This is a genomic window from Blautia hominis, assembly GCA_002270465.1.
GTDB classification, from domain to species: Bacteria; Bacillota; Clostridia; order Lachnospirales; family Lachnospiraceae; genus Blautia; species Blautia hominis.
Window position 1 is genome coordinate 1 of the sequence record NQOF01000012.1, and the last position, 43,187, is coordinate 43,187.

At 45.3% G+C, this 43,187-nt stretch carries 39 protein-coding genes, 2 tRNA genes, 1 other RNA gene and 1 pseudogene; 7 read left to right on the forward strand and 36 right to left on the reverse strand.

From position 1 onward, the window contains the following. Positions 1-760 precede the first annotated feature (760 nt). From CI595_RS24710 to CI595_RS24745, 8 genes are all read right to left on the reverse strand, one after another. The gene (locus tag CI595_RS24710; protein WP_095176270.1) at positions 761-2,428 is read right to left on the reverse strand and encodes a glycoside hydrolase family 13 protein; all 1,668 of its coding nucleotides are present in this window, start codon (positions 2,426-2,428) and stop codon (positions 761-763) included. A 15-nt stretch (positions 2,429-2,443) separates the two neighbouring features. Further along, on the reverse strand, positions 2,444-3,274 hold the full coding sequence (locus CI595_RS24715; protein ID WP_171286951.1) for a carbohydrate ABC transporter permease: 831 nt from the start codon (positions 3,272-3,274) through the stop codon (positions 2,444-2,446). 3 nt (positions 3,275-3,277) lie between these two features. Next, positions 3,278-4,132, reverse strand: a complete 855-nt coding sequence (locus CI595_RS24720) for a carbohydrate ABC transporter permease (protein WP_095176271.1) — start codon at positions 4,130-4,132, stop codon at positions 3,278-3,280. A gap of 11 nt (positions 4,133-4,143) precedes the next feature. Beyond that, positions 4,144-5,364: an ABC transporter substrate-binding protein gene (locus CI595_RS24725; RefSeq protein WP_095176272.1), complete on the reverse strand. Its 1,221-nt coding sequence runs from the start codon at positions 5,362-5,364 to the stop codon at positions 4,144-4,146. A gap of 155 nt (positions 5,365-5,519) precedes the next feature. After that, on the reverse strand, positions 5,520-6,530 hold the full coding sequence (locus tag CI595_RS24730) for a LacI family DNA-binding transcriptional regulator (RefSeq protein ID WP_095176273.1): 1,011 nt from the start codon (positions 6,528-6,530) through the stop codon (positions 5,520-5,522). A gap of 31 nt (positions 6,531-6,561) precedes the next feature. After that, positions 6,562-7,248, reverse strand: a complete 687-nt coding sequence (locus tag CI595_RS24735; protein WP_162291971.1) for a CvpA family protein — start codon at positions 7,246-7,248, stop codon at positions 6,562-6,564. Positions 7,249-7,358: 110 nt separating this feature from the next. Then, the gene (locus CI595_RS24740) at positions 7,359-8,567 is read right to left on the reverse strand and encodes a DUF5711 family protein (RefSeq protein WP_243135250.1); all 1,209 of its coding nucleotides are present in this window, start codon (positions 8,565-8,567) and stop codon (positions 7,359-7,361) included. Between the two features lie 53 nt (positions 8,568-8,620). Beyond that, complete coding sequence (locus tag CI595_RS24745; protein WP_095176275.1) at positions 8,621-9,976, reverse strand: LysM peptidoglycan-binding domain-containing protein; 1,356 nt, start codon at positions 9,974-9,976, stop codon at positions 8,621-8,623. A 164-nt stretch (positions 9,977-10,140) separates the two neighbouring features. On the opposite strand from CI595_RS24745, the pseudogene yyaC reads away from it, so the two are divergent. Further along, positions 10,141-10,662: pseudogene (gene yyaC / locus CI595_RS24750) on the forward strand (spore protease YyaC); the annotation flags it as partial. 26 nt (positions 10,663-10,688) lie between these two features. On the opposite strand, the gene CI595_RS27230 reads toward yyaC, so the two are convergent. From CI595_RS27230 to CI595_RS24800, 10 genes are all read right to left on the reverse strand, one after another. Further along, complete coding sequence (locus CI595_RS27230) at positions 10,689-11,402, reverse strand: HD domain-containing protein (RefSeq protein ID WP_242987029.1); 714 nt, start codon at positions 11,400-11,402, stop codon at positions 10,689-10,691. A 339-nt stretch (positions 11,403-11,741) separates the two neighbouring features. Continuing rightward, on the reverse strand, positions 11,742-12,680 hold the full coding sequence (locus CI595_RS24760; protein WP_095176276.1) for a transketolase family protein: 939 nt from the start codon (positions 12,678-12,680) through the stop codon (positions 11,742-11,744). Continuing rightward, the gene (locus tag CI595_RS24765; RefSeq protein WP_095176277.1) at positions 12,668-13,507 is read right to left on the reverse strand and encodes a transketolase; all 840 of its coding nucleotides are present in this window, start codon (positions 13,505-13,507) and stop codon (positions 12,668-12,670) included. Before CI595_RS24765 ends, CI595_RS24760 begins: the two co-directional genes overlap by 13 nt. A 72-nt stretch (positions 13,508-13,579) precedes the next feature. Continuing rightward, positions 13,580-14,233: a fructose-6-phosphate aldolase gene (gene fsa / locus CI595_RS24770; protein ID WP_095176278.1), complete on the reverse strand. Its 654-nt coding sequence runs from the start codon at positions 14,231-14,233 to the stop codon at positions 13,580-13,582. A 231-nt stretch (positions 14,234-14,464) separates the two neighbouring features. Next, a complete protein-coding gene (locus CI595_RS24775) occupies positions 14,465-15,571 on the reverse strand; it encodes a LacI family DNA-binding transcriptional regulator (protein WP_065543401.1) in 1,107 nt (368 codons plus the stop codon). Positions 15,572-15,581: 10 nt separating this feature from the next. Then, positions 15,582-16,181 (reverse strand): recombination mediator RecR, encoded by a 600-nt coding sequence (gene recR / locus CI595_RS24780; protein ID WP_095176279.1) that lies wholly within the window; start codon positions 16,179-16,181, stop codon positions 15,582-15,584. A 30-nt stretch (positions 16,182-16,211) separates the two neighbouring features. After that, the gene (locus CI595_RS24785) at positions 16,212-16,568 is read right to left on the reverse strand and encodes a YbaB/EbfC family nucleoid-associated protein (RefSeq protein ID WP_095176280.1); all 357 of its coding nucleotides are present in this window, start codon (positions 16,566-16,568) and stop codon (positions 16,212-16,214) included. Between the two features lie 12 nt (positions 16,569-16,580). Continuing rightward, entirely contained in the window at positions 16,581-18,215 is a 1,635-nt protein-coding gene (dnaX, locus tag CI595_RS24790; protein ID WP_095176281.1) for a DNA polymerase III subunit gamma/tau, read from the reverse strand. 19 nt (positions 18,216-18,234) lie between these two features. After that, on the reverse strand, positions 18,235-19,314 hold the full coding sequence (locus tag CI595_RS24795; RefSeq protein WP_095176282.1) for a 6-phosphofructokinase: 1,080 nt from the start codon (positions 19,312-19,314) through the stop codon (positions 18,235-18,237). A 216-nt stretch (positions 19,315-19,530) separates the two neighbouring features. Beyond that, on the reverse strand, positions 19,531-20,007 hold the full coding sequence (locus CI595_RS24800) for a hypothetical protein (RefSeq protein WP_095176283.1): 477 nt from the start codon (positions 20,005-20,007) through the stop codon (positions 19,531-19,533). A 235-nt stretch (positions 20,008-20,242) separates the two neighbouring features. Between CI595_RS24800 and ffs the strand changes: the two genes are divergently transcribed. Together ffs and CI595_RS24810 are read left to right on the forward strand one after the other, a co-directional pair. Then, positions 20,243-20,505, forward strand: an RNA gene (ffs, locus tag CI595_RS24805) — signal recognition particle sRNA large type. 72 nt (positions 20,506-20,577) lie between these two features. Continuing rightward, positions 20,578-21,192, forward strand: a complete 615-nt coding sequence (locus CI595_RS24810) for a DedA family protein (RefSeq protein WP_095176284.1) — start codon at positions 20,578-20,580, stop codon at positions 21,190-21,192. A 33-nt stretch (positions 21,193-21,225) separates the two neighbouring features. On the opposite strand, the gene CI595_RS24815 is transcribed toward CI595_RS24810, so the two are convergent. The 3 genes from CI595_RS24815 to CI595_RS24830 form a co-directional block, all read right to left on the reverse strand. Next, positions 21,226-22,083, reverse strand: a complete 858-nt coding sequence (locus CI595_RS24815) for a homocysteine S-methyltransferase family protein (protein ID WP_095176285.1) — start codon at positions 22,081-22,083, stop codon at positions 21,226-21,228. Next, complete coding sequence (gene tadA, locus CI595_RS24820) at positions 22,064-22,561, reverse strand: tRNA adenosine(34) deaminase TadA (protein ID WP_095176286.1); 498 nt, start codon at positions 22,559-22,561, stop codon at positions 22,064-22,066. Before tadA ends, CI595_RS24815 begins: the two co-directional genes overlap by 20 nt. Before the next feature lie 837 nt (positions 22,562-23,398). Further along, positions 23,399-23,486 (reverse strand) — tRNA-Ser (locus CI595_RS24830). A 147-nt stretch (positions 23,487-23,633) separates the two neighbouring features. Between CI595_RS24830 and CI595_RS24835 the strand changes: the two genes are divergently transcribed. Continuing rightward, positions 23,634-24,329: an anaerobic ribonucleoside-triphosphate reductase activating protein gene (locus CI595_RS24835; protein WP_095176288.1), complete on the forward strand. Its 696-nt coding sequence runs from the start codon at positions 23,634-23,636 to the stop codon at positions 24,327-24,329. Here the strand turns inward: CI595_RS24835 and CI595_RS24840 are convergent. Beyond that, positions 24,288-26,807 (reverse strand): DUF6128 domain-containing protein, encoded by a 2,520-nt coding sequence (locus CI595_RS24840; protein ID WP_095176289.1) that lies wholly within the window; start codon positions 26,805-26,807, stop codon positions 24,288-24,290. The two genes, CI595_RS24835 and CI595_RS24840, sit on opposite strands and share 42 nt — an antisense overlap. A 175-nt stretch (positions 26,808-26,982) precedes the next feature. On the opposite strand from CI595_RS24840, the gene CI595_RS24845 reads away from it, so the two are divergent. Then, a tRNA-Pro gene (locus tag CI595_RS24845) sits at positions 26,983-27,056 on the forward strand. Positions 27,057-27,150: 94 nt separating this feature from the next. Here CI595_RS24845 and CI595_RS24850 read toward each other — a convergent pair. The 5 genes from CI595_RS24850 to CI595_RS24870 form a co-directional block, all read right to left on the reverse strand. Then, positions 27,151-28,329, reverse strand: a complete 1,179-nt coding sequence (locus CI595_RS24850) for a tyrosine-type recombinase/integrase (RefSeq protein WP_095176290.1) — start codon at positions 28,327-28,329, stop codon at positions 27,151-27,153. Between the two features lie 3 nt (positions 28,330-28,332). After that, entirely contained in the window at positions 28,333-28,563 is a 231-nt protein-coding gene (locus CI595_RS24855; protein ID WP_095176291.1) for a helix-turn-helix domain-containing protein, read from the reverse strand. Between the two features lie 89 nt (positions 28,564-28,652). Then, on the reverse strand, positions 28,653-29,726 hold the full coding sequence (locus tag CI595_RS24860) for a hypothetical protein (RefSeq protein ID WP_147737766.1): 1,074 nt from the start codon (positions 29,724-29,726) through the stop codon (positions 28,653-28,655). A 528-nt stretch (positions 29,727-30,254) separates the two neighbouring features. Beyond that, positions 30,255-30,818 (reverse strand): recombinase family protein, encoded by a 564-nt coding sequence (locus CI595_RS24865; RefSeq protein WP_095176293.1) that lies wholly within the window; start codon positions 30,816-30,818, stop codon positions 30,255-30,257. Positions 30,819-31,011: 193 nt separating this feature from the next. After that, the gene (locus CI595_RS24870; RefSeq protein ID WP_095176294.1) at positions 31,012-31,359 is read right to left on the reverse strand and encodes a helix-turn-helix domain-containing protein; all 348 of its coding nucleotides are present in this window, start codon (positions 31,357-31,359) and stop codon (positions 31,012-31,014) included. A gap of 468 nt (positions 31,360-31,827) precedes the next feature. Between CI595_RS24870 and CI595_RS27235 the strand changes: the two genes are divergently transcribed. Beyond that, a complete protein-coding gene (locus tag CI595_RS27235; protein ID WP_095176296.1) occupies positions 31,828-32,046 on the forward strand; it encodes a helix-turn-helix domain-containing protein in 219 nt (72 codons plus the stop codon). 604 nt (positions 32,047-32,650) lie between these two features. On the opposite strand, the gene CI595_RS24885 is transcribed toward CI595_RS27235, so the two are convergent. The 3 genes from CI595_RS24885 to CI595_RS24895 form a co-directional block, all read right to left on the reverse strand. Continuing rightward, positions 32,651-33,472, reverse strand: a complete 822-nt coding sequence (locus tag CI595_RS24885; RefSeq protein WP_095176297.1) for a DUF5131 family protein — start codon at positions 33,470-33,472, stop codon at positions 32,651-32,653. 37 nt (positions 33,473-33,509) lie between these two features. Then, positions 33,510-34,457 (reverse strand): AEC family transporter, encoded by a 948-nt coding sequence (locus tag CI595_RS24890; protein ID WP_095176298.1) that lies wholly within the window; start codon positions 34,455-34,457, stop codon positions 33,510-33,512. 182 nt (positions 34,458-34,639) lie between these two features. Further along, positions 34,640-35,662 carry a LacI family DNA-binding transcriptional regulator gene (locus tag CI595_RS24895; protein WP_095176299.1) on the reverse strand — a complete coding sequence of 341 codons (1,023 nt, stop codon included), beginning with the start codon at positions 35,660-35,662 and terminating at the stop codon, positions 34,640-34,642. Positions 35,663-36,153: 491 nt separating this feature from the next. Between CI595_RS24895 and CI595_RS24900 the strand changes: the two genes are divergently transcribed. Beyond that, the gene (locus CI595_RS24900) at positions 36,154-37,533 is read left to right on the forward strand and encodes an RsmF rRNA methyltransferase first C-terminal domain-containing protein (RefSeq protein WP_187144061.1); all 1,380 of its coding nucleotides are present in this window, start codon (positions 36,154-36,156) and stop codon (positions 37,531-37,533) included. Here CI595_RS24900 and CI595_RS24905 read toward each other — a convergent pair. The 6 genes from CI595_RS24905 to CI595_RS24930 form a co-directional block, all read right to left on the reverse strand. Continuing rightward, positions 37,530-38,144: a hypothetical protein gene (locus CI595_RS24905; RefSeq protein WP_095176300.1), complete on the reverse strand. Its 615-nt coding sequence runs from the start codon at positions 38,142-38,144 to the stop codon at positions 37,530-37,532. The genes CI595_RS24900 and CI595_RS24905 overlap by 4 nt on opposite strands. Further along, the gene (locus tag CI595_RS24910) at positions 38,137-38,748 is read right to left on the reverse strand and encodes a GTP-binding protein (RefSeq protein WP_095176308.1); all 612 of its coding nucleotides are present in this window, start codon (positions 38,746-38,748) and stop codon (positions 38,137-38,139) included. The genes CI595_RS24905 and CI595_RS24910 overlap by 8 nt, the downstream gene beginning before the upstream one ends. Before the next feature lie 22 nt (positions 38,749-38,770). Then, positions 38,771-39,805, reverse strand: coding sequence for a uroporphyrinogen decarboxylase family protein (locus CI595_RS24915; protein ID WP_095176301.1), 1,035 nt, complete (start codon positions 39,803-39,805; stop codon positions 38,771-38,773). Positions 39,806-40,108: 303 nt separating this feature from the next. Next, a complete protein-coding gene (gene spoVG / locus CI595_RS24920) occupies positions 40,109-40,396 on the reverse strand; it encodes a septation regulator SpoVG (RefSeq protein ID WP_095176302.1) in 288 nt (95 codons plus the stop codon). A gap of 85 nt (positions 40,397-40,481) precedes the next feature. Then, positions 40,482-41,597, reverse strand: coding sequence for a glucose-1-phosphate adenylyltransferase subunit GlgD (gene glgD / locus CI595_RS24925; protein WP_095176303.1), 1,116 nt, complete (start codon positions 41,595-41,597; stop codon positions 40,482-40,484). Continuing rightward, the gene (locus CI595_RS24930) at positions 41,594-42,868 is read right to left on the reverse strand and encodes a glucose-1-phosphate adenylyltransferase (RefSeq protein ID WP_095176304.1); all 1,275 of its coding nucleotides are present in this window, start codon (positions 42,866-42,868) and stop codon (positions 41,594-41,596) included. The genes glgD and CI595_RS24930 overlap by 4 nt, the downstream gene beginning before the upstream one ends. Between the last annotated feature and the right edge of the window lie 319 nt (positions 42,869-43,187).

Genomic DNA, 43,187 nt, shown 5'->3' on the forward strand with positions numbered 1-43,187 from the left:
GTTCGTTTAGAACCGTTCGTTTGTTACTAATGAATGTAAAAGAATTTTCGATTCATGTGTTTCACTGTTCAGTTATCAAGGTTCCTGTCAGTTTTTGACAGCTTTGATATTTTATCATATCTCTTTTCGCTTGTCAAGAACTTTTTTGATTTTTCTCAACTTTTTTTCAAATAATCGTTTCAAAAAATCTTTTTTCTGAAAACTAACGTTTTCAGCGTTTGTTGTCGTTTTTCTTTTGCGACAGCTATAATAGATTATCACATCTTTCACTGTCTGTCAACAACTTTTTTAATTTTTCTCAAAGTCATTCACTTTCTGTCTCAACGGCAACTTTGATAGAATATCATAACCTCCATCAATTGTCAACACTTTTTTACTTTTACTTCTAAAACCAGTAAAAAATAGCTACCAGAACTCGCCGGTAGGCTTTTATAATAGCATTCTCTGCCAAATATGTCAATAACTAAACAGCAATTTTTTCAGGTATTTACCATCTTTTTCCACACCCGCTTACAATACACCTTATTTCGTCAAAAAGAGACTCAATTATCCTGTTATCACCTGCCTGTCAACGTGTATTTGGAAACTCATTCCACAATCTGAACACTATATTTTCATCCGAATTGACTCCCGCGGCAGCTGCCAAGTCAAAGCAAGCTTTGCTCTGGCTCGTCGCCCGCGGAAACAAACGGGGATTTTGGCTGCATCTGCACACCAAAATCCCCGTCTCCCGGTCTGTAACAATGCTGGACCGTTACCTTTATTTTTCAATCACTAATGCTTCATACGGCCTCAGCCTGATACTGGGCGCAGCTTCCTGCTCCTTATAGTTACCTACAAGCACCTTTTTACCTGTGAATTCATCCGGCATACTGAAGACAGTCTCTTCCTCTGTAAAATTGCAGATAACCAGAAGTTTCTCGTTGTCCAGACTGCGTGTATACACAAAAAGATTTTCATCTTCCGGCATAAGAAGTTCATAATGTCCATAAACGATAATTTCTTTTTCTTTCCTAAGGCGAATCAGTTCCTTATAATAGGAGAATACAGAATCCTCACGTTTTATCTGCTCCTCTGCATTAATGTCCTCATAATTAGGATTCACCCTCATCCAAGGAGTTCCTGTAGAGAAACCGGCATTTTTGCCCGCATTCCACTGCATAGGTGTTCTGGAGTTATCCCTGCTCTTATAGCGCAGATAGCGCATCATGGTTTCCCCGTCTATTTTTCCGCTGTCCACATATTCATGATATGCGTTAATACTCTCGATATCGCAGAAATCCTCTACAGTATTAAATTCCATGTTTGTCATACCCAGTTCCTCGCCCTGGTACACATATGGGGTTCCCTGCATCATATGCAGACAAGTAGCCAGCATTTTTGCTGAAACCTCCCGGTATCTCACGCTGTCATTTCCAAATCTGGAAACGACTCTGGGCTGGTCATGGTTTGTCCAGTAAAGGCTGTTCCAGGCTGTTCCTTCCAGCTCATTCTGCCATTTTGAGAGATTTGCCTTCAAGTCTGTGAGCTTAACCTTTCTGTCACTCCATTTTGAAAATTCACCGCCGTCCAGTCCCATATGTTCAAACTGGAATACCATATTCAACTCTGTCCCCTTCTCAGAGGCATACCTCTTGGCTTCCCCGATGGTAACGCCGGCACATTCACCGACAGTGAGCAGGTCGTATTTTGACAACACTCTCTGATTCATTTCCTGGAGATATTCATGGACATGAGGCCCGTTCTGCACATACGGAGACGCATCTCCATGAAGTCCGTCACGCACTTCACCGTCGGGAAGTCCCTCCGCCTTGGAAATCATACTGATCACGTCCATGCGGAAACCGTCAATCCCCTTCTCACACCACCAGTTCATCATGGAAAATACTTCATCCCGTACTTTAGGATTCTCCCAGTTCAGATCGGGCTGTTTTTTGGAGAACATATGTAAATAGTACATATCTGTATTTCCGTCGTACTCCCAAGCGGGACCATTGAAAACAGAACCCCAGTTATTCGGCTCTTTGCCGTCTTTTCCCTCACGCCAGATATAATAATCACGATACGGGTTATCTTTGGATTTTTTACTCTCCATGAACCATGCGTGTTCATCGGAAGTATGATTCACCACCAGGTCCATGACAATTTTGATCCCCCTGGTGTGAGCCTCCTCCAGCATTCTGTCAAAGTCCTCCATAGTACCGAACTCTTTCATGATCGCCTGATAATCGCTGATATCATAGCCATTGTCATCGTTGGGTGACTGGTAGACCGGGGAGAGCCAGATCACATTGATCCCCAGTTCCTGTAAATAATCCAGTTTGCTTGTGATACCGTTAATATCCCCCATTCCGTCCCCGTTGCTGTCACAGAAACTTCTAGGATATACCTGATAAACTACACTCTCTTTCCACCATGCTTTTCTCATAATCATTCTCCTTTTTTATGCTTTCACCGCACCGTTGGTAACACCGCTGATAACCTGTTTCTGCGCAAACAGATAGAATATCACAATAGGCAGAAGGGCCAGCAGGTATGACGCAAAGGCTAGGCTGTAATCAGTTGCAAACTCCCCTTTGAACACATACTGCGCAAGCTGCAGGGTCTGGTTCTTCTGGTCACTGATGATGACCAGGGGCATAGTAAAGTCATTCCAACACCATAAGAAAGTCAGAATAGCCACTGTGGCATTCATGGGCTTCAAGGTTGGGAATATGACTTTATAAAACATCTGGAAGGTATTGGCTCCGTCAATGGTTGCCGCTTCATCAAGTGCTGTAGGAATGGACTTAACATAGCCGGAATACAAAAATATATTCATAGGAAGTCCCATGACAATATAAAGTATGATCAGTCCCGGTACATTATCCATGTGGAAAAAGCTCACCTGTTTAACCAGTGGCAGCATGATAATGTTAAATGGGATAAACATAGCGCTGATCAAAAAATAGTAGATAAAATCATACAGCTTCTTTCCTCTGTTTCTTGTAATGGCAAATGCCATAAAGGAGTTGGTCACAATGGTTCCCGCAACAGATACCACAGTAATGATCAGCGTATTTCTGAATGTAACGAAAAAGTTTGTCTTCTCAATAGCAGTCAAAAAGTTCTCAAAATGCAGTTTGTTGGGAAATGCCAGAACGGACTGCGCGATCTGCTCCGGTGTCTTTAGGGCGATCACCACGGTGATGTATAGCGGGAATAAAATAGTAACCGCTGCAAGCGCAAACAGAACCACTGTAAGTACGGTATTGTTTTTCTTGTTCTTCAACATATCCTACGCCTCCCTTTTCTCTAAAACTCTTGTCTGGAACAGTGAAATAACAGCTATGACAATGAAGAAGATCACCGCATTGGCTGACTGGTATGCATACTGGGCACCGGAAAATCCCTGCTTGTAAATGAGTACGGATATGGATTGTGTGGAAGTGCCCGGACCGCCGTTTGTCATGGCTATGATCTGGTCAAATACCATGAGGAAGTTCTTCACACAGAGCACCATATTGATGGTAAAAAACGGTGCGATCAGCGGGAAGGTCATCTTCCAGAAAGTCGTCCATTTACCGGCTCCGTCGATGCTGCTGGCCTCATAGATATCCGTATCCACAGTCTGCAGGCCTGACATATAAATAATAGTGTTAAAGGCTACTGCCTGCCATACTCCCACTACCAGAATACCAATCCAGGCCAAATTCTCCTGCCCCAAAATATTCGTGCTTAAAAAACCAATTCCCATCTTCTGTCCCAGGTCGGGCAGTACATTGGAAAAAATGAAGTTGAACACAAAGCTGACGATCAATGCACTCAGCATATAAGGCAGGAAATAGACAGCCTTCAGTGCATTTTTGCATTTGATCTTTGCGTTGAGCGCAAGTGCCAGCAAAAGGCTTATGACATTGACCAGTATAGTGGCACAGATTGCATATTTGAATGTGAACTTGTAGGCATCGCCGATGGCCTCATCGCCCCACAGTTTCAGATAGTTGGTAAGACCCACAAAATCCCAGGTTCCGTATCCCTTCCAGTCTGTAAAGCTGTAGAAGATCCCCTTTAAAAAGGAAAATGTGTGAAAGGTGAAAAACAGTACCAGCATTGGTATGATGATCACCATATAAGCTCTGTTCTTTTTCATGATTCATCCCCCTAAAAACTGTTGTATTTGTCGTATTCTTTATCCAGTTTCTTTAAAAACTCTTCCACATCACCCTGCTTGCTCACAAAGGTCTGCAGGGTCACTGTGAAATCAAAGCCTGTGGGATAATAATGATCTGCAAAGTCCCCGATATTTCCCTGGGCAAACTTATCTGCAACACCTGCCACGCTGGCATTATCCTGCACCACAGTATCCACAGACGGGAACGCAAACTGGTCTTCTATATATGCCTTTACCTTTTCATCCCGGAAGATAAAGCTTATAAAATCCTTTGCCAGTTCCTCCTCTTTGGTGTCTTTATATATGGTGGGCATCACATCAATACCGGAGATGATGGCATTTTTGTTTTCATCGTTTGTGACCGGCAGGGCAAACATATCAAGATTCACATCAGGATTTGCTTTCTGGATATTGGGTATCGCCCAGTTTCCCTGGAACATCATGGCTGCCTTGCCGTTGGCAAAGTCAATATTTCCGTCATCATATCCCTTTCCAAGAAGGTCCTTCTGGCCATACTGGGTGAGCGTAAGAATCTTTTCGGCTGCCTCCTCATGGGTACCCAGGAAAGTGGTCTTCCCCTCTCTTCTGTCAAGGAAAAAGTCCATTCCAGCCAGGTCATATGTCATCGGGATCCAAAGCGGCCCGCCTGTCCAGGAATCCTTCAAGGTGAAATAAAAGGGCTGTATACCGGCGCTTTCCAGTTTCTCACACACATCCATCAATTCATCCCAAGTCCCGGGGATCTCAAGTCCCTGTTCCTTAAAGATATCCACATTGTAGATGATACCTTCTGCATTTGTAGCGTAAGGCAGGCCGTAGAGTTTCTCCTCCTGATCAGGATTCAGGTTGTAAACCTGCTCTTTGTAGGCTTCCTTAATCCTGTCAGCCTCCTCCATATCACTTAAATCCATAAGGATTTCCGCCTCGGACATATCCCGGAAGGTCATATCCCCTCCCATGAAAATAATATCCGGCACACGGTTCTTGGTCAGTTTCGTCCTAAGCACTGTGGAGGCATCCGGCGGAGAGTTAAATTCAATGGTCACTTCCGGATGCGCCTGTGTGTATTCATCAATAAAAGACTGTAGGATTGCCTGGTTCTCCATCTTTGTCGAAAAAATCTCCAGGTGGTTTTCTTCCTTTTTCCCGCAGCCTGTCATCAGCAGTGCACAGCCCGCAAGAGCTGCAGCGGCTAACAATCTGTTTTTCATATGTTTCTCCTTTCACTCAGCAAAAACAAAAGACGTTTTGCGCAAAACCTTTTCTATCTGTCACAAATTATAGCAACAAGATAGAATCTGCACAATAGGTTTTGCGCAAAACGTCTTTTTATACAACAAGCACTTGTCTTTTTTGTAGAAATTTACTACAATCTTTTTCGTTTGACCGAATCCCGAATCACCACTTCTACGGGAAGTCTCTCTTGTCCTTTGAATTCCTCCCCCTGAATGAGGCTTGTCAGTCTTTTCACAGCCTCCTGCCCTTTCTTCATGATATTCTGGCGGACTGTGGTGATCTCCGGTCTGCAGATCTCCGCATAGGGACTGTCATCAAACCCCGCCACAGATACATCCCACGGAATCTCGATCCCCTTATCCTGCAGAAAATGAATAGCCTCCAGAGCGTAAAAGTCTGAAGCAAAAAAGAGCACGTCACGGCTCTTAAGCTCCTCCAGATTATCCTCCAACCATGCCTTCCGCAGTTCCCTGTTCTCCGGCATGATCTTTCGCCCAGCCACCGCACCTTTCGCTCCGTATTCCCCTACAGCCTTCTGTACACCCAGCCACCGCTCATGGTCCACGCCCACGTCATTGTCCGCAAGGAAGAGGATGTCTTTATGCCCCTCCTCTGCCAGGAATCTTCCCATTGCATAACCGCCCTCAAAATCCTGCAGACCGATATTGGCTACCTTTTCTTCTCCATAATAATTGTCAATACTCACAAGGGGGATCTGACATTTCTCACTCAGTTCCAGGTTTTCCTCTGAGGACAGCCCAAGGGTGATTAGCCCTTCCACTTTCCAGGTAGTAGCCAGTTTCCAGCTCTCCTCCTGGGAATTTGCCAGGTGAAAAAGCATATAATAATTTTGTCTGTAAATCTCCAGTTCCAGAGAGTTGAGTATAACACTGGTGAACGGGTCTGAGGCAATACTCCTGCGCTTCCCCTCTCTCTCTCCGATCAGCACACCGATCAGCCTGGATCGGTTTTCTGCCAGCATCAGAGCACTCATACTTGGAATGTATTGGTTCTTTTCCAGAATCCTTTGGATCTTGTCAATATTGGCCTTGGAGACCTTCTTCGTATTTCCATGAATAACATTGGAGACCGTGGTTGGACTTACCCCGGCCTCTTTTGCGATATCTTTTATCCTAACCATATGTAAAACTCCTTATACCCTTCCAGTAATTCTATATTTTCAAAAATCCTGACACGAATTTGAGAAGCAAGTTGGAATCATAGAGCCATTTTGTAATGTGATTCTCCTTTGCCATCTCCACAGCCGTTCTTCCCCAGTCTGTACTCCAGAACAGAGTAATGACAAGAAAAAACACCCAGACAATGAGCAGTCCCTGAATGCATCCTGCGGCAGCTCCCGCGGTCCGGTTCAGCAGACTCAGCACCGGCAGGCTGAAGATACTGTCAAGGGCTGCCACCGCAAACCGCAGAATCAGGGAAACCACAAAAAATGTCACCAAAAACGATAGACTGTTGACGATCATATGGGCTATGGAGGAGGACAGATATCCGGCAAAAACATCCGCCAGAGAACTCCCGTAGAACTCTCCGCTCTCCTTCAAAATACTTTTCATGCTCTCCGGAAGCGGCAGCTCTTCAATGAACGCTGTCTGATCCTGCTCCCCCAGTTCTCCCTCCAGCCCGGCGGCTATGGATTCACTGCATTTTTCCTCGATCGTATCATAGATCGGTGTTTTCTCCTCCACAAAATCAACTACATAGGGGTTCAAAAAATAGACCAGCACCATGCTCACAAGAATCGAGAACATAGCCGCAACAGTCCGGATAAACCCCCTGCGTATACCATTCATAATACATAACACAAATACGGCAAGTACAATAATATTAAGCCAATTCATAATTTTCTCCTGTGTTGAAACCATGTAACCGTGAAGGTACTGAACAGTTACAAATCCATCAGATAAACGAAGCTGCCGCATATACGCCGGCAGCTCCCAGATCACTTTATCTATTTTAATTTAATTGTCTTGATACCATTCTCAGACACGAGAATATACCGATTGGAGCCCATTTTAAAAATATCTTTGATAACACCTTCGTCCATATTTCCGTTGAACTTCTCAATTCCACTCATGGAGTACATGGACACTTGGCTGTCATTGTTCATAATGATCATATCATCACTGATACGGATATTTTTATATTCCATATTAAAACTGCGGCTGAATTTTTCTTTTCCGGAAAGGTCATAAACAGTCATTGTGTACTTCTCTTCCTTTCCGCCGCTTTTAAAGACAAGTCCCACATATTTTTCATTGTAAAATGTGCTGACTATGTCTGTCTTTATTTCTTTTTTGGTCTTCTCCTTTGGCACACTGCTTCCCTCATATATGGAAAATCCATCATCCCTGAAAGCCGCAGAAACATTGCCGTCCAGATATACCACCTGCGGAACCACTACACCCTCATATGTAAATCCGGCAACTATATTGTCAATCTCGCCCTGCCCTTCATCGCCAAAATTATAAAAGGCCACATAACTGGTTGTCTGCCCATCCTCCACATAGAGATAGGCGATCATGATCAGCTTTCCGTCAGGGGAAACTGCCAGGTCCACCGGATATCCGGGGCTGTCTATTCTAGTCTGGTTTTCTGCGATCAGACTGCCGTCCGTGGCGTAGAAATCAATCCATGTCTTCTCTCCGTCCTGGAGAATAGCTGCCACGACACCACTTTTTGCCACCCTTGCCTTGAGGATCGGCATACTGGTCTCCACAGCGCCCACAGGGGCTTCTTTCTTAAAAATATACATCAGTGTGCCTTCCTTGTCAGCCACCACTGCTGTCTCGTCCCGGACATCTGCCACAGGGTTTGTCATCTCATAACTCTGTTTCCAGACTGTCTCCTGCTTCTGGTCCAGCAGTGACGCGCCGTCTGACGCGTACTTGAGTACACAATCCCCAAGCTGGACATAACCGGCTGACTGCACATCCTCATTCTTGGCTGAGGACTGTACGGAATACTTGTGATAAGTCCTGCGCTGGATCACCACCACCGCGATAATGATGACAGCTATGACTATCAGGGCAGCCACCAGTATGCGCTTTAGCTGCTGCCTTCTGCGTCTGCGGGACTTCCTTTTATGGCCGGAGGCGGGTCCGGCTTTTTTAGAACTGCTCATATTTTCTCTTTTCTCGTTTGTCTTATTGTCTTCCATTCACTCTTCCTTATCGAATCTGTAACTGTTTTCGGCTATTATAGCACAAAATTCTACGGGAGTAAAATTTTTTGTCCCGGGAAAATAAAATCTTCCGGTGACAGGCCGTTTAAAGCACAGATATCTTTAATTTTAGAGCTGCTGCCATAATATCGCATACTGATACTTGTGATGGTGTCGCCCTCGTGAATGGTGTAAGACTGGTGCGTGGAGCCTGCTGTCTGGCTGGAATCCTCATCATCGCCGTCCTTCTGCTCTTTCTCACCTTCTGCACTGCCTTTGCTGTCAGACTGACTGTCCGGTTTGGTATCTGTTTTGGATGCATCCTTGTCGCCTGCATCCGTCTTTTCGTCTGCGGCGCTGTCATCCTGCCCGTTTCCATCCTCTGTCCCGGTCTGATCTTCCGGATCTTTCCGGCCATCAGAAGCAGTATCCGCGGCATTGGCCGTATTATCTGCTGCGTCCGTATCCCCGCCGCTGTTTTCGGCATCTGTGCCTGCAGCATTCCGGTCCGCCCCGTCCTGACTGTCCTCTTTCTGATTCTCAGATACCAGGCCATTGACCGGCTTAGTCTCGACCAGCTCCTTCCCGCTGTTTTTTTCATCCAGCTTGGAAATTACCGTCTCTGTGTTTTTCAGCTTGTGATAATCATTGAGATACAGGACTCCCACAGCCAGTACAGCCACCATCATACACACACTGGCAGTCTTGAAAACAGGAGTATTCTTTGTCTGTTTCTTTCCTTCAGACTTCACCTCCACCTTTTTCCGGAAGGTCTTTACTGCCTGGTCACTGACCTGCTCGCTCTTTGTCTCCGCCTTGTCATTCTGGGCTACGAGAAAATTCTGCATGGGCTCGTTTTTTTCGTAATAGATGTAAAAGCCCGGCTGTCTGGACAGTTCCCCGTCCTCGTATCGGTAAAATGCTTCTTCTTTTTCAAGGGGTTCCATCACCATGAGCACCTTGTCATTGCCGCCGAAATGATCCAAATGGGTCCGGCAGATGACTTCGTGAAGCTCCATGGAGCATCCGGGAATGGACAGATACCATCCCACAATTTCCTGATCCGGAAAAAATTCCTTGTTCTTCTCATACACGTGATTCCAGATTTCCCTGGTAAAGGAAAGGTGTTCTTCAGTAATTTCCATGTCAGGAAGCACAACTGCACTTTTCACAAAAAGATAGGAAACGCCGTCTTTCCAGTTGGCCTGTCCCAGAAGAATTGCTGCTTTTCCTTTGGAAGAATTCCCGGAAGAGATTCTACAAAGGTAAGTGTACGCATAATCTTCTATATAGATTTTTTGTGTTTCGTTGACTTCTCCTATCTGGCGTATGTTGTTGGGGATGCGGAAGAATCCTTCGTTTCCCTCAGGCTTTTGTTTTTCTTTTTCGTAGACTATTTCTATCATAAAGATTCACCCCTTTGGGCAACAGGATAGCATGAAAAGTCTGCGAAATTTAGCGGATTAGGAAAGGTACATGCCTTTTTTTAACGACAAACATCCCGTTAAAAAGACAGGATAAAGAGAGGTAAAAACGGACAAAATAGGGGAAAGAAAGGATGGATAAAAATATGGACACACACCTTGATACGCCCGTTTACTATATTGAAGGCCGCACAGACCGGGCCGGTAATAAGATCGGCTCCCTGCTCACCGAACTTTACGCCAAATCCGACAGCAATTTTGAAGAACTGGTCTTCCTATGCATTGGAAGTGACCGCATCACCGGCGACAGCCTCGGACCGCTCATAGGCCACCGCCTGGCAAAAGAACATCTGAACCGCTGCTGTATATACGGCACCCTTGCAAACCCTGTCCATGCCCTGAATCTCCAGGAGACCGTGGAATCTGTAAAAAAGGAACACCCCAACAGCCTGACAATAGCCATTGATGCCTCCCTGGGTTCCAAAAAGCACCAGGGCTTTGTGACGGTCGGACAAGGTTCCCTGGAACCCGGCCTGGGAGTAAAAAAGAAACTGCCCCCGGTAGGTGACATCTCCATTACCGGAATCGTCAACTTGTCGGGAGCATTTGAACACTTTCTGCTGCAGACAACACGCCTGTCCACTGTCATGGAGCTGGCGGATGCCATTGTCTCGGGGATCCTGGTAGCCCACCGTCAATACTTCGGCACGCGCCGTCCCTCTCTTTTGGCTTTCTTCCATCCGGAGGAGGAACGCCGGCGCAGCTTGACAAAATTAACCCCGCTGTCCGCAGAGTCCGCGGCCGCCAAACCGAAGGGAAGCTGATAATCCTCATAATGGTAGTCTTCTCCAAAGACCTTTTTCATCAGCCGTTTCGCCATATAATAAATTCCCCTTGGGAACCAGGCCCGGTAATAATATCTGCCGATCTCACAGGTTCCGCAGTATTTATCCGTCAGGGTAATGATCCATGTCTCTCTGTGCATGGGCGGAACCGGGGTTACGGGAAACATATGCTTTAAGATCATTTCCTCTTCCAGCTTGTTGAGCTGGAAGTATTTTTTTGCGTTTCGGAGAGCCGCATGGGGATGGGTCATAGCATGGACCGGGTCACCTGTCTTTTTCCTGTGCCCTCTCCAGTCATAGAGAAATAAATCGTGCAGCATCCCGGCTCTGGCGGCCGACTTGGCATCCAGTCCAAAGAATTTGCAGATACGGAAATTATAATAGGCCACATTAAGGCAGTGCTGGTAACAGCTTGTCTCGCAGTGATGGGGATAATCCTTCATCCTGAGCACATAAGGGTGATGGACCAAATCCTTTATGCACTCATAAAACTCCTCATTGCCCGGATCCTTAACCGTGCTCACACGGGAAGAATCCCTCCTGAATAACCCCTTATGCTTCATATATTTTATACTCCTTTATACCCTTTGTGTGTCATGTTACTGAATTCCGGGCGGCGCTTCGCCGCTTCTGTCATTAGAAAAAGGGATGTCCCCAGCGGTGACATCCCTCACTTTAACCAGGTTTCTAACCTGATTGTAAAACATCTCTTATTTTTTGTAAAGGCCTATACAAGTGCCTTAGTATTTGCCTTATACAGATACCTTAGTATTTGTCTTATATAAATACCCTAGTATTTGCCTTATACAAATACCTTAGTATTTGTCTTATATAGATACCCTAGTATTTGCCTTATACAAATATCATAGTATTTGTCTTATATAAATACCCTAGTATTTATCTTATACAAACTCTTTTACTTTAGCGTAAATGCCATTGGCATCTATGCCGTATTTCTCAAGCAGCTTCACGGCAGGGCCTGACTCGCCAAACACATCGTTGATGCCAATCCTCAGCATTTTTGTAGGTGCTTTCTCGCTCAGGACCTCGGCAACCGCTCCGCCCAGTCCGCCAACTACGGAATGTTCCTCCACGGTGACTACTTTGCCTGTCTCCTGCGCCGCTTTCACGACCAGCTCCTCATCCAGAGGTTTGATGGTGTGGATGTTGACCACTTTGGCGTCAATCCCGTCAGCAGCCAGCTTCTCAGCAGCAGCCAGAGTCTCACTTACACAGAGGCCTGTGGCAAAGATCGTTACATCCTTACCCTCTCTTAAAACGATACCTTTTCCAATCTCAAATTTATAATCCGGCTTATCATTGATAACCGGAACGGCAAGACGTCCAAACCGGAGATATACAGGACCTTCATGCTGATAGGCAGCCTCAACCGCTGCTCTTGCCTCAACATCATCAGACGGGTTCAGGATAACCATTCCGGGAATTGTGCGCATCAGGGCCATGTCCTCGTTACACTGATGTGTTGCGCCGTCCTCCCCTACAGAGATACCTGCATGGGTAGCACCGATCTTAACATTCAGGTGCGGATATCCGATGGAGTTGCGCACCTGCTCGTAAGCACGGCCTGCAGCGAACATGGCAAATGTGCTGGCAAACGGGATTTTGCCTGTGGTGGACATACCTGCTGCAATACCCATCATATCGCACTCCGCAATACCACAGTCAATATGACGCTCCGGAAATGCTTTTTGGAATGTACCGGTCTTTGTAGCACCTGCCAGGTCAGCGTCCAGGACTACCAGGTTGTCATATTTTTTGCCTAACTCTACTAATGCGTTTCCATAGCTTTCTCTGGTTGCGATCTTCTTTACTTCTGACATAATGCTTCACCTACCTTTTCCAAATCTGCCATAGCGATTTCATATTCTGCATCATTGGGAGCTTTTCCATGCCATCCGGCAGAATTCTCCATAAAGGAAACCCCTTTGCCCTTCACGGTCTTCATGATGATAGCAGTGGGCATTCCTTTTGTCTCCCTGGCTTCCTGAAACGCTGCATCAAGCTGGTCAAAGTCATTGCCGTCCGCAACGTTGATCACATGGAAATTAAATGCTTCAAATTTTTTGTCAATCGGGTACGGAGAACAAACATCTTCGATGCTTCCGTCAATCTGTAGTCCGTTGTTGTCCACAACCACTACCAGGTTGTCCAGCTTTCTGAATCCGGCAAACATGGATGCCTCCCAGACCTGGCCCTCCTGGATCTCACCGTCACCAAGCAGTGTATAAACACGGTAATCCGCGCCGTCCATCTTAGCGGACAGGGCCATACCTACTGCTGCGGAGATGCCCTGTCCCAGGGAACCGCTGGACATATCAACACCCGGGATATGTTTCATATCCGGATGTCCCTGCAGGTAAGAACCAAGATGGCGCAGAGTCTTCAAATCTTCCACCGGGAAATACCCTCTCTGTGCAAGAGTAGAATAAAGGCCCGGCGCTGTGTGTCCTTTCGAGAGCACAAAACGGTCACGGTCTGCCTTCTTCGGCTCTTTTGGGTCAATATTCATCTCCTGGAAATACAGATAAGTAAATAAATCTGCTGCTGATAATGAGCCGCCCGGATGTCCGGCTTTTGCGGAATGGACAGCAGTCACGATGCCTTTGCGGACTTCGTTAGCCGTCTTCTGAAGTTCTAACTTGTTCATTTCTTCCTCCTGATTGTTTGTTCTGTGTTCGGGAGCCTGACCGGCTTCCCGCACAATATTATAACAGTTATATTATTCGCCGAAAACTGCAATATAGTCTTTCTGGAACTTTTCAATACCCTGGTCTGTCAGAGGATGTTTTGTCATCTGCTCCAGAACCTTGTAAGGTACGGTTGCAATGTCTGCACCAGCAAGAGCGCAGTCTGTCACATGCATTGGATGACGGACACTTGCTGCGATGATCTCTGTGTCAATACCTGCAACCTGGAAGATCTCTACGATCTCACTGATCAGGTCCGTACCGCATACGGAGATGTCATCCAGTCTGCCCAGGAACGGGGAAACATAAGTTGCACCTGCCCTTGCTGCCAAAAGTGCCTGGTTGGATGTAAATACCAGTGTAACGTTGGTTTTGATGCCTTCTGCATTCAGGACTTTAACTGCCTTTAATCCCTCTGTTGTCATAGGAATCTTTACGATCATGTTGGGATGGATGGCTGCGATCTCGCGTCCCTCTTTAATCATCCCTTCCGCGTCTGTTGTTGTAGCTTTCACTTCACCGCTGATCGGTCCGTCTACGATAGATGCGATCTCCTTGATAACCTCATTGAAATCACGTCCTTCTTTTGCGATCAGAGATGGGTTTGTGGTTACCCCACAGATGATCCCCATGTCATTTGCCTTGCGGATGTCTTCTACATTTGCAGTGTCGATAAAAAATTTCATAATTTTTCCTCCCGTTCAAAACCTTTGCTTTGTTTTTTGATACACTCAGTTTACCCCATAAAGCAATCCTTCGCAAGCACTGTTGTTTTTATAAATAATTTTTTATATTAATAAACCTGATTTTTATTAATCATTTTCAGCGAAATAAGAAAACCGAACTTGTCCAATCCTATAATTTTTCACAATTCACTTTCTATTTTATTACTAATAACAAAACGGAATTCATTTAATTTATTTTGTTTTTTTCTTCTTTTTCTGCTTTTGTTTTACATAACCTGTGGTTTTGCGCACGATCAGCTTAGGTTCATACTCAATATGATAGATACTGGTAGGCTCACTGTCAGAATATGTATTCAGGAAAGATTCGATCTTACGCATGATAATATCGCAGGCATCCCGCCCCTTGAGCGGTACAAAGTGCTCAATGCTGGTGAGTGACATAGGTGACATACCGGAAAATATAATGTTGTCGCAGCCAATCACTGACACATCACCGGGAATCTTATATTTCTCTTCCTGGAGAGCGTCTATGATCCCAAAGGCCATCATGTCATTCAGCCCTGCAAATGCAGTCACCTTCTTTGGACCGGCCAAAAGTTCCTTTGTCAGATTGTATCCCATCCTGTATTCCGAATCAATGCTCGGAAGCTGGTCATCCAAAGCGTCGTCAGCTGCTTTGATGATAACATGGCCTCCCAGACCTTCTTTTTCATATTCCTCCACAAATCCCGCCACACGTTTTGAACGCTGCTGCTGTCTCTTTGTAAGAGGCGGCGCGATAAACGCCACATCCCGGTGCCCCAGGTCCAGCAAATGTCTTGCCATAAGGCTTCCCACCTTGGTGTTGTCCTGGTTAATGGCATCCACTTCCACCCGTTCCCTGTTGCTTATAATGACAAGGGGAATCTTTTTCGCCAGTTCCTCCACCTGCTGCATGTACACAGGACTGGGGTTAAAGGTGTAGATAATGCCCGCCGGGATAACTGTATGCATCATCTTCAGGTACTGCTCCTCCAGCTTTAACTCCCTCTGGGTATCGCAGGTGAAGACCGCGTATCCTTTTTCCTTGGCCACTTTTTCAATCCCCTGGAGAAGCATGACATAATAAGGGTTCGTGAGGGTTGGGCAGAATACAATGATCAGCCTGCTGTTTCCAGCATCTTTTCTGGGACGCCTCTTTGGTATATTGTATCCCATTTCCCTTGCAGTCTGCTCCACCTTCTGAATGGTCTCTTTTGAGAAGGAGACATTGTACTTTTTATTCAGTATCATGGATACCGTAGCCTGAGAAACCCCCGCTGCTTTTGCGATATCCGTGGACGTCACTTTCTTCTTCATGTTAAAGCTCCTATAGTTCTACCCTTCCCTCCAGTGCCCGAAGCAGGGTTACCTCGTCGATATATTCCAGGTCGCCACCTACCGGAACGCCGCTGGCGATACGGCTCACCCGGATGCCCGAAGGCTTCACCAGCTTACTGATATACATGGCCGTGGTCTCGCCTTCCAGGCTGGAATTGGTGGCGATGATCACCTCCTCAATGTCATCCTGGGAAAGACGCTGCATCAGCTCCTTTAACTTAATGTCATCCGGACCGATGCCCAGCATAGGGGAAATAGCGCCGTGCAGCACATGGTACACACCGTCATATTTCCCGGTCTTCTCATATGCTGCCAGGTCCCTGGTGTTCTCCACCACCATGATGACTTTCCGATTCCTTCTGGGGTTATTGCAGATTGGGCAGATTTCCTGGTCTGTCAGGGTGTAGCAGTTTTTACAATATTGTACGTTGGCCTTGGCATTCACAATGGAGGCGGAAAGCTGCTCCACCTGGTCCTTGGGCATATTCAGAATATGGAATGCCAGGCGCTGGGCTGATTTTGCTCCAATGCCCGGCAGACGGGAAAGCTGCTCAATTAATTTGTTGATATGACTGCTGTAGTATTCCAATATTTTTCACCTCTGTGGCATGGAAGCCCCTTAGAACGGGAATCCGCCGCCAAGGCCTCCAAGACCTCCTGTAAGTTTAGACATAAGAGCTGCGGACTCCTCCTCCATCTTGCGGAGGGCTTCATTGGTGGCCGCCATGATCAGGTCTTCCAGCATCTCGATATCATCCGGGTCAACCACTTCCTCATCCAGTTTTACCTTTGTGATCTCCTTCTTGCCTGAAACGGTCACTTCCACGGCTCCGCCGCCTGCGGTTGCAGTAAATTCTTTCTCTTCCAGTGCCTTCTGGTTCTCCTCTGCCTGACGCTGCATTTTCTGTGCCTGCTTCATCAGATTATTCATGTTTCCGGGCATTCCCATTCCCGGAAATCCTCCTTTTTTTGCCATGTTCAAATCCTCCTATTCTTCCTCTTCCATTTCTTCCACTACAACATCCATATGGATGTTCTGTTCGATCAGATCGTCTACGGAAATCGAGGCAAGCCCCGCGGGTCCTTTATTCTCCCCGCCTGCAAGCAAAAGTTCGATTTCCACACTCTTTCCTGTTTTTTTCCGGATGATCTCTTTGAGCATGGGTACGGTATCCGGATTGTCCATGCAGATTTTCGCCTGGAAGTTCCCAAACTCCACGTACAGGACAGGTTCCCCTGTATTGCCGTTGTACTTTGGTGCGGAGGTGAGCAGCATCTGCTGCAGAAACCCTTTCGTCTCCCGCACAATGGAATTCCAGTTCTTCTTAATATACTGCAGATCCTCCGGCGCTGCTTTCTCAGGCTTTGCCTCGGGTTCCGCCGGCATTTCCTCCGGTTTTGTGCTCCGGACAGCATCCGCAGTCTGGGAAGCATATCCCTCCGCCTGCGCTGGCCCTGTCATTACAACACCGTTCTCCAGTTTCTCCTCCAATACCCGGATCCTGTCAAAAAGGGAATCCAGGTTGGTCTCCATAACCGGCTGGCACAGCTTGATCAGCGCGATCTCCACCAGCACCCGTTTCTGGGATGCGTAGCGTATCTGGTTGGACAGTTCTGAAAAAATACGGATGTAGCGCATCAGTGTCTCCGCATCCAGCATCCTGCCCTCTTCCTTCAAAAGCTCCATGTTCTCCGCAGACACATCCACAGCCTCCTCCGGCGCATCGGAAGTCTTTACCAAAAGCAGGTTGCGCAAATACCAGATAAAATCCGCCACAAACTGCCCCAGTTCCCTTCCCTGGATGATCAGGTCTTCCAGTGTCCTGATCGCCCCTGCAGTATCCTGTTTTACTACAAGACGGAGCAGCCGGCTGAACACCTGGGTGTCCACAGCCCCCAGCACCTCCAGGGCTTTTTCGTAGGTCAGTGTCTCACCCAGATAAAAGGCAATACACTGGTCCAGCAGGGAGAGTGCATCACGCATGGAACCGTCCGCCGCCTTTGCAATATAGCGGATGGCCTTCTCCTCCACGTCTGTGCCTTCCTTATCCATCAGCTCCGTAAGCCTTGCCGCTATGGTATCCACTGTGATACGTTTGAAATCATAACGCTGGCACCTGGACAAAATGGTGATTGGGATCTTGTGGGCCTCCGTGGTGGCAAGAATGAAGATAACATAAGAAGGAGGTTCCTCAAGCGTCTTTAACAGTGCATTAAACGCTCCTGTGGACAGCATATGAACCTCATCTATGATATATACTTTATAACGTCCTTTTGCAGGACGGTAGGCCACTTCTTCACGGATCTCGCGAATGTTATCGACGCCGTTGTTGGATGCGGCGTCGATCTCTATTACATTCATGGAGGTCCCTGCATTGATCGCCTGGCATGTCTCGCACTCGTTGCAGGGGCTTCCGTCTACCGGATGTTCGCAGTTTACCGCCTTTGCCAGAATCTTGGCAATGGTAGTCTTACCTGTACCACGGGTGCCGCAGAAAAGATAGGCATGCCCAATCCTGTCTGCCTTCATCTGGTTCTTCAATGTGGTTACAATGTGTTCCTGCCCCTTAACGTCTTCAAAATCCTGGGGGCGGAACTTCCGATACAGAGCAGTATAGCTCATGAAAATTCTCCTTTTTCAGTTAATCCCCGAAGCTTATGCCGATCCTCTTTGCTGCTTTGATCAGCTGGTCCTCCGGAGATACCATCTTCAGTTTGCCGGCGCATTCCTGAAGCGGGACTTTCTTGATCTTGCCGTTGACGATTCCCACCATATAGCCGTATTCATCTTTTAAGATCAGGCCTGCGGCTGCAGAACCCATATGGGTGGAGAGCACCCGGTCATACGGGCATGGACTTCCGCCTCTCTGCATATGTCCCGGAATGGTAATGCGGATATCCAGATCCAGCTTTTCCTTTAATTCTGCTTCCAGTTTATAGGAAACGGACGGATATTTCTTTGCATTTTCTTCCATTTTTTTCTTCAGCTCTTTCTTGGGAAGCGCTGCGTCTTCTTTGGAAACCGCGCCTTCCGCCACTGCCAGGATGGTAAAGCCTTTTCCGGCTCTGTTCCTCTTCTTGACTGCGTCAGCTATTTTATCAATATCATATGGGATTTCAGGAATCAGGATAATGTCAGCGCCGCCTGCAATACCTGCGTGCAGGGTCAGCCATCCTACTTTATGTCCCATGACCTCCACAATAAAAATACGGCTGTGGGATGCTGCCGTTGTGTGGATGCAGTCGATCGCCTCTGTGGCAATATTCACTGCGCTCTGGAATCCAAATGTCATATCGGTTCCCCAGATGTCATTGTCTATGGTCTTGGGAAGGTGGATGATATTCAGTCCCTCTTCTCTCAGCATGTTGGCTGTCTTCTGGGTTCCGTTGCCGCCCAGGATCACCAGACAGTCCAGACGCAGCTTGTAATAAGTCTGCTTCATAGCTTCAACCTTATCAAGCCCTCTGTCATCCGGTACACGCATCAATTTAAAAGGCTGCCGTGAGGTACCCAGGATCGTACCGCCTCTTGTGAGGATTCCTGAGAAATCCTTAGCTGAGAGCATTCTGTAATCCCCGTATATCAATCCTTTATATCCGTCATCAAAACCGTAGACCTCCAGGTCGTCCAGATTGGAAGCTAAACCTTTCACAACGCCGCGCATGGTAGCATTGAGTGCCTGACAGTCACCGCCGCTTGTTAACAAACCGATTCTCTTCATAAATATTTCACATCCCATCTTATGATATAGTGTTTACTAAAATACACATGCTGAGTTTAGAAAGTAAACTCAGTTTGTTCTGCCAATCCATCTCCCACTAATGGCGGCTGGGAGCCTCCTGGCATTTGGGGTGCATGAATCACTCACCTGCATCCATTATAGCTTATTTTATTTTCTATCACAACTCAAAATTTTCTTTTTGGCAAATGTGCCGCCTCAAGGTTTATCCCTGGAAAATACCGGAACTGCAGTGCCAAAGGCATTTTCTGTGTTTTTTACTGTGAGCTGGAAGACCACATGGTCATTTGGCGGCAGTTGCGCAAGTTTAAGGGGCGTCTGCAGGACCTGTCCGCTGCTGTACAGAGTGCCGGCCTTTGCCAGCTCCCATGTGATGCCCTCTGCCGCCTGTATGGTAAAGTAGTATGCCTCCTCTTCCTCCCCTGTATTCCAGATGGAAAATACCTGGCTCCTCTCCTCCCCGGGTTCCATATCTTCAAAAGACAGGAAAGGCTGTTCTGTGACAACGAACTCCTGCTGGCCCGGGAGCGCCTCTACGTTTTGCGGTTCATTTTGCAGAACTGCTGCTTCTATTTTTTTGCTCCCGCTCATTTTCGGAAGTCCTCCCGTGGCGGCGGGCATGATCTGGCATGCAACGGCGCACAAAACCCATAATATAATCTTTTTTCTTCTCATATACTTGTCCTCCTTCTATATTTTATGCATAAGAAGGAAGTTTATTGCATAAAAAGAAAACGGACAGGTATGCGGCCTGTCCGTTTTCTTTCGTTGAGGAATTCAAATTACATTAACACATTTATGGTCGATATTCATTATACTACACTTCTCTGCTTTTGTAAAGTGTAGCGCCAAATTTTTTTCCTTTCTTTTTCATTGACAAACCGTTCAAAAACCGATATACTTTTAGATACCGTGCAGCCGGGGAGATAGCGGTGCCCTGTACCTGCAATCCGCTACAGCAGGGGTGATGCCAAATCTGAGGGGCTTTCTTTGCGGAGCTGCCCTTTATAAGTGGCGCTGACGTCTGGGTCTTGCGCAACAGAACTCTACGAACCGTGTCAGGTCAGGAATGAAGCAGCACTAAGTAGAATCTTCTGTGTGCCGTGAGGGTGCCTGGGCCGAGTTAACTGTAGAGGTAACGTCCGTGAAGGGGTTTCGAGGTGCGGCGCACGGTGAAAAAGAATAGAATAACCTCCACTGTATCGTCATAAGATGAAAGAGACGATCACAGCGGAGGTTTTTTTGATGAGTTATTGGATGATGCACATAATGGATGCCTACGGGTATCTGGGGATCGCACTCCTGATCCTGGTTGAAAACCTGTTTCCCCCTATTCCTTCAGAAGTCATACTGACCTTCGGTGGTTTTATGACAACATATACAAAAATGAATATTATCGGTGTTGTGCTCTCCTCCACTGTGGGCAGTGTGTTCGGCGCCATTCTCCTGTACCAGATCGGACATCTGGTTCCACGGGAAAAACTGGAATCACTTCTGGAAGGCAGAGTCGGAAAAATACTTCATTTTAAGCCTGAGGATGTAGGCAGCGCTATGGAATGGTTTGACAGCAAAGGAAATTACACGGTTCTCTTCTGCCGGTTTATTCCCATCGTGCGGAGCCTGATTTCTATTCCCGCAGGTATGGCTCATATGAATCTGGGTACTTTTCTGTCTCTGACTACGATCGGCAGTTTTATCTGGAACCTGGTACTTGTCACCCTGGGAGCCATTGCAGGAACTTCCTGGCAGAAGGCGGCTGAGTGCCTGGGCACTTATACCCAGGTGGCCCGTGTTGTGATCCTTGTCTTCGTTTTAGTCGGCATTTTGGTTTACATAAAAAGGCGTTTCCTTCAGAAATGAGGGAAACGCCTTTCTTAATTTCAAAACTTTTACTTATTTCAGGACTTCCGCCAGTTTCCTGATATACGCAGGGGTAGTTCCGCAGCATCCGCCCACAATATCCGCACCGGCCTCTGCAAGGGTTTTCATATGCCCTGCAAATTCTTCCGCACCCATGGAATAGACCGGATTTCCTTTTTCATCAATCACAGGCATCCCTGCATTCGGTTTTACAATAACAGGAATGCGGACTCTTTCCCTTATATTTTTCACAACGGAAACCAACTGGTCCGGGCCTGTGGAACAGTTAATTCCCACAGCATCTGCCCCCATCTGCTCCAGAGTCTCCACCGCCTCATAAATATTTCCGCCAAAGAATAAGCTGCCGTCAGATTCCACCGTCAGCGTACACATAACCGGCAGCTCACACACCGCGGCAGCGGCATCCAACACCGCCATCACTTCGTCCACACCCAGCATGGTCTCTGCGATCAGCAGATCCACACCTGCATCCGCCAGAACAGTTATCTGTTCCTTGTATGCCTCAAATAATTCTTCATACGGCACATCCTGCTTTCCGGTCGTAGTCAGGTCCCCTGCAACATAACACTGCTCACCCACTGCCTCCCTGGAAATGTGTACAAGTCCACGGTTCAGTTCCTCCACCTTATCTTCCAGCCCGTGATTGGCAAGGCTTATCCTGTTTGCTGAAAATGTGGGAGCATAAACCACCACGGACCCTGCCTCGCGGTACTCTCTCTGCAGTTTCTGCAGCACCTTGGGATTTTCATATATCCACTGCTCAGAGCAGACACCCCTGGGCATTCCTTCCTTCATGAGATTGGAGCCTGTTGCTCCGTCTAAAAGCAATGTTTTGGCCTGCACCAGTTCTCTAAATTCCTGTTTTGTCATGACATTTCTCCTTTGCTTTTGCTTTTTCTTTCCTCAATTCCCGGAAGAAGCCGCTGAGCATAGCACTGCACTCTGCTTCCAGCACACCTCGTTCTACTTCTGTCTTATGGTTAAACCCATCCATTTCCAACAGGTTTAACACCGATCCGGCACACCCGGCTTTGGGGTTCATGCTGCCAATCACCACTTTATCAATTCTGGCCTGTACTATGGCACCGGCACACATCTGACAGGGTTCCAGTGTGACATACAGGGTACATCCCTCAAGCCTCCAGTCCCCCAGCTTTTTGCTGGCCTTCCGTATGGCATTCATCTCCGCATGGGAGGTCGTATTTTTATCTGTATTTCTTCGGTTATAGCCTCTGGCTATTATTCTGTCCTCATATACGATCACACAGCCGATGGGAACCTCCCTCAGGGCGTAAGCTTTTTTTGCCTGCTTAATGGCTTCCTTCATATACTTCTCCTGTATATCCATCTCACGATCCGCCTTTCTGTATGATCTTATATGCAGCAGTTCCGTGCTCTCTTTGTTTTTCTTTTGCCGTAAACAGCTACTTTTGAATTATACTACACCCTGCTTTTATAATGCAATAGTCAACAACATTCCCGTATCAAAGTCTTTCCCATGTTACTATTCACGGCTGCTATCTGGCGAGGTGTTTTTAAGGCAGCCAGCGCGATATGGGGCAGAAAGCTCCATATCTGTGTATCGCGAAGCGTGTTACTGTTTACAGAACTGCGCTTTTTGCAGGGCTGTAAATAGTAACTTTCCCATTTCTTTCATAAATTCTTCAAAAATTTCAGAAAAGCTTTATGGTGCTGTCATAAATTACTCATATTTCTTGGATATACTGTAATTGTCAGCAAGGAGGACGGTCATAACAGCCGGACCTCAGAAAAAAGCCAACTGACTTATTTATATAGATTTTTCTTTTCCCTCCCTCTTTTGCCGGTACTTCGCAGAGTACCGGCTTTTTCCTGTCCTGAAATGCCTTTTGTTTCCTCTTCAGATTCTTTTTAATTATTTTTAAAATGTTTCAGAAAAGCTTTATATCCTTGTCACAGAATCCTCACATTTACAAGTTATACTTTAATTGTTGTTGAAGAAGACAGCAGCTGCATTACAGTGATATATGTGGCTGCCGGGCTTCGCCTAATAAAGCCAACTGACTTATTTTCATATAGATTTTTCTTTTCCCCCCTCTTTTGCCGGTGCCTGCCAAGGTGCCGGCATTTTATTTATGATCACAGAAAATCATCAAACCCCTGCAGGGCAAAGAAAAAACCCGCTGGTCATGCGGGTTTTAGGCAGCGGAGACGGTGGGATTCGAACCCACGTGCCGGTTACCCGGCAACTTGATTTCGAGTCAAGCTCGTTATGGCCGCTTCGATACGTCTCCATACTTGTCCATTATAAAGCCCGGCAGCTTTCCGGTCAAGTATAAATGTGAGTTTTCCCTGGTAAAAGCTCACTGTGTATAGTAAAATATAAAGTATCAGCAAAGGACTTACCGTCCTGCCCAAACGATGCCTAAAGGGGGATTTTTATGCCAATCAATGGTTTTAACAAAACAACGCTTCTTGACTATCCCGGCAAAATAGCTGCCACCATTTTTCTGGGAAGCTGCAACTTCAGATGTCCCTTCTGCCACAACAGCGGGCTTGTCCTCTCACCCGGTGAACAGCCGTTGATTCCCATGGAGGACGTGCTTAAAGTTCTGAAAAAACGTCAGGGGATTCTGGAGGGTGTCTGCATCACCGGAGGCGAACCCACGCTGGACAAGGATATTTTCTGCCTCATTGATAAAATAAAAGAGCTTGGCTACCCGGTCAAACTGGATACCAACGGCTCCCACCCCTGGATCCTGAAAAAACTGATAAACAACAAAATGGTGGACATGGTTGCCATGGACATCAAATCATCCAAAGAATCTTATGCCAGGGTTGCCGGCAGTAAAAATCTGGATTTAAAGCCAATCTGTGAGTCCGTGGATTTCCTTATGTCCGGAAAGATCCCCTATGAATTCAGAACCACTGTGGTCAGGGAACTGCATACCCGGGAAGATTTCCGCTCTATCGGAAAATGGCTTGCCGGGTGCAGTGCTTACTACCTCCAGGCCTATAAGGACTCCCCTGAAGTCATAAGGCCTGGATTCAACAGCTATTCTAAAAGGGATCTGGATGATTTCTGTTTTATACTGTCAAGAACGATTCCTGCGGTTTATATCAGGGGTGTCGATTAAGCGGTACCAGTAGCCAAAACGCGGCGAGGAAGCTTTTCCCTGCGTTTTGGCCGCTTTAAAGTTGGGGAACCCAAACATGCCGGCCATGAGACATTCCTGCCTGTCGTAAACGCCCGGAACACCGAGTATGTACCGGCCGTCATCTCTTCTCCTGCCAAGGAGCAGATGATGATAACGGTAATATCCATGTCTCAGGAAATTATTGTTCATAAGTCCTCTGTCTCTTCTTGCTAAGATCCGCAGCTCCGCAGGTGTAATCTGCCTGCAATCCACGATCTCCCCATCTGAAAACGGCGCAAATACAGCAGGCTGTCTGGCTGCCTGTGCAGACTGTTCATGAAGCTCTCCCGCTTCCGGTTTTTGTACCTTCTTTTTCGATACTTCTTTTTCCATCTCTCTCATGTTGCGGATGGCATCCTCATCCTGGTCCAGCTCTTCCAGAAGATTGATCTCATCCCCTTCATTTTCCCCCTCTGGGTTCCATGTGGTCTTTTCCGCTGCGTCTTCATCGTCAGCCGCCTCAATCCGCATTCCGCCGTTTGGATACCGGTCTCCACCGAAGATTTCATTATTGATAGCTTCCCGATACAGCTCTTCCTCCGTGTAAGGCGGCATATCCGTATCCGGAATGGTAGTGTCCATATTCCGTTCTGTCTCCATGGCATTCCTGCCACCTGTAGGCTGTTCCGGGGACCGCGCTGCGTTTTCTCTCTCAGGGGAAAATACCGCCGCATCTTCCTGTCCGGTCTGTTCCTCCTGCCTAGGCATTGGCTGTTCGTCCTCAGAATAATGAGGCGGTATATAGGTCCCTCTCTCGTTTATACGCGGCGGCATGTAAGGGTCTGCCCCCATCCTGGAAGGCCTATCCATACCCCTGCCCGGCGTGCCGGTGCGATTCCCCCGGTCTGCATTGGACGGATACTCCGGTTCTTCCCAATCTGCATTCCGTGATGTATTGTTTCCTCCCCGGTCTGCGTTTGGCGGATAGGCCGGTCCTTCCCAGTCCGCATTCCGTGATGTATTATTTCCTCCCCAGTCTGCGTTTGGCGGATAAGCCGGTTCTTCCCAGTCTGCATTCCGTGATCTATTGTTTCCTCCCCGGTCTGCGTTTGGCGGATAGGCCGGTTCTTCCCAGTCTGCATTCCGTGATGTATTGCTTCCCCACCTGCCTGCATTCCCCGAAGTATCCCGTTGCCGCATCCCCGCATTCCGTGGAGTATCCCGTTCCCACATACCTGCATTTGGCTGGACAGCCGGTTCTTCCATGTCTGTATTCGGTGGTATGGTCCGCCCATTCATACCTGTGCCTGCGTGTGTTCCCTGTTCATCCGTTCCTGCGTTCGGCGTGTCTCTCCATTCATCCATTCCTGCATTGGGCGGCACGATCCCTTCATCCATTCCTGCATTGGGCGGCACGATCCCTTCATCCATCCCTGCGTTCGGCGGCATGATCCGTTCATCCATTCCTGGGTTCGGCGGCACGATCCCTTCATCCATTCCTGGGTTCGGCGGCACGATCCCTTCATCCATTCCTGTATTCGGCGGCACGATCTGCTCATCCATTCCTGCGTTCGGCGGCACGATCCGCTCATCCATTCCTGCGTTCGGCGATACGATCTGCTCATCCATTCCTGGGTTCGGCGGTTCGATCCCTTCATCCATTCCTGCGTTCGGCGGCACGATCCGCTCATCCATTCTTGTATCCGGTGACATGCTCTGCCCGCCCCTGCCTGTATTCGGCGGTATAACCCGCTCACCCATACCTGCTTCCGGCGGTGCAGCCGCCTCATCCATATCCTCATCCGCCGGACTGACCGGTTCATCCATGTACGCATTCGGCGGATAAATCCGTTCTCCCATGCTGCCGTTTGTTGGATCCCCCTCTTCCTCCCGGGACACCTCATCCTGTTCCTCCCCGGAATACCCGGACGATCCATAGCGGTTTTCCTCGGCCTCCGTAAGAGCCTGTGCTGCTGCTACCCCTTCCGGCACTTCCTCCTCATGCATCCCGGAGGTCTCTTCTCTCCGCACACTGCCTGCTCTCTCAGAGGCACTGTCCGCTTTCCGGGAAGGCTCCTTCTGCATCTTCGGAAGGCGTATTTCTTCCAGACGCACCGGTTTGTCATCCCATCCCGTACCATACATCATTCCGTCACTTGTCAGCATGATCAAACCGCTCAGATCATTCAAACCGTAGGCCGTGCCTCCCAGTCCCTGTTCAGGCACCTCAGTCTGAAACTGTACTGTATCACCGGCAAGATCGCATTCTCCAAGATAAATGCCCTCACAGCCCTGCTCTTTCCTCACAAACCCGTATATCTTACAGGGGGCCTCCTCCCTCCCATAAATACCGGTGATCCGGTAATTCATGCGGCACTTGCCGTCACGGGCTTCTACTTTGATAAAACCCTTTCCGTTTCCTTTCTTTCCATCTGGGTACTCATATACATACGCAACAAATCGCCGATATCCAGCCAAATTTTCTTTCTCCAATACCAATTATTCCGTAAAGTATATGAGCGAAAAAAACTTTTAGAACCAAGCATAAAAACCAAACGGAAAAGTTTTTGAAAAAAACGCAAAAAATTGTTGACATTTCTGCCACCATTATATATAATAACAAATGCTGAATGACACAGCCGAAACAAAATAACGAAGCGTGGCTCAGTTTGGTAGAGCGCTGCGTTCGGGACGCAGAGGTCGCGTGTTCGAATCACGTCGCTTCGACTTTCAGCAACCGTTGAAAACACTGGATTTTTGAAATCCGGTGTTTTCTTCTTTTATAACTTTTCCTCCTGCTGCCTAACACTTTCCTAACACTTCAGCTTATATTTTTGAATTTTTCTCCCATATTAACTGCAATATAATTTTTTCGTGTCTCTTTTACCTTTGCATAAATATCTAACGTTGTTTTCACATCCGTGTGTCCAACCCACTCTTGAATTTCTTTTACGTTATATCCATCCTCTACCATCATAGATACACAACTTTTTCTTAAATCGTGAAATGTGAGTTCTGAAGACAAGTTTTCTTCTTTCTTAATAATCTTTTTAAAAGTCTTTGTTATATAATCTGTCGAAAAACATCTGCCGTCCTGCCATGTAAAAACATAATCACTTTCATGATATTCTTTCCCCAATAACTTTCTATATAAATCCTGTCTTTCTTTTACCTTAAGCAACAATTCTGTAGTATATTCTGACAACGGGTAAGTTCGATAGCTGGCCTCTGTCTTTGCAGTATCTTTTGCAGTTTGCTTTTTTACCTTTACAACTGTGTGATTAATTTCCAACGTATTTTTTTCAAAATTTATCGCTGACCATCTCAATCCCAAGACCTCTGACCTACGCAATCCATATACAAGTGTTATCAAAATCAACTCTTCTAAAATATGACCTTTAACGGCCTCTTTCAGATACTTTAAATCATTACTATCAATGAAAGTTCCCCTTTTTACATTAGTTCTTCTTTTCTTAGGGACTTCAATATTCTCCGCAGGGCTGTTGGGAATGTCACCCAACACCACTGCATCTCTGAACATTGCCTTTACAAGTAGTGATATCTCTTTAACAGTACGCTCTGAAAGCCCCTTATCTTTTTTATACTTCGATCTGTTCCCTTCTCGTAAGAGGTATTCATATAACAGTTTAATATCTCTTGAAGTCACCTTCGAAAGTGCTGTCTTTTTCGGTTCAAAATACTCCTGAATATGCTTAATCCTAATTTCATATCCTTCATATGTAGTTATTTCCAAAGACTGCTTTTTATGTTCCAACCAATAATTACAATAGTTCGAAAACGACATATCTGCAAACCTTGTAACGGTATTGCACTCACCATATTTTTGTATCAGTTGTGCCAATTTCTCTTTAGCAGCTCTTTTATTACCCTTTTCCGGTAATCCTGTACTAAACCATTTGAGTTTTCGTTTCCCGTACTCATCTTTCATGTTTAAAACACAATACCATTTTCCTTTATTTACTTGTATGCTCCCAGTCATTCCCTATGCTCCTTTCCGTTTCTTGACAGGCGAGCAAAACATATCATTACTATTATTATAAAGCGGACTTATCAAAAAGTCTATCATACATGCCTTGGGAACTCTAATTTTTCTTCCTATTTTCAAAGACTTTATTTCTCCCGCATGAATCAAATCGTATGCCTTATTTCGTCCAATCTGTAAAATATCCATAATATCATCTATCTGCAATACATCTTTGTAATCTTCTAGCATTCATTTCCCCTATTTATCTATTGTTATTCTTGGGAGATTTTTAACCCGTATAAGAGTGTAAATCTCCCTGTAATGCCTAAACTGCTTACTTAAACAGCTTTTAACACTTCGCCATCTATTGTCATATCCATTTGTATTCCAGGTGTTACATCTTCTGTATACATTTTATATGCCGAGTGCACTTTACTGATAAGTTCTTCTGCTTTGTCAGCATCCTTTTGTTGAAAAACATTGTTGTGTTTGCATTGTCGTAACAATTCTTTTTTGTCTCTTGAGAAATGACCATTTTTATCTATTTTTTTTACTACAATCAGTAAATCCGCTATGTCAAGTAACACAGGTATCTGATTTATCTGTTCCATATTACCGCACTCCCTTAAAAGATTGCTTTTCCAATACCTGCTGTTCTGTTTTTTATGGTAAGTAATCTGTTCCAATAAATAATTACAATTATACTTTTGCCATTTTCTATACTTATTCTCGATAATTTTCACAAACTGCTGTATGTAGTAATCGTTTATCTTTTTATCCGATATAAGATCCAAAAGATTTGAGCCAAATACTTCTTTTATTTTCGCAGGCTTTTTCAAAACAATTTCTATTCTCATGATATCTGTTTGTGTTACAAAACCCAACTTCTGATATAACTGTTCTTTTTTATCATAAATTTTTAATGCAACTGATTCGTTCCCTCTTAAAAATGTTTCATTTTTAATACAAACATTTTTTTCATCTGTTCTTCCATATTCCACTAACTTTTTAAAATTTTTCGGAAGATTAAACATCATTAACCGTAAAACCCTGTGATATTTATAAAACTCATCCTTTAAACGAAATGTACAGTTAATCTCCATCTCATTAAGCCTTATGTTACTACTGTCAATTAGTATTCCGTATTCATCATATACATATTGTAATATCTTTTCTAACCTTGCCTCATATCCTGAAACTGTATCATTCTGCAAATTACCTTCTCCAACATTCTGAATAAACACATCCATCCTGCTGAAATCTGTTTTCATAAACTTCGTGTTTCTGGTTCCTGCTACTAATGTTCCAAAACAATAATTGTCCTTAATCTTCAGCCACCTGAAACCACTTCCATCCTTTAACATATACAACAATTTTCCCTGCCGTTCTAACTCTACATTATCATGAGCCATAAATTTTGCCACATTGATATAAACAATCCTAAAGCCTGCAATAACCGTTCTGTCAATACCAATTCTTTCTTCTAAAGTCTCCGTGCTACCTATATTTTTACCCTCCGTATTCAATGTACTTATTAGAAAGTCACCCTAGACCTCTTTTATGGGTCAGCCTGTCTCCCATCCAGTTTTGATAAGTGGTACTGGCATACCTTCATATTCAGTTTTATTTTCCCCTATTGGGTACACTCAGTATACCCCACGAACATATGTTTTTCAACACCTTTCACATATATGCCCTTTCAAACCAATATTACTTTAGTCATTTTGCACAACGCCATCTATTATCTCCATTAATAAATCCTCTGTTTAAGTCTGAGTTTATGCAAAACTAAAACAAATGACAGATGAAAATGTGTTAAGGCTACTTTTATATACCCTATATTATTTTCTCTTCTGATTTCCTTTATTTATTAAAGAAAACAAAAAAGACACTTGCCGTATATGCAAATGTCCTGTAAAAATTTTGTTAAAACTGCACAACTACTTTTTGACTCTGATTATCCTGTTAACAGTGCTCCTGGATAAATCTGTCTGTTTCACGATATCAGCAACTCTCATTCCATTATTATATAGTGTCCGTACCATTTCACCTTTTTCATTCTGTTTCGAAGGTCTTCCCCCATTTCTTCCTCTGGCTTTTGCACTTGCCAATCCTTCCTTTGTCCTCTGACTAATCAAATCTCTCTCTAGTTGGCTCAACCCACTCATAACCGTTAACAAAAACTGATTATACGGATTATCAGAGGTAGTATCTAACCAAGTGTCCTTTAAACTTTTTATTGACGCTCCCTTTTTCTTAATCTTTTCAACAATTTCAAGCAAATCTTTCGTGCTCCGAGATATTCTGGTAAGGTCTGAAATTATTATAATATCTCCAATTTCCAAATTATCTAACATTTTATCAAGTTCCGGTCTGTCTTTCTTGGTTCCCGTCATTTTTTCTTGATAGATCATCCGTTTATCCACCCCTGCTCCTGTCAGTGCATCTATCTGTCTATCTAAATTCTGTCCGTCTGTTGATACTCTAGCATAACCAATTAACATCCGTGCCACTTCCTTCCGCTTTTATGTTTACATTGTATCAAAAACGCATCAAAACTTCAATAGTTTTTGACACGTTTTATGATATATTTTTATATACAAAATCCTTACGTTTTCCGCATCAAAAAAATATGTATCAAAAACAATCGTTTTAGACACATAAAATAAAAACAGGAACTAGTTGTTGTTTCAACTCCTAATTCCCGCTCTTTTTATGTTCATTCAAGTTTAACAATATCACTTCTAAAAAACGCTTTTCTTCTTCTGACAAGTTCCCCCATAGCCTTAATATCTTTTTCTCTTCCTCTGAAAGACCTGCTATATTATCGGGGGTTGTAAAAAATTCTACTGCTGACATTTGAAAACCTTCGCATATCTTATCTAATGTATCTAAAGTTGGAATTTGCTTATGCTTTACAATATTTGATAAAGCTGTCTGTGAAATTCCAGTCCTTTTTGAAAGTTCATATCTTGTTATTTTGTATTTATTACATAAAAAGTTAATTCTGTCTGGTACAAACTCTTCCAACTTTACAGATTCCAAGCATTACACCCCTTTTCTGGTAGTATAATGCCATTCTAAACATTTTCATGCAAGATTATTAGTCTATTTATGCGCCACCATACTAACTTATAGTTTAGTATAGCTATAAAAAAAATAAACACCTCTAAATTTTGTTCATGTCATCAATTAATCCATGCAAATAGTGGATATAAAACAAGCAACCACAAATTATGCTCGGAAGTAAGAGTGAAAACATTGCGGCGTTAAAAACATATTTTATCAACGTACCTCTATCGTTGGGCGCTCCGGCTATAAAGCAATAAAACATATTACCCCCAATAAATAATACAAACACAACTGACAATAATATATTGATTACCTTTTTTATAAAACTTTTCTTTCCCAAATCCATCACCTCCTACTTTATTATATTCGTAATTGCGAAGATATTCAAGTATCACCTTCTGCTTTATTGTTAAACATATAAACAAAAATAAAGGTGAACATATGATAGACTATAGTCCGTTTTGGAAAACATTAGAGAATTCCAAAGAGAACTGGTATACTCTAACCAAGAAACATCATTTATCAAATAGTACTTTGCACAGACTGAAGTATAATCATGATATATCTATGAAAACCATTAATGACCTCTGCCGAATTTTAGATTGTCAGATACAGGATATTTGTATTTATGTCCCATCTGATGATGACCAAATCTTATAGTTCGACGATTATGTATTTTCCCTTTAATTACGGGATTTTTTGCTAAGCAAAGTATAATTCGACCTCAATCTTAACTGAGTTCGTAAAAACCCTTTGTTACAAGGTCATTTAGCATTTTTACAAATCAAACCTATCACAATAAAACCTTATAAATAAAGACATTTTAACTTGAGCATTTATTTATTATGGTTCGGAGTTTTGGGAAACGCTATGTCAGGTGTGATTCTCTCACATACCTGTACCATTATTGTATTGTATCAAAAACATAATGTAAATTATCCCCACTTTAAAAGGCACCCTTCCGAGTGCCTAACGATATGTTTTGCTCTGCCATTTGCCTAACACTTTTCCTAACAATTAACCTTAAAATTTCTTCAATAGACTGATTTTTAAAGTTGCAGTAGGCCTATCAATACCCTTGTATTTAAAGCATTCTGGTATTTACAAACACGTCTTAACAGATATACTTCTCTGTTCGGGACGCAGAGGTCGCGTGTTCGAATCACGTCGCTTCGACTTTCAGCAATGGTTAAAAACACCGGATTTCTCGAATCCGGTGTTTTTTTATGCCTATCCCTCCGCCGCCCAACATTTTCTCAGCCTATCAAAACAATCTTTTCCCATCTGAAATATTAATATCCAGCTCTTTTGCCAAGCCGGTCTGCTTGAACGGATTTACTTTTTCCACTATACCGTCACGTTTAAAAAAAGACCCTGTATTCTTGAACCAAAATGTCACATTTGCTCTTACACATTGCTCACGGATATTGAGTACCCAGTCATAATCGCATTCCCTAGCTTCCCGGCCCGTCTCGCCTCCCACGGTTACATGATCTACACCATGAAGATATGGCGTTAGATCTATAGCCTCCAAAAGTGGCACACAGGCTATAAAACGCCGCTTTATAGGATAAGACAGAAACAACGGAAGTCTGTGATCAGCTAACTTTTGATTCTCCACAGTACATCCAATATTCACGTTGTCATATCCCGTACCCCAATCAGGGGGAAGTGATACAAGAAAACGGTCAATCCGTTTTGTTAAGATCAAAAAGTCTATGTCTGTTCTCTCCTTGATCATAGACCAGACATCTTTACGCCATTCATCCGCTTCGGGAAGAAAAAAATCCGTTGCAAAGCAGGTTGCAAGAATCTTATTTCCTTTAATGTTGTATTCACCTTTTGCGTTCTTTCTCACAGGCCAATCGAATTTATCTGTTTTTAGGATGGTGTTTTGACCGTAACGTTTGGCGTGCGGCCCATAAAAATAGCAGTTCGTGCAGCCATCACTTATTTTGTAACAACCTGTCCAGGGTTCCCAGTTCATATACATTCTCCTTATTGTTGTGTTTTCTATTCGTTCCTTGCGGATATGGTATAATATATTCCCGCCTGTTATAGTAAAAATCCGACATGCTCCTTGCATAGCTTTAAGGGTTGATCATGCACCCGCCTATATAAGATCAATTGAGAAGTCCCATCTGCCTGAGGATAAATATGGTAACAAACAGCGTAAATATGGAAACTATGCTGCTGAATACCACAAGCTGCCCCGCCAGTTGTTCATCCGCGCCCGCCTGCTGGGCCATAATATAGCTGGATACCGCAACCGGTGTCTGATACGCCAGAAGTGCTGCCAGCAGATCAGAATTGCGGTACCCCATTGCCACCACAATGGGGATAAAGATAAGGGGAAGCAGTACCATCTTAACTAAGATCACACATCCTGCAGTTTTCAGGTTCCCCTTTATTTTGGAAAAATCAAAATCTCCGCCCAGTATGAGAAATGCAATAGGGGTTGCCAGTTTTGCCAGATCATTCAGGGTAGTATCTGCCGCCTTGGGAAGTTTGATTCCTGACAGAGAGGCTATGATCCCCAGAACGGAGGCAAGGATCAGCGGATTTTTCAGAATACCGATGATAACTTTTTTAAGATCCCGCTCCCTCTTCCCTCCGAAAAAAGACAGGGCGATCACTGCCAGGAAGTTATACATGGGTACTAGGACCGCGCTTAAAATTGCCGCTGTGGCTGTATTGGCAGAACCATACATATTTTCCACCACTGCTACTCCGAATATCACATAATTGCTTCTGAATATCCCCTGGATCACCACTCCCTGCTGATTCTCCTTTTTCACCACCCTGGGAACAATGAGACACAAAAGTGCAAACAAAAGGAGCAGACTTCCGGCGGCAAAAATACAAAGTCCGCCCTGCATCTGTTCTCTGATATTACTCCGGTAAATATTTTTAAACAGCATACACGGCAGAAAGACCTTGAACACAAGAGTATTTGCTTTCTTCAGCAGGTCTTTATCTGCAAGATCTGTATAGTTGGCAATCAAATAGCCTATTACCATCAGAAAAAATAATGGCGCTATCACATTAAACGACAGTATCATATTTTCCATTTCTGTGCCTCCGGGCGGTTTATCCGCATGATTGTCTATTATACTCTGTACTCTTTACTTGCGCAATTCCCTTCCGACACAGATGATAGCTTTCCTATTCAACTGTCCATTCCCCCTTTTACCTTATTTAACTCTTTTTTTACTTTTATGGAAAAGCACATAAAAACAGAGGCCTGAATCCATCATTCAAGCCTCTTAACACTTTCCCTCTCACTTAAACCGGAAGGTATCGCTATCTTCATCGGCGGTACCCTGCTTTCCAGCAGCTCTCTCCTTAAAAGTCTTACCGCTTCCAGAGCCATCTCCTCCAAATGAATACTGATACTTGAAAGCTGTGGCTGCATCAGTGTTGCCAGCACGGTGTCATTATAGCTTAAAATGCTGAAATCCTCAGGCACCCGGTATCCCAACTGCTGAATCCCCTGCATCACGCCAATGGCGGCAGCCTCATTGAAGGTAAAAAACGCCGTTGCAGGGTTCTTTTCCTCCTTCAGGTAAGCAATTATCTTTTCCAGTACAGCGGATGCCTCTCTGTCTGTATCAACAAAAACCGCCTTTAAATCTTTCCTGTAATACTTCATGTATTCCTCAAATATTTTTCTGCGCTTCTCCGGCGCATCACAGCCCAAAGAATCCGGGGACATTACAGGCCCCACAAAGGCAATGGTTTTGTGGCCCATCCCGGCCAGATAGTCCACTCCCTGATGGATCCCCACCTGAAAATTTGGCACCACAGAACTGAATCTCTCCTCATAGGGAGAGGAATCCAGGAATACGATCTGATTCGACCACTGTTCCATGGCATGGACCTGTGCCTCATCAAACTGTCCCACAGCTATCACGCCGTTCAGCCCTGACTGGCTGTTGCTCTTATAGCAGCCCTCCTCCTCATCATACTGAAGGGTAACTGTCTCAAATCCCTCTTCAAAACAACACTTATCCAGGCTGCTTTTCAGGTAAAGATAATAAGGGTCATCCAGCTTCATCCGGGAGTCCATCATTTCAATAATTCCGATTCTGAGCTGGGCCGCTTTCCTGCGGCTGCTCCTGACACTCTTACTTTCGTAGTCCAGCTTGCCGGCTACCCTCAGTATCTCTTCTCTGGTGCTGTCCGTCACACTGAGGGAAGCATCATGATTCAGCACTCTGGAAATCGTAGCTATGGAATAACCGGTCAGCTCAGAGATTTCTTTTAGTGTAGCCATATCACTCACTCCGCTTATCTTCTCGTAGTCTGTAACTGTTCAGTGTCTTGGTCTGCTGAATAGTTATTATAATTTTACTTGTTTTGCCTCTGTCTTTTACTTAATATAAATCATATCATTTTTATCTTTTATTTACAAGAAAATACTGGAAGAACCGTACGGATCCCTATACGGAATGTGGCGGCCTGCTAATTTAACTGTTTCATGATACTGTTCACAGGCCACTGTACCGGGAGGAGTTTTCATGCCGGAAGCATGAAAATCCCGAGGCAGCCAGCGCGATATGGGGCAGAATGTTCCATATCTGTGCATCGCGAAGCGTGTTACTGGACACGTCGTGAACAGTAACATTTCATGGCACCATAATACCCGGAAGGGATATTTCTGTAGCGCAATAAAACCCTTCATGCTATAATAAGTCCAAAACGTAACAGTGCAGACAGTTGAACTGTTACTCCAAAACAACAGAGCCCAAAAAAAAGGAGACCGTTATGATCGAACAACTCCCCAAAGCTTTCCTCTCCCGTATGGAGGATATGCTTCAGGATGAATATACTGCATTTTTAAAAAGCTATGAAAATCCACGGCATTTTGGCCTCAGAGTCAATACCCTGAAAATATCCGTGGAGGAATTTCTAAAAATCAGCCCTTTCTCCCTGACACCTGTGCCCTGGACCAGAAACGGCTTTTACTATGAGGAAACAGACCATCCGGCAAAACATCCCTACTATGCAGCCGGCCTGTATTATCTGCAGGAACCCAGTGCAATGGCTCCTGCTGCCCTCCTTCCGGTCACACCCGGAGACTATGTGCTGGACCTCTGTGCCGCCCCGGGGGGAAAGGCCACAGAGCTTGGCGCCGGACTGGAACATAAAGGTATGCTGGTTGCCAATGATATCAGCAGTTCACGGGCCAAAGCCCTGCAGCGAAATATAGAGCTGTGCGGAATCCCAAATTCTTTTATCACCAATGAAGTCCCCGCGTCTCTGGCAAAAGCCATGCCGGAGTTTTTTGATAAGATACTGGTGGATGCCCCCTGCTCCGGGGAGGGAATGTTTAGAAAAGAACCTGCCGTAGCCAAGACTTGGGACGAGACAAGGCCTGCATTTTTTGCCAAACTCCAGCGGGAATGTGTCTCGTCTGCCATTTCCATGCTAAAGCCCGGAGGGCTGATGCTGTATTCTACCTGCACCTTTTCCCCCGTTGAAAATGAAGGAACCATTTCCTTTATCCTGGAGGAATATCCGGAAATGGAGCTTTTAGAGACGGATAGTTATAAAGGGTTTTCCAAAGGCAATCCTGCATGGGGAAATGGAGATCCTGAGCTCACCAAATGCCTCCGCATCTTCCCTCACAGAATGGATGGGGAGGGACATTTCATGGCCCTCATGAGAAAAAAAGGCAGTTCCGGGCAGACTTTATCAGATTTCAGAACAAAACCTGATAAAGAAGCCCAAAAACTGCTGACTGAATTTTTCGCCGGAATGGACATTCCCTTTCCCGCGGACCGAATAGAAGTGCGCAGCAGCAATGTCTACTGCCTGCCCCCTGCGGACAACCACTTTAAGGGCATCCGCTTTCTCAGAAACGGACTGTTTCTGGGGGAATTAAAGAAAAACCGTTTTGAGCCGTCCCAGCCTCTGGCCCTGGCCCTTAAAGCAGGTCAATTCCCTTCACGCCTCTGCCTTTCCCCACAGGATGAGCGCATCGGACGTTACCTGAAGGGTGAAACTCTCCTGGTGGAAAAAGGTGAATGCACAAAGGATAAAGGATGGCAGCTGATCTGCGTGGACGACTTTCCTCTTGGATTCGGAAAACTGGTAAACGGTACATTAAAAAATAAATATCCTGCCGGATGGCGTATCCATTAACTCTCATGGAGCTGCCTGTCCATGTCCCTGAACATATCCCGGACCAGACAGCGCAGTTCCTCTTCTTTTACACAGAATACAATAGCAGCCGTATATAAGGTCAGTTCCGGCAGTTCTGATGCCTTTTTCATCACTGTTTTGTCTGTAAGGGAGTACATTTCCACATACTGTACCCCCACTGATGTCTTAATATGACCGATTATGCCGCCACGGCTGTCTATCTCACCGGCCAGTGCTTCCATATACCTGACAAGCAGTTCTCCCGCCCGCTCCCGGTCTGCCGCTGTGTGGTACTCCGCCGAGACCACCACAGCACTGTCCTGGAGCTGGGATGTCACATATAATTTTTCTCTTTTCTGTGTGCAGGAAGGGCATTCACATGCCTCACCATCACGATGTTCATGCACATGGATATGATGCGCCTCATGTACATGCGCATGTCCGCATCCATGATGCTCCTGCTCTGCATGTTCATGTCCGCATCCATGATACTCCTCTGCATGTTCATCCCCGCATCCATGATGCCCCTCGTCTTCCTGTTCCTCTCCGCATCTTGGCAGATTCTCCTGCGCATCCCCGGACACCTGCAAAGTCTTCTCCTCTTTATCCATGGTCCATCACTCCCAACACAACATCCCACACATGTTCATCCACATGGCCTACTGCCGTGGTGGCAATCCGCGCAGCGGCCGGGTTCATCTCCTCAATATCCTTCTCCACCTCGCGGAGTATATCCTCTGTCACCAGATCCGCCTTATTCATAAGGACCACATCAGCCCGTTCTGTCTGCCCCAGGAGAAGTTCCCGCATGGCATGCAAAAGCCGTTTCCATCTGGATACATCCACCACCGTACACACCCGTGATTCCATTCCGATCCCCGCTGCCAAGTTGTCCTGGATCAAACCCGGATATGCCAGGCCTGTTGTCTCCACGATCAGCCAGTCAGGGGCATATTCCTTCTCAATCTCATAGGCCGCGGAAACCAGCTCTCCGGCCAGGGTACAGCAGGCACAGCCGTTAAAGAGATTTTCCACATTAAATCCATTTCCCCTGAGAAGCTTGTCATCAATCCCTTCCCTGCCCACCTCATTTTCCAGGATCACCACCTTATAGGCACTGCCTGACCCGGAACTGTCCACCAGATACCGTGCCATCTGAAGAAGGAGGGTCGTCTTACCAGAGCCCAGAAAACCGCCTAATATCAATACCTTCATAATCTTATCACTTCTTCCCGCATCACTTTTTATAAAACTTATCTCCATAACGGAACACTTCATCAAACAATACTGCATTTTTTCTAATGACTTCCGGGTCATCAATGGCTCCCAGATATCCGCCGCACCAGCAGAAACCGCCCCCGGGTGCCAGCCTGTCCATGGTATCCCGCACTGCCTGGCGTATCTCTTCTTCCGTCACATTTGGGTCTGCCAGATGGTCACGGGGATCGAATCCACCCATAATGACCAGCTTGTTTCCGTATTTTTCTTTGATGCCTGTCAGATCATTGCACGTCTGTGCAGGGTCCCAGGCATTAACGCCGATTGAAAGCCAGTCCTCTATAAACGGTTCCGCCTTACCACAGTTGTGCATGGTAATGGGGATTCCCAGGTCACGTCCGAATTTGGCCTGCCTGTCATGGAAAGGCAGTACCAGATCATGGTACATCTGCTTGGAAATGAAGGGCGCCCTCCATGCGGCAGTATCATCCATCATGGTCAGCACATCAGGCTTTACATATCCAATGATCTGCCGTGTGGTCTCTGTGTAAAAGTCACACATGTAATCAAACAGCGCGTACACCTCCTCCGGTTCCTCAGCCATGGCGCAGAGCCCCTCCGTAAATCCCATAAATGCCATCAGATTCTGGAAGTATCCCACGTGAAGGTTCAGGGCAATGGCCGTATCTTCCCGGTTTACCCCCTGACGGTAAAAACCTTCCAACTGCTTTTTAGCCATGGCCTCCCAGTCCACCCCTTCCAGGGAAGGCGCTTTGATAACATCTCTCCACTTTGTAATGTCATCCAATATAAATTCACCGGGCTTAGGAAGCAGCGCGTTTCCTGTCTCCCTGGTAGGAACATAGGTGACACCCCAGCAGTCCTTGCCGCCCCCCTGAAAACGGAAATACGCCACGATCTCAGGTTCCAGCATACAGGATGTGCAAGGCCTTGTCATATTGGGCATAGGGCCAAAACTGTAGGTGGGCACCCACTCCGGCTGTTCCCCGCGCAGAGTCATAAGATAATTTGTTTTTTCTGTCATTTTTGCCATATTGTATCCTCCTTCTTGCAAACAGATGCTGTCCGGCACGATATTTACGCTTCAGCCCGGACAGAACCATGGATTCTTATGATTCTATTGTAACTTTTCCCACCTTCCCGCACTATGTCTGCGGGGTACAAAAATTGACTTTCTGTTTCCCTCACTTTTGTACCCTGCATTTCCTTTTTTACACAATACATGCTAATCTGACAGTCTTGTTTCTTGCCGGATGGAGCACTTGCGGCCAGGCCCCCCTGTTCAGTAGAAAAGCCGTCTGCGAATGCAAACGGCTTTTCTAACTATTCTATCTTCTTATGCTTCAACTACAGCTTCCACAGGCTCCTCAGCGAGTACCTGTTCGTATTTTTCCAAAATGATGCCCTGGATTCTTTCACGGGTTTCAGAGTTAATCGGATGTGCGATGTCCCTGTATTCACCGTCGGTTGCTTTACGGCTGGGCATGGCAATGAACAAACCTTTTTCCCCTTCGATAACCTTGATGTCATGCACTACAAATTCTTCATCAATTGTAATGGAGACAACAGCTTTCATCTTACCTTCCTTCGCAACTCTTCTTACTCTTACATCTGTGATGTTCATAAAAACCTTCCCCTTTCATATGCCATTCTTAAAAAGTCCTGCTTATGATGTCACTGCACCCTGCACACTTTTTACTTGTGTATTTTTATAGTACATAACGCTCGTTCTTTTCCACTACGATCTTAATGCCGTCCTCACCGCAATAGTAGGAATTGGCACGAATGGTATCACGGCTCTCCACGATACAGTTCTCAATGTGGGTATTATCCCCCAGATACACATCGTTGAGAATAATGGAATTCTTGATCACGCAGTTATTGCCTACAAATACTTTCTTAAACAGAACAGAGTTCTCAACCTGTCCGTTGATGATACATCCACTGGAAACCAGGCTGTTCTTCACATCTGAACCGGGATTGTATTTTGCCGGAGGCAGATCATCTATTTTTGACTGAACTCCGGGATACTGATTGAAGAAGTAATCTCTTACTTTTGGTTTCAGGAAGTCCATATTGGTTTTATAATAAGATTCCACAGTGGAAATATTGCTCCAGTAAGTATTGATCTTGTAACCATAGATCCTCTTCAGGTTCTTATAACGGATGAGAATATCCTTTACAAAATCATATCTGTCTTCCTGTGCACATTTTTCCAGAAGCTCAATAAGCTGTCTTCTTCTGATGACATAGATACCGGTAGAAACCGTATTGGTGCGTGTCACCATGGGTTTTTCTTCAAATTCTTCGATCCTGCTGTCCTCATTCATTTTCAGGCAGCCGAACCTGGTGGTGTCATCTCCATATACATCTGTGCAGACAACTGTGATGTCCGCCCGCTTTGCAATATGGTACTCCAGAACTTTATTGAAATCCAGCTTGTACACACCATCGCCGGATGCGATCACCACATAAGGCTCATGGCTTGATTTAAGGAAATTCAGGTTCTGGATCATAGCATCCGCTGTGCCTCTGTACCAGAAGCTGTTGTCAGCGGTAATGGTAGGTGTGAAGGTGTAAAGGCCTCCCTGCTTTCTTCCGAAATCCCACCATTTGGATGAGCTCAGATGCTCATTTAAGGAACGGGCATTGTACTGTGTCAGAACCGCAACTTTTTGAATATGGGAATTTGACATGTTGCTAAGCGCAAAGTCTATGCTGCGGTAACTTCCAGCGATCGGCATTGCTGCAATCGCTCTTTTCTGTGATAACTCTCTCATTTTATTGTTATTGCCGCCGGCAAGAATAATACCTATTGCTCTCATGATGTCTCACCTTCCTTATTCAATGTTTCGCCGCTCTCCAGTACGCCGTCCGGATAGTCTTCACTTGATGTTTCACCAACAATGGCAGTATTCTTGCCAATCTTCACATCGGACGGAATCACTGTGTTCTCTCCCACGGTTACAAGACCAAAGGAATAAACACCCGGTTTTTCTTTGTTCGGGACCTCTTCACCGATTCCCATGACTACATTGTCTCCCACTGTGACATTTTCTGCAATGATCGCCTTGTCTATCACACAGTTCTCGCCAAGGAAAGATTGTTTCATGATAATGGAATCGCGCACAACCGCGCCTTTTTTGATAACGACACCTGCACCAATAACGGAATTATGTACCTCGCCGTATATCTCGGTCCCTTCTCCCACAATACTTCTCTCCACCACAGCATCAGCGGAAATATACTGGGGAGGAATAATATCGCTCTTGGTATAAATCTTCCAGAACTCTTCATATAAATTAAATTCAGGAATGATATCGATCAGCTCCATATTGGCTTCCCAATAGGAACCCAGTGTTCCAACATCTTTCCAGTATCCATTGTACTCGTAAGCAAACAGGCGCTGGCCCTTTTCCTTGCAGTACGGAAGGATATGTTTTCCAAAGTCACATCCAGGCTGGTCTTTCAGGGCAAGAAGGGCATCCTTCAGTACCGGCCAGCTGAAAATATAAATACCCATGGATGCCAGATTGCTCTTTGGATGCTCCGGTTTCTCCTCAAAATCCGTAACGCGTCCTGATTCATCTGTGATAGCAAGTCCAAAGCGGCTTGCCTCCTCCCACGGAACGGGCATACATGCCAGTGTGACATCAGCCTTGTTCGCTTTGTGGTAATCCAGCATCACCTCATAGTCCATTTTATAAATGTGGTCGCCGCCCAGGATCAGCACATAATCAGGGTTGAACTCTTCCATATATGCCATGTTCTGGTAGATAGCATTTGCAGTTCCTGTATACCATTCCGTATCCGTCTTCTTCTCGTATGGCGGAAGAATGGATACGCCTCCAACATTCTTATCGAGATCCCACGGAATACCGATGCCAATATGAGTATTCAGGCGAAGCGGCTGGTACTGTGTAAGTACACCTACGGTATCAACTCCTGAATTAATGCAGTTGCTCAGCGGGAAATCTATTATTCTGTACTTTCCCCCGAATGTTACTGCGGGTTTTGCGACTTTTGCAGTCAGTACGCCTAATCTGCTGCCTTGTCCACCTGCGAGCAACATTGCAATCATCTCTTTCTTAATCATGCAATCACCTCTTGTATATTCTATGATTTTTTTATTATACCACACTAAATCGCAATTGTGAACATTTTTAACAATTTTTTTTCGACTTTACTTTAGTTTTTGTGACATTTTACCTGCCCATAACCATTTCTATAACTAGGGGTTTCATTTTGTACTTTTTTTAGGTATAATAAACACAAACAGTGCCCCATTCCCGTCTTTGGGATTTAGCACTACAATCTTTAGAGGTTTATTTTATTACGAAACAGCCGCAGTCAGCATAAATGCTGGCTTTTTTTGTTTTTGAAAAACTTGACAAAAATCTTTTTTATATATTGAC

Excerpts from the sequence above, each read along its gene's own strand:
- CI595_RS24930 (WP_095176304.1), bottom strand. The coding sequence starts at position 42,868 with ATGATTAAGAAAGAGATGATTGCAATGTTGCTCGCAGGTGGACAAGGC.
- CI595_RS24885 (WP_095176297.1), bottom strand. The coding sequence starts at position 33,472 with ATGCAAGGAGCATGTCGGATTTTTACTATAACAGGCGGGAATATATTA.
- CI595_RS24715 (WP_171286951.1), bottom strand. The coding sequence starts at position 3,274 with ATGTTGAAGAACAAGAAAAACAATACCGTACTTACAGTGGTTCTGTTT.
- CI595_RS27235 (WP_095176296.1), top strand. The coding sequence starts at position 31,828 with ATGATAGACTATAGTCCGTTTTGGAAAACATTAGAGAATTCCAAAGAG.
- CI595_RS24810 (WP_095176284.1), top strand. The coding sequence starts at position 20,578 with ATGAGTTATTGGATGATGCACATAATGGATGCCTACGGGTATCTGGGG.
- glgD (WP_095176303.1), bottom strand. The coding sequence starts at position 41,597 with ATGAGAGCAATAGGTATTATTCTTGCCGGCGGCAATAACAATAAAATG.
- CI595_RS24730 (WP_095176273.1), bottom strand. The coding sequence starts at position 6,530 with ATGGTTAGGATAAAAGATATCGCAAAAGAGGCCGGGGTAAGTCCAACC.
- CI595_RS24740 (WP_243135250.1), bottom strand. The coding sequence starts at position 8,567 with ATGGAAGACAATAAGACAAACGAGAAAAGAGAAAATATGAGCAGTTCT.
- CI595_RS24765 (WP_095176277.1), bottom strand. The coding sequence starts at position 13,507 with ATGAACAAGTTAGAACTTCAGAAGACGGCTAACGAAGTCCGCAAAGGC.
- CI595_RS24860 (WP_147737766.1), bottom strand. The coding sequence starts at position 29,726 with ATGGCTCATGATAATGTAGAGTTAGAACGGCAGGGAAAATTGTTGTAT.
- CI595_RS27230 (WP_242987029.1), bottom strand. The coding sequence starts at position 11,402 with ATGAAGCATAAGGGGTTATTCAGGAGGGATTCTTCCCGTGTGAGCACG.
- CI595_RS24865 (WP_095176293.1), bottom strand. The coding sequence starts at position 30,818 with ATGTTAATTGGTTATGCTAGAGTATCAACAGACGGACAGAATTTAGAT.
- CI595_RS24710 (WP_095176270.1), bottom strand. The coding sequence starts at position 2,428 with ATGAGAAAAGCATGGTGGAAAGAGAGTGTAGTTTATCAGGTATATCCT.
- CI595_RS24720 (WP_095176271.1), bottom strand. The coding sequence starts at position 4,132 with ATGAAAAAGAACAGAGCTTATATGGTGATCATCATACCAATGCTGGTA.
- CI595_RS24910 (WP_095176308.1), bottom strand. The coding sequence starts at position 38,748 with ATGAAGGTATTGATATTAGGCGGTTTTCTGGGCTCTGGTAAGACGACC.
- CI595_RS24855 (WP_095176291.1), bottom strand. The coding sequence starts at position 28,563 with ATGCTAGAAGATTACAAAGATGTATTGCAGATAGATGATATTATGGAT.
- CI595_RS24725 (WP_095176272.1), bottom strand. The coding sequence starts at position 5,364 with ATGAAAAACAGATTGTTAGCCGCTGCAGCTCTTGCGGGCTGTGCACTG.
- CI595_RS24915 (WP_095176301.1), bottom strand. The coding sequence starts at position 39,805 with ATGGCAAAAATGACAGAAAAAACAAATTATCTTATGACTCTGCGCGGG.
- CI595_RS24735 (WP_162291971.1), bottom strand. The coding sequence starts at position 7,248 with ATGAATTGGCTTAATATTATTGTACTTGCCGTATTTGTGTTATGTATT.
- CI595_RS24795 (WP_095176282.1), bottom strand. The coding sequence starts at position 19,314 with ATGAAGAGAATCGGTTTGTTAACAAGCGGCGGTGACTGTCAGGCACTC.
- dnaX (WP_095176281.1), bottom strand. The coding sequence starts at position 18,215 with ATGAGCTATACTGCTCTGTATCGGAAGTTCCGCCCCCAGGATTTTGAA.
- CI595_RS24815 (WP_095176285.1), bottom strand. The coding sequence starts at position 22,083 with ATGACAAAACAGGAATTTAGAGAACTGGTGCAGGCCAAAACATTGCTT.
- CI595_RS24800 (WP_095176283.1), bottom strand. The coding sequence starts at position 20,007 with ATGAGAAGAAAAAAGATTATATTATGGGTTTTGTGCGCCGTTGCATGC.
- spoVG (WP_095176302.1), bottom strand. The coding sequence starts at position 40,396 with ATGAACATCACAGATGTAAGAGTAAGAAGAGTTGCGAAGGAAGGTAAG.
- CI595_RS24900 (WP_187144061.1), top strand. The coding sequence starts at position 36,154 with ATGATCGAACAACTCCCCAAAGCTTTCCTCTCCCGTATGGAGGATATG.
- CI595_RS24895 (WP_095176299.1), bottom strand. The coding sequence starts at position 35,662 with ATGGCTACACTAAAAGAAATCTCTGAGCTGACCGGTTATTCCATAGCT.
- CI595_RS24850 (WP_095176290.1), bottom strand. The coding sequence starts at position 28,329 with ATGACTGGGAGCATACAAGTAAATAAAGGAAAATGGTATTGTGTTTTA.
- CI595_RS24835 (WP_095176288.1), top strand. The coding sequence starts at position 23,634 with ATGCCAATCAATGGTTTTAACAAAACAACGCTTCTTGACTATCCCGGC.
- CI595_RS24760 (WP_095176276.1), bottom strand. The coding sequence starts at position 12,680 with ATGTCAGAAGTAAAGAAGATCGCAACCAGAGAAAGCTATGGAAACGCA.
- tadA (WP_095176286.1), bottom strand. The coding sequence starts at position 22,561 with ATGGATATACAGGAGAAGTATATGAAGGAAGCCATTAAGCAGGCAAAA.
- CI595_RS24745 (WP_095176275.1), bottom strand. The coding sequence starts at position 9,976 with ATGATAGAAATAGTCTACGAAAAAGAAAAACAAAAGCCTGAGGGAAAC.
- fsa (WP_095176278.1), bottom strand. The coding sequence starts at position 14,233 with ATGAAATTTTTTATCGACACTGCAAATGTAGAAGACATCCGCAAGGCA.
- CI595_RS24775 (WP_065543401.1), bottom strand. The coding sequence starts at position 15,571 with ATGAAGAAGAAAGTGACGTCCACGGATATCGCAAAAGCAGCGGGGGTT.
- CI595_RS24905 (WP_095176300.1), bottom strand. The coding sequence starts at position 38,144 with ATGGATAAAGAGGAGAAGACTTTGCAGGTGTCCGGGGATGCGCAGGAG.
- CI595_RS24785 (WP_095176280.1), bottom strand. The coding sequence starts at position 16,568 with ATGGCAAAAAAAGGAGGATTTCCGGGAATGGGAATGCCCGGAAACATG.
- CI595_RS24890 (WP_095176298.1), bottom strand. The coding sequence starts at position 34,457 with ATGGAAAATATGATACTGTCGTTTAATGTGATAGCGCCATTATTTTTT.